The 57,671-nt window shown below is 45.0% G+C and carries 47 protein-coding genes and 12 pseudogenes (2 of these 59 running past the window's edge); 51 read left to right on the top strand and 8 right to left on the bottom strand.

Annotated features, from left to right (window positions below; translation table 11 throughout):
- Positions 1–467, bottom strand: the start of a protein-coding gene (locus tag NXX38_RS06525; protein ID WP_258978862.1) for a SusC/RagA family TonB-linked outer membrane protein. Its footprint begins 2,845 nt before the window's first position; 467 of the gene's 3,312 nt are visible here — the first part of the coding sequence; it begins with the start codon at positions 465–467; its stop codon lies beyond the left edge, outside the window.
- 638 nt (positions 468–1,105) lie between these two features.
- Here NXX38_RS06525 and mutS point away from each other — a divergent pair.
- Positions 1,106–3,693: pseudogene (mutS, locus tag NXX38_RS06520) on the top strand (DNA mismatch repair protein MutS).
- A gap of 69 nt (positions 3,694–3,762) precedes the next feature.
- On the opposite strand, the pseudogene NXX38_RS06515 reads toward mutS, so the two are convergent.
- From NXX38_RS06515 to ychF, 4 genes and pseudogenes are all read right to left on the bottom strand, one after another.
- A pseudogene (locus NXX38_RS06515) lies at positions 3,763–3,864 on the bottom strand (chloramphenicol acetyltransferase); the annotation flags it as partial.
- 57 nt (positions 3,865–3,921) lie between these two features.
- The gene (gene lgt / locus NXX38_RS06510) at positions 3,922–4,755 is read right to left on the bottom strand and encodes a prolipoprotein diacylglyceryl transferase (protein ID WP_258978861.1); all 834 of its coding nucleotides are present in this window, start codon (positions 4,753–4,755) and stop codon (positions 3,922–3,924) included.
- Between the two features lie 49 nt (positions 4,756–4,804).
- Positions 4,805–5,713, bottom strand: coding sequence for a ketopantoate reductase family protein (locus NXX38_RS06505; RefSeq protein WP_258978860.1), 909 nt, complete (start codon positions 5,711–5,713; stop codon positions 4,805–4,807).
- Between the two features lie 47 nt (positions 5,714–5,760).
- Positions 5,761–6,864, bottom strand: coding sequence for a redox-regulated ATPase YchF (gene ychF, locus NXX38_RS06500; RefSeq protein ID WP_195648712.1), 1,104 nt, complete (start codon positions 6,862–6,864; stop codon positions 5,761–5,763).
- A 239-nt stretch (positions 6,865–7,103) separates the two neighbouring features.
- Between ychF and NXX38_RS06490 the strand changes: the two are divergent.
- From NXX38_RS06490 to mobV, 5 genes and pseudogenes are all read left to right on the top strand, one after another.
- Positions 7,104–8,031: pseudogene (locus NXX38_RS06490) on the top strand (hypothetical protein).
- A 129-nt stretch (positions 8,032–8,160) separates the two neighbouring features.
- Positions 8,161–8,452, top strand: a pseudogene (locus NXX38_RS06485) (helix-turn-helix domain-containing protein).
- Between the two features lie 4 nt (positions 8,453–8,456).
- Positions 8,457–9,533, top strand: a complete 1,077-nt coding sequence (locus tag NXX38_RS06480; RefSeq protein WP_042987432.1) for an AAA family ATPase — start codon at positions 8,457–8,459, stop codon at positions 9,531–9,533.
- 153 nt (positions 9,534–9,686) lie between these two features.
- Positions 9,687–10,672, top strand: a pseudogene (locus tag NXX38_RS06475) (toprim domain-containing protein).
- A gap of 192 nt (positions 10,673–10,864) precedes the next feature.
- Positions 10,865–12,219: pseudogene (mobV, locus tag NXX38_RS06470) on the top strand (MobV family relaxase).
- A 397-nt stretch (positions 12,220–12,616) separates the two neighbouring features.
- Here mobV and NXX38_RS06465 read toward each other — a convergent pair.
- Positions 12,617–12,922 (bottom strand): helix-turn-helix domain-containing protein, encoded by a 306-nt coding sequence (locus NXX38_RS06465; RefSeq protein ID WP_004325853.1) that lies wholly within the window; start codon positions 12,920–12,922, stop codon positions 12,617–12,619.
- A gap of 112 nt (positions 12,923–13,034) precedes the next feature.
- Here NXX38_RS06465 and NXX38_RS06460 point away from each other — a divergent pair, with 112 nt between their 5' ends.
- The 45 genes and pseudogenes from NXX38_RS06460 to NXX38_RS06220 all read left to right on the top strand — a co-directional run bounded on the left by NXX38_RS06460 (position 13,035) and on the right by NXX38_RS06220 (position 56,083).
- Positions 13,035–13,268, top strand: coding sequence for a hypothetical protein (locus NXX38_RS06460; RefSeq protein ID WP_029425873.1), 234 nt, complete (start codon positions 13,035–13,037; stop codon positions 13,266–13,268).
- An 11-nt stretch (positions 13,269–13,279) separates the two neighbouring features.
- Positions 13,280–13,831: a hypothetical protein gene (locus tag NXX38_RS06455; RefSeq protein ID WP_258978857.1), complete on the top strand. Its 552-nt coding sequence runs from the start codon at positions 13,280–13,282 to the stop codon at positions 13,829–13,831.
- Between the two features lie 122 nt (positions 13,832–13,953).
- Complete coding sequence (locus tag NXX38_RS06450) at positions 13,954–14,232, top strand: hypothetical protein (protein ID WP_004303405.1); 279 nt, start codon at positions 13,954–13,956, stop codon at positions 14,230–14,232.
- An 18-nt stretch (positions 14,233–14,250) separates the two neighbouring features.
- On the top strand, positions 14,251–14,508 hold the full coding sequence (locus NXX38_RS06445; protein WP_004303404.1) for a hypothetical protein: 258 nt from the start codon (positions 14,251–14,253) through the stop codon (positions 14,506–14,508).
- A gap of 17 nt (positions 14,509–14,525) precedes the next feature.
- Positions 14,526–14,792 carry a hypothetical protein gene (locus NXX38_RS06440; RefSeq protein WP_004303403.1) on the top strand — a complete coding sequence of 89 codons (267 nt, stop codon included), beginning with the start codon at positions 14,526–14,528 and terminating at the stop codon, positions 14,790–14,792.
- A gap of 198 nt (positions 14,793–14,990) precedes the next feature.
- Positions 14,991–15,173, top strand: a complete 183-nt coding sequence (locus NXX38_RS06435; RefSeq protein WP_004303402.1) for a hypothetical protein — start codon at positions 14,991–14,993, stop codon at positions 15,171–15,173.
- 22 nt (positions 15,174–15,195) lie between these two features.
- Positions 15,196–18,100: pseudogene (locus tag NXX38_RS26715) on the top strand (hypothetical protein).
- Entirely contained in the window at positions 18,097–18,411 is a 315-nt protein-coding gene (locus NXX38_RS06420; RefSeq protein ID WP_004303400.1) for a hypothetical protein, read from the top strand. Before NXX38_RS26715 ends, NXX38_RS06420 begins: the two are co-directional and overlap by 4 nt.
- 595 nt (positions 18,412–19,006) lie before the next feature.
- Positions 19,007–19,495, top strand: a complete 489-nt coding sequence (locus NXX38_RS06415; RefSeq protein WP_004303399.1) for a hypothetical protein — start codon at positions 19,007–19,009, stop codon at positions 19,493–19,495.
- An 87-nt stretch (positions 19,496–19,582) separates the two neighbouring features.
- Positions 19,583–20,017: a hypothetical protein gene (locus NXX38_RS06410; protein ID WP_004303398.1), complete on the top strand. Its 435-nt coding sequence runs from the start codon at positions 19,583–19,585 to the stop codon at positions 20,015–20,017.
- 61 nt (positions 20,018–20,078) lie between these two features.
- A complete protein-coding gene (locus tag NXX38_RS06405) occupies positions 20,079–20,945 on the top strand; it encodes a S49 family peptidase (protein ID WP_113748488.1) in 867 nt (288 codons plus the stop codon).
- A 24-nt stretch (positions 20,946–20,969) separates the two neighbouring features.
- A complete protein-coding gene (locus NXX38_RS06400) occupies positions 20,970–23,171 on the top strand; it encodes a hypothetical protein (protein ID WP_258978854.1) in 2,202 nt (733 codons plus the stop codon).
- Positions 23,172–23,230: 59 nt separating this feature from the next.
- Complete coding sequence (locus NXX38_RS06395; RefSeq protein ID WP_113748486.1) at positions 23,231–24,037, top strand: hypothetical protein; 807 nt, start codon at positions 23,231–23,233, stop codon at positions 24,035–24,037.
- 114 nt (positions 24,038–24,151) lie between these two features.
- On the top strand, positions 24,152–25,099 hold the full coding sequence (locus tag NXX38_RS06390; protein ID WP_113748485.1) for a hypothetical protein: 948 nt from the start codon (positions 24,152–24,154) through the stop codon (positions 25,097–25,099).
- Between the two features lie 156 nt (positions 25,100–25,255).
- A complete protein-coding gene (locus NXX38_RS06385) occupies positions 25,256–25,930 on the top strand; it encodes a site-specific DNA-methyltransferase (protein WP_007478421.1) in 675 nt (224 codons plus the stop codon).
- Positions 25,905–26,250: pseudogene (locus tag NXX38_RS06380) on the top strand (helix-turn-helix domain containing protein). The gene NXX38_RS06385 and the pseudogene NXX38_RS06380 overlap by 26 nt, the downstream one beginning before the upstream one ends.
- A complete protein-coding gene (locus NXX38_RS06375; protein ID WP_007478419.1) occupies positions 26,231–26,911 on the top strand; it encodes a hypothetical protein in 681 nt (226 codons plus the stop codon). The pseudogene NXX38_RS06380 and the gene NXX38_RS06375 overlap by 20 nt, the downstream one beginning before the upstream one ends.
- Positions 26,871–28,593: pseudogene (locus NXX38_RS06370) on the top strand (hypothetical protein). The gene NXX38_RS06375 and the pseudogene NXX38_RS06370 overlap by 41 nt, the downstream one beginning before the upstream one ends.
- 455 nt (positions 28,594–29,048) lie before the next feature.
- Positions 29,049–29,435 (top strand): hypothetical protein, encoded by a 387-nt coding sequence (locus NXX38_RS06365; RefSeq protein ID WP_004303389.1) that lies wholly within the window; start codon positions 29,049–29,051, stop codon positions 29,433–29,435.
- Positions 29,436–29,811: 376 nt separating this feature from the next.
- A complete protein-coding gene (locus NXX38_RS06360; protein ID WP_004318183.1) occupies positions 29,812–30,063 on the top strand; it encodes a hypothetical protein in 252 nt (83 codons plus the stop codon).
- On the top strand, positions 30,060–30,410 hold the full coding sequence (locus tag NXX38_RS06355; protein ID WP_004318184.1) for a hypothetical protein: 351 nt from the start codon (positions 30,060–30,062) through the stop codon (positions 30,408–30,410). Before NXX38_RS06360 ends, NXX38_RS06355 begins: the two co-directional genes overlap by 4 nt.
- Positions 30,407–30,763, top strand: a complete 357-nt coding sequence (locus NXX38_RS06350; RefSeq protein WP_004318185.1) for a hypothetical protein — start codon at positions 30,407–30,409, stop codon at positions 30,761–30,763. The genes NXX38_RS06355 and NXX38_RS06350 overlap by 4 nt, the downstream gene beginning before the upstream one ends.
- A complete protein-coding gene (locus NXX38_RS06345; RefSeq protein WP_004325868.1) occupies positions 30,760–31,134 on the top strand; it encodes a hypothetical protein in 375 nt (124 codons plus the stop codon). The genes NXX38_RS06350 and NXX38_RS06345 overlap by 4 nt, the downstream gene beginning before the upstream one ends.
- A 404-nt stretch (positions 31,135–31,538) precedes the next feature.
- Positions 31,539–31,767: pseudogene (locus NXX38_RS26710) on the top strand (hypothetical protein).
- A gap of 19 nt (positions 31,768–31,786) precedes the next feature.
- Positions 31,787–32,131 carry a hypothetical protein gene (locus tag NXX38_RS06335; RefSeq protein ID WP_004318189.1) on the top strand — a complete coding sequence of 115 codons (345 nt, stop codon included), beginning with the start codon at positions 31,787–31,789 and terminating at the stop codon, positions 32,129–32,131.
- Between the two features lie 8 nt (positions 32,132–32,139).
- On the top strand, positions 32,140–32,661 hold the full coding sequence (locus tag NXX38_RS06330; protein ID WP_004318190.1) for a hypothetical protein: 522 nt from the start codon (positions 32,140–32,142) through the stop codon (positions 32,659–32,661).
- Positions 32,649–32,927, top strand: coding sequence for a hypothetical protein (locus tag NXX38_RS06325; protein ID WP_004318191.1), 279 nt, complete (start codon positions 32,649–32,651; stop codon positions 32,925–32,927). Before NXX38_RS06330 ends, NXX38_RS06325 begins: the two co-directional genes overlap by 13 nt.
- 4 nt (positions 32,928–32,931) lie before the next feature.
- Entirely contained in the window at positions 32,932–34,296 is a 1,365-nt protein-coding gene (locus NXX38_RS06320) for a hypothetical protein (RefSeq protein WP_004318192.1), read from the top strand.
- Positions 34,289–34,438: a hypothetical protein gene (locus tag NXX38_RS06315; protein ID WP_258978851.1), complete on the top strand. Its 150-nt coding sequence runs from the start codon at positions 34,289–34,291 to the stop codon at positions 34,436–34,438. Before NXX38_RS06320 ends, NXX38_RS06315 begins: the two co-directional genes overlap by 8 nt.
- 26 nt (positions 34,439–34,464) lie before the next feature.
- The gene (locus tag NXX38_RS06310) at positions 34,465–34,989 is read left to right on the top strand and encodes a hypothetical protein (RefSeq protein WP_258978850.1); all 525 of its coding nucleotides are present in this window, start codon (positions 34,465–34,467) and stop codon (positions 34,987–34,989) included.
- Positions 34,973–35,924: pseudogene (locus NXX38_RS26705) on the top strand (DUF6712 family protein). The gene NXX38_RS06310 and the pseudogene NXX38_RS26705 overlap by 17 nt, the downstream one beginning before the upstream one ends.
- Positions 35,925–35,933: 9 nt before the next feature.
- Entirely contained in the window at positions 35,934–36,746 is an 813-nt protein-coding gene (locus NXX38_RS06295; RefSeq protein WP_004325870.1) for a hypothetical protein, read from the top strand.
- Positions 36,743–37,177: a lysozyme gene (locus NXX38_RS06290; RefSeq protein WP_004325871.1), complete on the top strand. Its 435-nt coding sequence runs from the start codon at positions 36,743–36,745 to the stop codon at positions 37,175–37,177. Before NXX38_RS06295 ends, NXX38_RS06290 begins: the two co-directional genes overlap by 4 nt.
- The gene (locus NXX38_RS06285) at positions 37,174–37,620 is read left to right on the top strand and encodes a hypothetical protein (protein ID WP_004318197.1); all 447 of its coding nucleotides are present in this window, start codon (positions 37,174–37,176) and stop codon (positions 37,618–37,620) included. The genes NXX38_RS06290 and NXX38_RS06285 overlap by 4 nt, the downstream gene beginning before the upstream one ends.
- Before the next feature lie 4 nt (positions 37,621–37,624).
- Positions 37,625–38,035 carry a hypothetical protein gene (locus NXX38_RS06280; protein WP_004325872.1) on the top strand — a complete coding sequence of 137 codons (411 nt, stop codon included), beginning with the start codon at positions 37,625–37,627 and terminating at the stop codon, positions 38,033–38,035.
- A 33-nt stretch (positions 38,036–38,068) separates the two neighbouring features.
- A complete protein-coding gene (locus NXX38_RS06275; RefSeq protein WP_004303371.1) occupies positions 38,069–38,374 on the top strand; it encodes a DUF4160 domain-containing protein in 306 nt (101 codons plus the stop codon).
- Positions 38,375–38,380: 6 nt separating this feature from the next.
- A complete protein-coding gene (locus tag NXX38_RS06270; protein WP_004318202.1) occupies positions 38,381–38,620 on the top strand; it encodes a DUF2442 domain-containing protein in 240 nt (79 codons plus the stop codon).
- A 5-nt stretch (positions 38,621–38,625) separates the two neighbouring features.
- The gene (locus NXX38_RS06265) at positions 38,626–38,853 is read left to right on the top strand and encodes a helix-turn-helix transcriptional regulator (RefSeq protein ID WP_004303369.1); all 228 of its coding nucleotides are present in this window, start codon (positions 38,626–38,628) and stop codon (positions 38,851–38,853) included.
- A 343-nt stretch (positions 38,854–39,196) separates the two neighbouring features.
- Positions 39,197–43,500, top strand: a pseudogene (locus NXX38_RS26875) (phage tail tape measure protein).
- Positions 43,501–43,509: 9 nt separating this feature from the next.
- On the top strand, positions 43,510–45,645 hold the full coding sequence (locus NXX38_RS06245) for a hypothetical protein (protein WP_004318205.1): 2,136 nt from the start codon (positions 43,510–43,512) through the stop codon (positions 45,643–45,645).
- Between the two features lie 43 nt (positions 45,646–45,688).
- On the top strand, positions 45,689–45,898 hold the full coding sequence (locus tag NXX38_RS06240) for a hypothetical protein (protein ID WP_004318206.1): 210 nt from the start codon (positions 45,689–45,691) through the stop codon (positions 45,896–45,898).
- Positions 45,895–47,061: a hypothetical protein gene (locus NXX38_RS06235; RefSeq protein ID WP_004318207.1), complete on the top strand. Its 1,167-nt coding sequence runs from the start codon at positions 45,895–45,897 to the stop codon at positions 47,059–47,061. The genes NXX38_RS06240 and NXX38_RS06235 overlap by 4 nt, the downstream gene beginning before the upstream one ends.
- Positions 47,062–47,070: 9 nt before the next feature.
- Positions 47,071–53,859 carry a CotH kinase family protein gene (locus tag NXX38_RS06230; protein WP_258978840.1) on the top strand — a complete coding sequence of 2,263 codons (6,789 nt, stop codon included), beginning with the start codon at positions 47,071–47,073 and terminating at the stop codon, positions 53,857–53,859.
- Between the two features lie 432 nt (positions 53,860–54,291).
- Positions 54,292–55,587 (top strand): reverse transcriptase domain-containing protein, encoded by a 1,296-nt coding sequence (locus NXX38_RS06225; protein ID WP_004325875.1) that lies wholly within the window; start codon positions 54,292–54,294, stop codon positions 55,585–55,587.
- 1 nt (position 55,588) lies between these two features.
- Positions 55,589–56,083, top strand: a complete 495-nt coding sequence (locus tag NXX38_RS06220; RefSeq protein ID WP_004325876.1) for a hypothetical protein — start codon at positions 55,589–55,591, stop codon at positions 56,081–56,083.
- A gap of 49 nt (positions 56,084–56,132) precedes the next feature.
- Here NXX38_RS06220 and NXX38_RS06215 read toward each other — a convergent pair whose 3' ends face one another.
- Positions 56,133–57,278: a site-specific integrase gene (locus NXX38_RS06215; RefSeq protein ID WP_004303351.1), complete on the bottom strand. Its 1,146-nt coding sequence runs from the start codon at positions 57,276–57,278 to the stop codon at positions 56,133–56,135.
- A 133-nt stretch (positions 57,279–57,411) separates the two neighbouring features.
- Positions 57,412–57,671 carry the 3' end of a dual OB domain-containing protein gene (locus tag NXX38_RS06210; RefSeq protein WP_258978839.1) on the bottom strand. The gene runs 301 nt beyond the window's last position, so 260 of the gene's 561 nt are visible here — the last part of the coding sequence; its start codon lies off the right edge, out of view; the stop codon is at positions 57,412–57,414.

Genomic DNA, 57,671 nt, shown 5'->3' with positions numbered 1-57,671 from the left:
GCTGATACGGCTACACCCGCAATTTTACCTTGCATTAAGGCATCGACAGTAGGTTGAGCCTGATCTTTTAGCTGATCGGCAGTAATAATTCCTACTGAACCTGTCATCTTTTTAAATGTAGTTTGAGTATAACCAGTGATAACAACCTGATCGAGTTCACTTGTTTCTGCCTCCATTTGTATTTTGATGAAAGAGGTTGTCCCTTTTAGTAAACGCTCTGCATTTTTCATACCGATATAGGAAAAAACAAGCGTTTTCCCTTCTTTTACTTCCTTGATGGAAAACTTACCATCAATATCTGTGGTAACACCAACTTGGGGGACTTCCTTATAGCGGACGGAAACGCCAACTAATGGTACCCCACTTTCGTCAGTTACAATACCCTTTACTGTTACCTGTGCATTTGCAAATAATGGTAAAATTAAAGCAAAAAGTAGTGTCAATGAAGAAATGGGAATTTTATTCATAATTATATTAATTTGGTTTGTATAGATGCAAATGTATTATTCTTAGCCGATATAAACAAGAAAAATGCTAATATTTGTATGTAGAATATGAATTTCTGTCTGGACAAGTATTAATTGAAGTTTATTATTTTTTTATAAAAGTATAGAATTTTGGTTTGCGCTGTATTGTAGCTGGCTCTTTGCATTGCTCTAATGATTTATAATGTATGTGTAGGATTGGGTTGTGGAGAGGAAAGAAGTATTTTATCATTGGAAACAAGCGTTTTCTGCTTTTAATTTAAATAGGGAAGAAACGTACGGACATAAAAAAGGAGCAACGCCTTGCTCCAACCTTTGTTAACCTTAAATCTAATACTATGAAAAACACATTGCAAAGATACGGACTATTGGGAAATTAGCAAATTATCCAAGAAAAATAGTATGTTTTATAACACGTTTTAATATTTTTCTCCTACTTGTTAAGAAATAAACCCTCTTTTTTTGATGGTATGCAACACTAATTGTGAAAATTGAATTGGAGAATGCCATTGATTCTCTGCCGAAAAACCGTTATCTTTGCAAAGATATTGCAATTGTTTACCCTAAATAAAAAAGAAAAGGAGAGAACCGTGAACGAAGAAGAAATCGTCCTCACCCCGATGATGAAACAGTTTCTGGATTTGAAGGCAAAACATCCGGATGCAGTGATGCTGTTTCGTTGCGGTGACTTTTATGAAACATATTCTACGGATGCCATCGTTGCATCGGAAATATTAGGAATCACATTGACGAAACGTGCTAACGGAAAAGGAAAGACTGTTGAGATGGCGGGATTCCCACATCACGCTCTCGACACTTATCTTCCGAAATTGGTTCGCGCCGGAAAGCGTGTCGCTATCTGTGACCAGTTGGAAGATCCGAAAATGACGAAAAATTGGTGAAACGTGGCATTACCGAACTGGTGACTCCCGGTGTTTCTATCAATGATAATGTCTTGAATTATAAAGAAAATAACTTCCTGGCTGCCGTTCATTTCGGTAAAGCTTCCTGTGGGGTTGCCTTTCTTGATATTTCTACCGGTGAATTTCTAACTGCAGAAGGACCTTTTGATTATATTGATAAACTGTTGAACAACTTCGCCCCGAAGGAAATTCTTTTTGAACGTGGCAAACGTTTGATGTTTGAGGGGAATTTCGGCAGCAAGTTCTTTACCTTCGAGCTTGATGACTGGGTATTTACGGAGACTACTGCCCGTGAGAAGTTGCTGAAGCATTTTGAGACGAAGAACCTGAAAGGTTTCGGCGTGGAACACTTGAAGAATGGTATCATTGCTTCCGGCGCTATCCTGCAATACCTCACGATGACGCAGCATACACAGATTGGACATATCACTTCTTTGGCCCGTATTGAGGAAGACAAATACGTTCGTCTGGATAAGTTTACGGTGCGCAGCCTTGAGTTGATTGGCAATATGAATGATGGCGGAAGCAGTTTGCTGAATGTCATCGACCGGACAATCAGCCCGATGGGAGCACGTTTGCTGAAGCGCTGGATGGTCTTTCCTTTGAAGGATAAGAAGCCGATTGACGAACGGTTGAATGTGGTAGAGTATTTCTTCCGTCAACCGGACTTTAAGGAACTGATTGAAGAGCAGCTGCATCTGATAGGCGATTTGGAGCGTATCATTTCCAAAGTTGCTGTAGGGCGTGTATCACCTCGTGAGGTGGTTCAGTTGAAGGTGGCTTTGCAGGCTATCGAGCCGATAAAGTTGGCATGTATCCAGGCCGATAACGCAAGTCTGAACTGGATAGGGGAGCAGTTGAACCTTTGTGTCACTATTCGCGACCGGATTGCCAAAGAGATTAAGAATGACCCGCCGTTGGCTGTTAATAAGGGGGGAGTGATTCAAGACGGGGTGAATGCGGATTTGGACGAACTACGCCGGATTTCGTATTCGGGAAAGGATTATCTGCTTCAGATACAGCAGCGCGAAAGCGAACGGACGGGTATTCCGAGTTTGAAAGTGGCTTACAATAATGTGTTCGGTTATTATATTGAAGTCCGTAATGTACATAAGGATAAAGTTCCGCCCGAATGGATTCGTAAACAGACGTTGGTCAACGCAGAGCGTTATATCACGCAGGAATTGAAAGAATATGAAGAGAAGATTTTAGGGGCGGAAGATAAGATTCTGGTGCTGGAAACGCAGCTATATACGGATTTGGTACAGGCATTGACGGAGTTTATTCCCCAGATACAGATTAATGCGAATCAGATTGCCCGCCTGGATTGTCTGTTGTCATTCGCCAATGTGGCTCGTGAGAATCGTTATATCCGTCCGATTATTGAAGATAATGATGTATTGGATATCCGCCAGGGACGTCACCCGGTGATTGAGAAACAGCTTCCTATCGGTGAGAAGTATATTGCCAATGATGTGATGCTGGACAATACTACGCAGCAGATTATTATTATTACAGGTCCGAACATGGCTGGTAAGTCTGCGCTTTTACGTCAGACGGCATTAATTACGCTATTGGCTCAAATCGGTTCCTTTGTTCCTGCGGAGAGTGCGCACATCGGTTTGGTAGACAAGATATTCACTCGTGTAGGAGCGAGTGATAATATATCGGTCGGAGAATCAACATTCATGGTAGAGATGAATGAAGCGGCAGATATTCTAAACAATGTTTCTTCCCGAAGTCTGGTGTTGTTTGATGAGTTGGGTCGTGGTACGTCTACTTATGACGGTATTTCCATTGCTTGGGCAATCGTAGAGCATATCCATGAGCATCCGAAAGCTAAAGCACGTACCTTATTTGCTACGCATTATCATGAGTTGAATGAGATGGAGAAATCCTTCAAACGTATCAAGAATTATAATGTATCGGTGAAAGAAGTTGATAATAAGGTAATCTTCCTTCGTAAGCTGGAGCGGGGTGGTAGTGAGCACTCTTTCGGTATTCACGTGGCAAAGATGGCCGGTATGCCGAAAAGTATTGTGAAACGTGCCAATGAGATACTGAAGCAGCTCGAATCTGACAATCGCCAACAAGGAATTTCCGGTAAACCGTTGACGGAAGTGAGCGAGAACCGTGGAGGGATGCAGTTAAGTTTCTTCCAACTGGATGATCCGATTCTCTGCCAGATTCGTGATGAGATTCTGAATTTGGATGTGAATAATCTCACTCCGATTGAAGCATTGAATAAGCTGAATGATATCAAGAAGATAGTCAGGGGGAAATAATTATTTCCCCTTAATTTAAAATCTGTAATATGAAGCAATGGGGGGAGAATGCTAATCCTTGTTTGTGCTTTATTTTAGTAACTCTTCTACTTTCCTGTAAAACAATGAAAGATGGTGCCCGTCTATAAATCCATGATGAATGGTCATAGCGATAGGCATTACTAATTTGCCTTCTTTGGTGATTGCTTTTCCTGTCCGCTCCCCAAGTTTCTATATCTATGATATGTTTCATTTCTTTTCTACTTTCTTCCGATCATAGAAGAACATGAAATAAACGCCTATGATGATAAATGGAACGCTTAACCATTGGCCCATATTGAACATCATGTGGTCTTCAAATGCTTCTTGGTTCTCTTTCAGGAACTCGATGAAGAAGCGGAAGACAAAGATGTAAGTCAAACAAAGTCCGAAGAAGAAGCCGCGGTGCAGTTTCTTACTGTAATTCTTGTACAGATAAATCATGATGAAGAATAGGATAAGATAGGCGATAGCCTCGTAAAGTTGTCCCGGATGACGGGGCTGCATATCTACACGCTCGAATATAAACGCCCAGGGTACATCAGTCGGCTTGCCGATGATTTCGGAGTTCATCAGGTTGGCAAGGCGGATGAAACAGGCTGTGATTGGAGTGGCTACGGCAATCATATCCAATACATCCATATAATGGAGCTTTGTCTTGCGGCAATACAGCCAAAGTGCGACTATCAATCCTAGTGTGCCACCATGGCTGGCCAATCCCTCGTATCCGGTAAACTTCCAGTTTCCATCCGGCATAAACTTGATGGGAAGAATCATTTCCCAGAAATGTGACAGATAGTATCCCGGATCATAGAATAAACAGTGTCCCAGACGGGCGCCGATCAGAATACCAAAGAAACAGTAAAAGAAAAGCGGATCAAACTTCTTTTCTTCTATCTTTTTATCCCGGAACTGGTAGTGAACAACAACATAAGCAAAGAATATTCCTACTGCCCACAATAATCCGTAATAACGGATAGAAATACCGAACAGGTTGAATAGTTCGGGATTCGGGTTCCAGTTGATGTTGAGAAGTGAATACATAGGCTTGGTAGTATTATTTATTTAATAGGTTTCATTCTTTCTCTAGTGGCTATTCTTTGAATTTTTCTGCAACCATCCGGTAGGTCGGTATGTCAATCCCTTGTTCTTCGGCTGCTGCAATCATATCGAAAAGCAGTCCCTGTATCTCGGATTCGTGTCCGCGTGCCAGATCTTTCTGCATGGAAGCAGTGCTTTCGGGATCCAGTTTATCGATGACTTTCAGATTGTAAGTGACAGGGTCTTCCAGAAATTCCACACCTAGCTTCTTTCCTAAAGCAGCGCTCTCTGTAGTGAGTCCGATGAATGTATTCCGTATCTTTCCCGGTTTTTGAACTTCACCCATCGGAACATCGTAGTATGCCCCTGTTAAAGCCATTGCAGAAATAAACGACCATTTGATAAATGTATCCCGGTTGATATCCGGTGAAAGGTCTACTTTGATACCTGCTTCCTGCAAATCCTGTTGGATGGCTTCCAGTAATCCGGTTTTAACGATAGTGCCACGATGAGCGCCATACACTAACCGGAATATTTTCCCCATCTGGGTGATTTCTCCTGTGCCGGATACAAACCCCACAATATAGATGCAACCATCCAGAACGGTAACTCCCGGAACAAGTTTCTGTATCCGCGGTCCTGTTCCATACACATTCAGTATGGGGATGACAACCGTGTCTTTGTGAGCGGCTCTTTGAATGAGTTCTACAATAGAATCGACCGAGTAACCTTTTACGCATACAAATATCACATCCGCTTTTCCATTGAATTCTTCAGCGGTAGTTGCCGGAATCCGGAGCGTATGTTCGCCTTTTAAATCCGACTTCAGTTTTAAACCATCCGTTTGTATTGCTTGCAAATGAGCACCACGGGCAATACAGGTTACATCTTTGCCTGCCAGCGACAAAAATCCTGCGATACTGCCGCCTACACCTCCAGTTCCTGCGATGAGATACTTCATGTTATTAGCGAATTAATAATTAATGAGTCGTTGGTGATGACTGATAATCATACATTGAAACGGAAATGCATGATGTCTCCGTCCTGCACTATATATTCTTTTCCTTCCACACCCAGCTTTCCGGCTTCTTTCACAGCTGCTTCCGATCCGTATTGAATATAGTCCTCGTATTTGATAACTTCGGCACGGATAAAACCTTTTTCAAAGTCAGTATGGATAACACCAGCACATTGAGGAGCTTTCCATCCCTTTTCGTAAGTCCAGGCGCGTACTTCCTGCACGCCGGCTGTGAAATAGGTTTCAAGATTCAATAGTTTATAAGCTGATTTGATAAGGCGTGCTACACCTGATTCTTCCAAGCCTACTTCGGCAAGGAACATCTGGCGGTCTTCGTACGTTTCCAGTTCGGCAATGTCCGCTTCTGTCTTGGCTGCAACAATCAGGATTTGAGCATCCTCGTCTTTTACAGCTTCACGCACCATATCTACGTATTTGTTGCCACCCACTGCGCTTGCTTCATCAACGTTGCAAACGTACATCACCGGTTTGCTGGTCAATAAGAACAGTTCGTGAGCAATCTTTTGTTCGTCTTTCGTTTCGAAAGTCACTGTACGTGCAGATTTACCCTGTTCCAGAGCATTTTTGTATTGGACAAGTACATCATAAGCTAACTTTGCAGCTTTGTCTCCACCCGTCTGCGCCTGTTTCTGTACTTTCTGGATACGGCTTTCAATCGTTTCCAAGTCCTTCAATTGAAGTTCGTAGTCGATGATTTCTTTGTCACGGACGGGGTTTACGCTACCGTCTACATGTGTCACGTTGTCGTCATCGAAACAACGGAGCACGTGGATGATTGCATCTGTTTCACGGATATTGGCTAGGAACTTGTTTCCCAGTCCTTCACCTTTGCTTGCGCCTTTCACCAGTCCGGCGATATCTACGATTTCTACAGTTGTAGGAACAATTCGTTGGGGATGTACCAATTCAGCCAGTGCGTTCAGACGTTCGTCAGGAACGGTAATTACACCTACATTCGGTTCAATTGTACAGAAAGGGAAGTTTGCCGCTTGTGCCTTTGCGTTCGACAAACAGTTGAAAAGAGTCGACTTACCCACGTTCGGTAGTCCGACAATACCACATTGTAAAGCCATATTATTATAGTATTTTTCTTATTATCAATTAGTTATATATCTCTCTAAAATAGACGAGTAACAAAATGGTAACAATATAAAGTTAAAAAAGAATAATTGTCCCTTCTACCTCGTTTTGGTGTGCAAAGATAATCAATTTTAGGCTAATGCGGTTATCTTCTTATACTTTCTCTTTTGTCCATTATTAGTTTTTAAGTAGAATCGTTATCTTTGCTCATATTAATGAAACAGAGAACATTATGGAAAATACAGAGTTTAAAGCTAAATTTGACAATATACAAAGGTTATTTGACCGTTGCATTAACCATGCCTATGAAACCTTAGAAAGAAGTATTTATATGAAATCCCAATACCTGAATATGGAACAGGTGGAAGAATTGGAAGGACAAGAGTATATTCGTGCTGCTGATGAATTAGCGAGTTTGTATATGAGTTATTCTGTACTAAGTGAGATACAGCGTTGTTATTTCATACATGACTTCTTTTGGGAAAGCGGTTTTTATGGAAGCCTTGAAGCCCGATGAAAAAAGAAAGTACCTTTTATTCTCTCCTCTTTCATTTGATTATTCCCGATACGAACAGGACAATTCAGCCTATGATGAAGAACTGCCTTATTTTTCTGTAGTGGTTAAAACCGTTGTGTTGGAAAGATATTCAGCATACTTGCGAAAAAAGAAAGAAGATAGAGCGCAGGCAGAACTGGAGCCACAGCCGGAACAGGAAGTACAGAAGCCGACAACAAACACCGAGCTTCCGATAAAAGTCGTACCCCCTATTGCTGAAACGGAAAATCCGTTTGGTTCAATTCTTAATGACAAACAGATAGAATTGATTGCAGATTGCATCAACGAGGAAATGTTCAATGCCTCTGTAACTGTTGATGATTTGAAAGCGATACTCTCCTGTAAACCTAATGCAATATTAAGGTCAAATAATAATAGATATGTAGCTTTCCTTTTTTCGGAATTAAGTAATAGGTCTTTGATTACCGGTAATTGGCAATCGGTTATTGCCAATAATAAACTGTTTCTTTCCAAAGACAAAAGTAGGGATAAATACCTCAATCAAGGGGATTTAGCCACAGCAACCAATTATGTGAAAGGTATCTCCCATGAGAAAGGATTTGCAACCATATACAACTATATCAAACAACTGAAAAGACTTTAAGAATAGGTTAAGACCTTAAACATAGCTTAATCCACTATCAAGCTAATCCTCAATACATTTGCCCTCGTTAACGAAAAGAAAACGAGGGTGCGCACCTTCATATTGTTTCACTAAATCCAAAAAAGCAATATGGATAAGACATTAGAGATGCGAGTTGAGGAACTCGAACAGATGCTGTTTTTAACTAAGAATGTGCTTAGCTTTGATGGAAGCGAGCAAGTTTCTTAACCTTTCCAAAAGTTACCTATACAAACTGACTTCGGGTAACTTGATACCCCACTATAAACCGCAGGGCAAGATGCTGTTTTTTGAACGGGCAGATTTGGAGGCGTGGCTACGCCAAAATCCTATCAAGACACAGGCGCAAATAGAACAGGAAGCGCAGAAGTATATCCTTAGTAACCGTCCTTTAAAAAAGTAAAACTATGGAAGACAAAAAAGTGACGGAAAAGAAGAAAGAGGATGCAGCAATAACAAGAGAAGATTTTGCAGTCCTTTGGAAAACCATTCATTTGAAGATTACCGATACTTACGATGTGCCACCCGAAATCCTTTGGGTAAATGGTTCAACTATTGGAACACTGGGAAATTTCAGCGCATCCACAGGTAAAGCCAAAAGCAAAAAGACATTCAATATTTCTGCTATTGTGGCAGCGGCATTGAAGAATGATGAAGTTTTGCAATATTCAGCGTTCCTGCCCGAAAACAAGCGTAAAATTCTGTATGTGGACACAGAACAGAGCAAATACCACTGCCATAAGGTGATGGAACGCATCATGCGTTTGGCTGGTCTTCCTACTGATAAGGATAGAGAGGATTTTATCTTTGTCGTGTTGAGAGAATGTACACCCGACAAGCGAAAGCAGATAATAGACTACATGCTTGCTAATATGGAGGGTATAGGTCTTGTGATTATAGACGGTATCCGTGATTTGATGTACGACATCAACAGCCCCAGCGAATCATCCGACCTCATCAATTTGCTAATGCGTTGGTCAAGTGAGTATAATTTGCATATTCACACCGTATTACACTTGAATAAAGGGGATGATAATACACGTGGGCATATAGGAACGGAACTTAACAACAAGGCTGAAACCGTCCTACAGATAACCAAAAGTACGCAGGATGTGGATATTAGCGAAGTAAAGGCGATGCACATTCGAGACAAGGATTTTGAACCGTTTGCATTTCGCATCAATGAAACTGCATTGCCCGAAGTTGTGAAAGATTACGTTTTTGAACAACCTAAACAGAATCGCAACTTTCCACTTACAGAACTTACGGAGCAACAGCATCGTGAAGCGTTAGAAAACGGATTTGGAAAGGATGTAGTGCAAGGCTATCCCAATGTTATCGCAGCCTTGAAAAAAGGTTACGCAAGTATCGGTTTTGAACGTGGGCGCAATATTCTCGTGGACTTGAACAAATTCCTTGTAAACAAGCGCATGATAATAAAAGAGGGAAAAGGCTACAAGTACAATTCTGATTTCCACTACTAAAAGTAAGTTTGGTTTAGTCCGTGTGTATATATAAAAGGAATGGACTTCTTTTTAACGAACCACTATACAAGGTCAGTTTAATACACTCCGGGTGTATATATAGCGGACTAAACGGAACTGATTCAATTATTCATTTACCAATACATTCAGATTATGACAATCGAAGAATCCAAAAATATAAAGTTGGCAGACTATCTGCACAGTTTAGGCTATAACCCGATAAAGCAACAGGGTAACAGTCTTTGGTATAAATCACCGTTGAGAGAGGAACAAGAGCCTTCTTTCAAAGTGAACACAGACCGCAATTTATGGTACGACTTTGGAGCAGGAAAAGGCGGCAACATCATTGCATTGGCACAGGAACTTTACGCATCCGACAGTTTACCCTACCTTTTAGACCGTATAGCGGAGCAAAGCCCCTCTATCCGTCCCGTTTCTTTTTCCTTTCGCCAGCAGTCATCAACCCAACCGAGTTTCCAGCATTTGGAAACAGTGCCGCTTTCTTCTCCTGCTTTGTTTGCATACTTGCACGATAGAGGCATAAATACAGCACTTGCGAAAAAAAATGTATGGAAGTCCGTTTCTCGCTTAACGGTAAATGGAACTTTGCCATCGGCTTTCCTAACGCATCGGGAGGTTATGAGGTACGCAATAAATATTTTAAAGGCTGCATAGCTCCTAAAGACATCACCCATATACGGCAGACTGGAGAACCTAAAGAAATCTGCTATGTGTTTGAGGGGTTTATGGACTATCTTTCTTTTCTGACCTTGCGACAGAAAAATTGTCCTGATTATCCCGACTTTGACAAGCAGGACTATCTTATTCTGAACTCTGTTTCCAATCTTTCCAAAGCCTTGTACCCGTTGGGGAACTATGAGAGAATACATTGTTTTTTCGACAATGATACGGCAGGGATAAGAGCCGTACAGGAACTTTATAAAGAGTACAGTTTCCGTGTCCGTGATTCCTCGCGCATTTATAGTGGCTATAAAGATTTGAATGATTATTTGTGTGGAAAACGGTTGATACAGTCGGCAGACTTGACACAGCAGACCAAACAATCACAGACGGTCAAACAAGCCGACAGGCAAGAACAACAACCAGCCAAAAAGAGAAGCAGAGGGTTTAGAATGTAGTTGCCGCACGCTTCCCACAGGCTTTTGAGTAAGGAAAAGCCATAGCTCAATAGGGCGTTTTCTTCACGCAGTGCAAGCACCGCTAAAAACACCCTATCGAGCAAAGGGGCATCGCCCCTTTTGAAACCCCGTGAACCATGCGGCGAATGTGCGAGGCAAACGGAATTGTCTAACGAAAAAACAGTATTCAATATGGGATATTTTACTCTTGATTTCAAGAAAGCAAAGGGAGCATCCGACGCTCGTATGTCCGACCATATCGAGCGCAGGGTGATAGCTCCGAATGTGGATTCTACACGTACACATCTTAATCGTGAACTGGTGGAACTTCCCGAAGGTGTGACGGTACGTGATGAAGCGATAGCACATCGCATCAAGTCGGCAGGCATCAAACGGAAGATTACTCCCGACCAAGTAAGGGCTATCCGTGTCATGATGTCGGGAACACACGAGGATATGATGAAGATACAGCAAGACGGGCGTATGAATGAATGGTGCAACGACAGTATGGAATGGTTGCACAAGACTTTCGGACGGGAAAATACCGTTTCAGCAGTTCTGCACATGGATGAAACTACACCTCACATACACGCCACCATCGTACCGATAGTAACGGGAGAGCGCAGGAAAGCAAAACAGAAGCAAACGGAGGGTAAGCGTTCCTACCGAAAGAAAGCGGATGCAGCCCGGCTATGTGCTGATGATGTATTGAACCGTGACAAGTTGATAGGCTACCATGACGACTACGCCAAAATCATGGATAAATACGGTTTGCAGCGTGGCGTGCGTGGTTCGGAAGCAAGGCACGTCACCACAGCCCAGTATTACCGTGATTTGAAGCGGCAGACGGGCAAACTGGAAACGGGCGTGCAGCAACTCCAAGAGGAAAGGGAGGAAGCAGAGAAGCAGTTAAAACAGGTTAAGAAAAAATAGGAACGCAGAAACTTGAAGCGGTCAAGACCGAAGCAAAAGCCGCTCTTATTGCAAAGGTGGGTTCTCTTTTGGGCAGTGGGGAAATCAAGGAGCTTAAACAGGAGAATAGGCAACTGTATGAAGAAGTTACCACTCGTGACGAAAGTATAGAAAAACTGCAAACCATGGTGCAGGAGCAGCAGAAACAACATCGTAAGGAATTAACAGAAGTACAAGCGAAGCACATTGAAATACTGAATGAGAGGGATAAGGAAATTTCACGTCTTAACCGTATCATTGAGAAGGCGTGCAAATGGTTTCCATACTTCATGGAGTTACTCCGCATTGAAAAGCTATGCCGCCTTGTCGGTTTCAATCAGGAATTGACAGACAAACTTGTAAAAGGCGAACCGATTGTGTGCAGTGGAAATTTGTACTCGGAAAAATATAGACGGAAATTTACAACGGAAAAGGCAGGTTTTCAAGTAGTGAAAAATCCGACAGATAATACGAAGTTGGTTCTAAGTATTAACAGACAACCGATTTCCGAATGGTTCAAAGAGCAGTTTAACAAACTACATCAGAACATACAGTCAAAACAGGAACAGAAAAGGAGCAAAGGATTTAAATTGTAAATTCTTTATTTAGCTAAAATATACAAAAGGTCAAATCTAAAATAATTCACGATTTGATATTTTGTATATTTATAGAATAGATTTACTGATTAGGTTTAGTCTATTCCTTTATCTATATGTTCAAAACAAACTAAACTCATTTGTATGAACAGCAGCAAAATAGGGGCTGGCGAAAAGAGAAATGTTTTTCTGTTTTTCGCCAGTTTATGTTATTATTTGTACCAGCCCGATAATTGTAAATAACACCTGTTTTCAACTTCAACATCATTTGGTGACCACCATCGTGCAAGAGAAACACGTAATAATGTTCCAAGTAACGTTTATTAATCGCTTGATTATTAATTGCTTGTATAATTGTATAGCCTACAATATGCCTACATTTCTTATCTATTACAGGTTATTTCTTACTTAATAAGACTTGTATTAGACGTTCCTTCTCCTCAATTATCCTTTCTAAATCAGCTATTTTTGCATCCTTATCAAGTTCATTTGATTTTATTCCAGGTATGGGAATATTATCAAAGAATACACCTACAGGAACTTCCAGAACCTTTGCTATTGCCTCAATGGTTTTTGTATTCGTTGTTCCATTCCTGACAATAGCCTGTATGCTACTATCTTCTTTTCCTATACGTGATGCAAGTTCTCGTATAGTGATTTTCTTTAACTCACATAATTCTCTTATTAACAAGAAATTAGCCATATTATATCTTTGTTATAACTTTTATTAACGTAATTCTTATTCACTTGTGGTGAAAATAATTATACCTTTGCTATGTAAAGTTAATAATAATGAGTATATTTATCACAAAGGTATGACGAAAAAAAAATTAAAAAGGAATGATGACGGCGAGAAACTAAGAATGTACCTTTTGAATTTGCCGGTAAAAGAATCTTCTGAAATGTCCCTTAAATTGGCAGAAGCATGTAAAGTGCCATTACATACCTTTCGTAATTGGCGGGGTAGTCGTTGTCGTATTCCCGAACTTGCCAAGGATAAGATCGAGGAAGTCACAGGCGTAAAAATCTTCCATAGTGAAAACCAATAAATAAAAGAAAAATGAAATCAAAGAAATTAGAAATTGAAATTCCGGAAGGTAAAACAGCTGTCTGGAGAAATGGAATCTTAACTCTTATTGATGAACCAGAAAAAGACGTAAGAAAACGTATTAAGACGTTTGAGGACGCCTGCCGTGAAATTGGCATCGATGCAGAAGCATGGAACCGAGATAAAATATCCCTCGGTCTTGAACCTGACGTTCTGGCTTTCCTGAAACTCCGTATCATTGTCAAGGCTTTAAATGAAGGCTGGGAACCTCAATTTACAGAGGATGAATGCCGTTATTATCCTTGGTTTATTCTTTATACAAGGGAAGAATACAACAAGTTAGACGAGGAAGAAAAGTCTCGTGTGGTGTGTCGGTCGAGCCACAACGCGTACGCGTTGGGCGGTGTTTCGTATGCGTACGCGGATAGCGATTCATCGTACGCGAATGCGAGCATCGGCGTTCGGCTTGCCTTCAAAACGTCGGAACTGGCAGCGTATTGCGGTCGACAATTCCTTGATATTTGGGCGGACTTTGTTTTTCTTCCGGAAGAGAAAAGTGAATAAATAACCGGGGCGGTTTTTGCCGCTCCATATAATAACCGCCGGAGTGTGGAGATAACCCCGAAGGGCGAAAGCGGGCGTTATTGGTAGTTCGATGCTATCCTCCGGCACAGCTATAAACAACAATGAGCAAAATTTACATAGTAACTAAAAGGGAATCCGGAAAATACGAAGAAGACGGCGTTTGGTTTTCTATCCTTGCCGCATTTGATACGAGAAATAAAGCAGAAGAATATTTAAAGAAATATGAAAAAACAGCTCCTAAAGAAGCTTACTACACTTTCTATCGAATAGAATCTGTTCCGTTGTTTCTTTCTTCTCATAAAGTGAAAATAAACAGACCGAAACATACGACCTATCCTATTGGTGAATTGGTAAAATTAAAAATAAGTGGTGAAAAATAATTCAAATCAAGAACAGAAATGAGCAAAAAAATCTCCATAAAAGTAACTGAAGCACAACCGCTTCCTTGCCCTTATTGCAATGGTTTTTACGGTTATCAGTATAGTGATCTGTTTAGAATGAGTTACACGAGTGTGCATAATTCTGACGGTACATATTCCGGTGGGGAATATTCCGATGGAGTTTCCTTAAACAAGAGTAAAACAGCTTATTGTGTGAATTGTGGTACCAAACTACCTTTTACCCTAATACGTGAAGGTGAGGAACAAGTCGAATAATTAAAAATAAATAAGTAATGAAATCAACAATTACCACCCCCGATGAATTAACCACGCTACGAATAGAAGGCAGCAGTGGAACTTATAAAATATTCAGTAGTTTCCGCCCCATGGAATCCCCTGCGTTCGTGGATGCGGTAGACAGGAAGTATAATCTGGCGGAGATTAAGAATCTTTCCGGCGGAAAAGGTTATTTCCTGGTACATTTGAACAGGGAGCAGCAGGAAACCATACAGGAGGATTTAAACGCTATCCTTTGCGATAGTGTGCCGAGTCTTCTGTAAACTAAGACGATCTTAACGAAATGCCATGAAAGAAGACAGACGCCTAAGAAACCTACGTTATCAGATGCGGAAGAAAGGTTACCGGTTCGATACAAAGCACCTGGTGGCCATTATGCCTTCACATGACAAACGTTCCCTTCTCCAGGAAAGGAGATTAAGCAAATTCGGTTTTTCAATTCAGTATAACATGTTTGAACAATGAAAGATAAAAATTTAAAATACATCGCCCACGCTATTATCGTGGTTGCCTTTATGGGACTGATTGCCTTTGTCATTTATTATACGGGTAAAACCGCTTTTCTTTGGCTGTTATTATTCGTTTTCCTGTATCAACCTTGGACGGAGATGTGCCCGGGACGGAAAGAAGACAACGAAGAATAAGTAACCATGTAACTTTATAACGATGATAAAGGCAGAAGACATCTACAAAGTAACCAACAACGGGCTGGATATAATTCTACATTATTATCCGCAAGCCCGGGATTGTGTCGGAACCAACCGCCATTTCAAACGCCGGCCGTCAGAAGACGACGCGTCGGCCTGTATCAAGTTATTCGGAAAGGAAGGTTCCCAGCAGGTTTATAAGGTAACGGATTTCGGCGATACCGGAACGGCTCAAAGCCCCGTCGATATCTGCATGTATGAGGAAGGCCTCCGGTTTAACGAGGCTATCCTTAAACTTGCATCCATGTACAACGTAACCGATGAACTCAACCGTAACGTAAACAAGCCGGACATCCGTAAGGTTCCGGCCTCCCAGGATCAGAAAGACGGTACTAAACTTTTCGAGCTTGCCGATCATCTCACCCCGGATCAGTTACGCATACTCGGCCCCCGTGTCACCCAGGAGAACGCCGAGGCCCTGCACTGGTATTCGGCCAAATATATAGGGTATGTAAAAAATCGCGAGGTAACCTATAAATACGCGACTGCGACATACCCTATCTTTATGCGCGAATGTCTGGTAAAACCGGCCGAAGGCGACACGCCCGAAGTGAAGTTCTATAAAATATACGAGCCTTTGAATCCGGACAAGCAATGGCGTTTTTCCTACACTCCGGAAGGTGTCAAGCCGAAAGACTATATAAACGGCCTTTCCGAACTGAAAGCCTTATACCGGGAATTTAATTCCAGGGAGGAAGCCGCCTTTAAAAAGAATCCGGCCAATGCGGAAAAGCCCTATAAGGAGCAGAAGCTGCAGGAGGCGTTTATATGTTCCGGAGAGCGCGACGCCCTGTGCGTTAAATCGTTGGGCTTTTCCCCGATCTGGTTTAATTCGGAGACGTATAAACTTTCCGAACAGGATTACAAGGAGATCATGAAATACGTTGAAGTCCTGTATAACATACCCGATATCGACACGACGGGCAGGGTGAAGGGTACGGAACTTGCATTACGCTTTATTGATATCCACACGATCTGGCTACCGGCCTGGCTTACCACTTACCGGGACCAGCGGGGCAAACCGCGTAAGGACTTCCGGGACTTCATGGAATTAAGAAGCAAGAACGAAGATTTCCGTAACCTTATGACGCTTGCCATGCCCGCCAAATTCTGGTATTCCAAGTTTAACGAGAAATCCCGGCAATGGGATCACAATATAGACGCGGACTGCCTTCACTACTTTTTACGTCTTAACGGTTTCCTATTCGCTTCATGATGAAAATTCCAGTTCAACGAAATACATCCGTATTACCGGCAATATCGTAAAACTGATAAAGGCAAAGGATATCCGGAAGTTTATCCGTGAGTGGGCCCAAGAGAGCTTTTTATCCCGCGATATAAGGAATCTTATTCTGAACAGCCCCAAACTGTCAGATACGGCCCTGGACAACTTGCAGGAGATCGAACTGGATTTTACCAATTATACCCATAATACGCAGATGTTCTTCTTTCCCGGTTGCAGCATGGAGGTAAGCGGTACCGGTATAAAGGAACATCCGGCCAACGGCAGCACATTGTCCCACTACGTTTGGGAAGAAAACGTCCTGAAACACAAAGTCCGTCTTATGGAAGACATGTTTACTATTTCCCGTAAAAAAGACATAGAGGGGAACGATGTGTTTGATATCCGGATCAATGCCGTACCGTCTAACTTTTTTGGTTATGTAATCAATTCGAGCCGCGTTTACTGGCGTAAGGAACTGGAATATAATTTCGATGACAAGAGCGTGGGGGAAGCGGAATCCTACCGGGAAAAACATAAATTCGATATCGAGGGGGAAGGCCTCACGGCGGAAGAAGTGGCCGAACAGAAAAGGAACCTTATCAACAAGATCTTTACTATCGGTTATATGTTGCACCGTTATAAATCCCCTTCGCGTGCCTGGGCACCGCAGGCCATGGATAACAAGATCGGTGAAGACGGTGAATGTAACGGGCGTTCGGGCAAATCATTCATGTTCAAAGCCCTTTCCTACTTTATGAAGACCGTCAAGCTTTCCGGCCGTAATCCCAAGTTAATGGATAACCCGCATGTGTTCGACCAGGTAAACCAGCATACCGGCTTTATCCTGGTGGATGATTGCGACCGGTATTTTAATACGGGCCTGTTTTACGATATCATCACGTCAGATATGACCGTGAACCCGAAGAACAACCAGTCGTTTACTATACCTTTCGAGGAATCGGCCAAGCTGGGATTTACAACTAATTACGTTCCTATTGATTTTGATCCGTCTACGGAAGCCCGTTTGCTGTACCTGGTATTCTCCGACTACTACCACCAGCGTACGGAAGATAACGACTACCGGGAAACGCGTTCTATCCGGGACGATTTCGGTAAGGATTTGTTTTCCAAGACTTACAGCGAGAACGAGTGGAACGCCGATATAAATTTCTTCTTGCAGTGCTGCCGTTTTTACCTTTCCCTTTGCGAGGAATCTATAAAACTGCTTCCGCCCATGGAAAACATTATCAGGCGTAAATACAAGGCCGATATGGGCAATAACTTTGAGGATTGGGCGAACTCTTATTTCTCTCCGGACAGCGAACACCTGGACAGCTTTATCGTCCGTGAAAAGGCTTTTGCTGATTACAAAAGCTTTTCCGGTGTGAATAAAATCACGATGCAGCGTTTTACAAAGGCCCTCAAAGGCTTTGTGGCCCTTTGCCCTTACATTGACGAACTCAACCCGAAGGACCTTTGCAACTCCCAGGGGCGTATCGTACGCAAAGATAACGACGGCAAGGCCGCCGACATGATCTATCTGCGTTCATGCGGCACGGCGGAAACGGCTGCCGGTGGTGGAACGGAACCGGCCGATCCGACACTCATGTTTGTACCTGATGAACGACCGGATGAATGAATAACGCGCATTTGAAATTAAACAGCATGTCCGAGTTTACCGCGCTCTGGAACAGCGGCGAGAGGTTCCGAAAATTCGCCGAACAGGTCTACCGCTATCTGGAGCGTATGAAACCCGGTACCGTCCTGGCACTGGAACGCTATTCGGGCGAGCAGCTCGAATGGATCATCAAAACGGCCTGTGTTTTTATCCTGGAAGGCGACAACTACCTGGAGTATGAATTTAACGAAGACTATACGGCCGTCGTGCACCGCTATATACCCCCGGACGTAAAGAAATGGATTTTAAGCAGGTGCAAACATCGCGTATAAGACGGATCGGAGCCGGTATAAAATACGAAAAGAGGGACCAGATACGAATGTGTCGGTCCCTCTTTTCGTATGGAAACAGATGCGTCCCGCCCGGCTTCCCTCCCCATACCCCACCTCTATTTCATACAAAATTTTAGTAACCTTGTAACCTTTGTTTGCTTGAAAGAAAAAAGTCTGAAAATCAAATAAATAAATAGGAAATAAAGGTTACGAAGTTGCAGTTACAAAACGGTTACGAATTTTTCCGGTTTGTAACACCGGCCTTTTTTATCTTCTACCGGTAAGCCCGGTTACAAACTGTTTTCCTGCCATTTTTTTGTAACGGAAATTAGTAACGTTACTAAGTTGCTAAGATACAGGATTTTACCTTTGTCGGTTGCCCGGTTACGAAATTACAAAAATTTAGTACCGAATTATATCAGCACAGCCTGGCAGAGAAAATGTCGGGTGTGTGGTGGCTGGAAAAGGCATATTATAATTATTCTCCCGGAGTATATTTATCAAAATGACGGCTGAAAGCCTACATTTTCCCGTAAATGGCAGACCAACAGCCGATAAAGGAATATCTTTGCCTTTAAAAAGGAATGTTATTGCTATGATTACCACCCGAATACAGATCGAATCCTACCTGGCCGAGTATGTCCGGGGCAAATATTACGACGAAACGGTCGGTACCGTCCGTTTTCCTTCTTCGTCCGATATCTATGTGACCGTTTACGATCTCATGGAGAAACGGCCGGTAAATTGTCCGGCTGACCGCGGCAACCTGGAGTTTATGCTGCCTGACCGCCGGGAGGCCAATTTTGCCGGCGGCAAGTCTCCGGAACAGTTCAATTACATTTCCGTACGCGGTACCGCCATTCTTGAAAAGCGTCTGCGTGCCCTGATGTGGGCCGAGCTGCACGAACTCATGGACGAAAACAAGCACCTGCACGGAATCGAGTTTAAGGAAACCGTTTTTACCTTCCTGAAAAAGTATGATATCTCTTCCATTCAGGAAGACGGGCTGCTGAAAAACTACCAGCGGTGGCGGGATAGTTTCAGGCGCAAGAAGAAAAGGGCCTATAACCGAAAAAAAGTGTAAAAAAGCAAGTTATTTTTTACCTACCAACTGTATCTGTTTGTCCTTTTTTGTCCGGTTTTTGGCTGAAAAACGTCCGAAAAATGCTGAATGTTTGATTATCAATACTTTATATCTGTAATTATGTCAAGAAAGTTAATATCCGCCGCCCATAGCCTGCAACTGGTTCCCGTTTACAACATTATCCATTTTGGCGTCGTGCTCTCGAAAGTCGTTATCCGCTCTATCGGAAAACCTGATATTCTTATGATCGTACCGGGAACCTTAAAACCGGGTGACAGCAAAAATGAAGACGTCTATACTAAAAAACATACCTTCAAGCTTGCCGACGTGTCGCAAAATAAGACGCTTTACCTGGAAAATCTGAAAGCGACGCCTTTTGTCGCCCTCTATACTGACGAAACGGGTAACACCCGTGTTTCCGGTTCTCCCGATTACCCGCTTACCTTTTCTTTTGAGATCGGCGGGGGCCTGTATAACTGCACCCTGTCCGGTACGGGTCCGGGCGTTGATGCGTTCCTGTAGGTTCCTTTCAGTCCTTCTCTACCTATGATATAGGCGTTTTCTTTGTCGTAAAAAAGAGAACGTGGACAAAATACAGGAGATTTTTACAGCACCTTGGGCAATCGCTGATAATGATTATTACCGGTTGCTTTCCTTATTTGTGCCGTGTGTTGCAGCCGGCAACCTGGATGCGATCGAAAAACGGCTCGACAATAATAAAATAACCGCCTACGCTACTACGCCTTACCTTGCCAACCGGTGGGAACTGGACGATGAGACGCTACCCTCTGACAGTGTGGCCGTCATTATCCTGGAAGGCACCTTGTATTCCTGGGAGACTTACCGCCTGGAAAAGCAGCTCCGGGATGTTTTCGATAATCCTAAGATTTGCGGCGCGGTCCTGTGGATCAACGGTCCGGGTGGTATGGTCGCACATGTGGACCTGGCGGCTAAAATGATCGCCGAATCTTCCAAACCTATAGCCACCTACGTGGCCGGTACCATGGGTAGTGCCCATTTCTGGCTGGGAACCGCCGCCGGCAGAACCTTTATCGCTTCCCCTATGTGTGAAGTCGGTTCCGTCGGTATCATGCTTACTTACCAATCCTTTAAGGAATATTTCAAGAAACAGGGCATTGATTACCGGGAAATCTATCCGGATAGTGCCGACCTGAAAAACTATGAAACCCGCGCGATTGAAGATGATAACAACGAAGAGCCTATAAAGCAACGTCTGGCCGTCATGCACCGTATTTTCTGCGATGCGATCAGTCGGAATCTGGGTATTGCCTACGATCCGGAACTTCCCCTTTTCCGGGGACAGATATTCACCGGCGACGTAGCCGTGGCAAACGGCTATATCGATCAGTTCGGTACGCTGGAAGACGCGGTAAAGTGGGTGCTGGCACAGGCTACCGTCAGAAAAGTAAATGAGATGTATAACATATAGTATTAACTTCAAAATTTTGTATATATGAAATTTAAGAGCTTTTCCGCTCACATTCTGGCCTTGTTGGGCTTGTCGGAATGGAGCAAGGTAGAGGATAAAAACTCTATCACGGTCGAGGAAGTGGCAAAACTGAAAAATTACGGTTTTACTGAAAAATTCCTCACGGACTTTAAAGCGTCCCTCGAAAACGATTTCCAGGACGAAGCCGAAGACGGGAACCAGGGAGAGGAAACCGAGGAGCCTAAAACAACCGCTTTCCTTCGCGGTTTGTTGGGTGATACTGCGGCCCGTTTGACACAAGCGCAGGAACAGCTTGAAGCCTTGCAGACGCAACAGCGTGACGAAAACCGGAACAATACCGCGTTAATTGCCAAGAAGGATGCCGAAATAACGAAGCTTTCCGGCATTATCGCCCAACTTTCGGCCGCTGCGGAAGATGATCCGGGCAAAGGGAAGCAACACAACGCCCAGGCGGACGGTAAAGGGGCTTTCAATCTCCAGGATGAAAAGCAGCTGGGAGGCTTGCAGGGTGAAATGTTCTCACTGGACCGCCCGTATAACCTTCGCGCCAAAGCTGCGTTAATGGAGGCTGCCGGTTTTGAAATGATTGCTCTTCCGAAAGCAAGTTCCATTGACTACAGCCGTTTGAAGGAGGACCTCGGGGCCTTTTACCGTATTCCCTGGCAACAGCGTTTGCAGTCGTTTTTAATGGAACTTCCTTCCATTGAAAGTATTTTCCCGCTTGAATCCGGTTATCAGGATTTGGCTACGCTGGTAAACATTTGGCTGGGTGAGTTCTCACAGGCCGGTAATGAGGAATCCGACTTCGACAAGGTGACTAAAGGTTCCTACGAGTTCGACGATGAAACCCTGCGCATGTTCAACGTGATGTTTGCACACCGTTTCAAAAATTTAAAAGCCCTGGAGAAAACCTGGATCGGCACTTTGAACAAGGAAGGTTCAAACCCTATCAAGTGGTCTTTTATCGAGTACATCCTGGCCGAAACTGCCAAGAAGTTGCATAACGAGCGCGAACAACGCCGTATTAACGGAATCCGTAAGGACCCGAATCTGAACGAACCGGGCAAAGCACTTGCTGCAGCTGACGGTCTGTATGAGTTCCTGAACAAGAAAGTGAACGGACATACCGATATCAATAACGGAAAGTTCGTTTACCAGATCAAGCCGTTCGAGCTGGGAGAACTTACCGAAGCAAACATCGGTGAAAAGGTGTACAAGGGTACTTCCATGATCCCGGCGGTTCTTCGTGACAGCGGTAACCTGGCACTTTATATGCCTTCGCACTTTATTGTATTGTATCATAAATACAATGAACTGCATTACGGACAGAACCAGGATTACAAGGCTAATATCATGTATGTGAAGGAATATCCGGCGGTAAAGATTATCCCGGTTCCCAATGCTGACAACCACCACCGTATCTTCTGGACGTTTGAAGGCAACATTAAAACCTACGAGGACAAGCCGGGTGAAATGACGGCTTTCAACCTGGAGCAGGAAGACTGGAGCCTGAAAGTATGGAGTAACTGGCGTGAAAGTATCTGGGCTATTGCCGTGGGATTCAAGTACACCAAGAAAGAAGATATGGACTATAACCGTCAGATGATCTTCTGTAATGAGTATGACCGCCCGGCGTCTTACTTTGTGGACGCTGACAAGGACAAGAACCCGTCGGCTAAGCTTCATACCTCCATTGTTACCGTAGCCAATACAGCCGAATTTGCTATTACTGATATTGAAGATGCGCCGGTAGGTACGGTTATTTCCCTGAAATGCGGAAGCGTGGATAAAGGCGTTAAGATTGAGAAAAGCGGAAACTTTGAACTTATTTCCGACGCCTGGCAGCCCGGTAAAGGGGATGTTATTAAACTGATGAAACGTGCCGACGGTAAATTTATCGAGATCGGCCGCGAAAACGCTTCTTCCGATGCGTTGCAGTTTGCACCGGATGAAACGACACCTTCCTTGCTTGACGGTGAAGTATTCGTTACTGGTGAGAATACAAAGGCAACGGCAATCACTAACTTTACAGATGCGGAAGCCGGTGTCGTTTACACGATCTACGGAAGCGGTTCTGAATATGCTTCCACCATTACAGCCAGTGGAAACTTTGTTTTAACCGAAACTATGACACTTTCCGAAGGCAAGTTTATCAAGCTGGCAAAAGCCGCCGACGGTAAATTCTACGAAGTGGCAAGAGGCTAATTTTTAGCGGAAGGGGTACTTTATCCCTTCCATTTTATAACCTTATAAATCATTAAGTTATGACATACGTAAAAGCAAGCGTAAGAAGGCCGTCCGGCAATCCCGGTAACGGTATTCAGCCCAAGGATCAGCTCGTAATTTACGACGTTGACGATATTCTTTCCTTTCCGCAGAGAAACGATGCCGGCGTGGTTATCGAGGATGATATCGTAATGAAGGCGGGACGTTACGCGATCGGTATTTACCTGACACCCGGTACCGCTGAAATCAGTTCCAACAGTGACGGAGAAACGGACGCCGAAGGTTATACGCCTTCCGTTAAGTTCAATCATCCCGGTAATGAACAGGAAATCCGCGAGTTTAAGACAAACTGGCTTTCCAAAAAATGTATCGTTGTGCTCCGTTATTGTAGCGGAAAGCCTGCCGATCTGATCGGAACGCCCTGTAACCCGTGTAAGTTATCCGTTTCTTATACCGGTTCCAATGAATCGAATACGAACGAACTTACTTTCACCCAGATCAGCAAGGGGGATGATATCGCCATTTACCGGGGTACCGACACCCTGGAAGAACCGGTGGCCGTAGTGGAAGCCGGGGCTACAGATATAGATTACCAGACAGACGGGCAGTACCAGCTTTCTGCAGGTGCGGCCAAAATAGCCGGTGTTACCGGTGGAAGTCATGGATCGGTAATTACCCTTATGGGATGTTCGGGCGTTGCGCCAACAGTGGAAAAAGGCGGTAATTTCCTTCTGAAAGGTGGTAAGACGTTTACCGCTTCCGAAGGTTCCCAACTGACGTTGCGGGCATTTAACGACGGTTCGGAGGCTATGAAATGGATTGAACAAAGCCGTTATGAGGCGTAAGTAAACGGCTTTTATATCATTCAAAGGGTGACCGGCAGCACATGCCCGGCCACCCTTTGTCCTTTTTGGGGGTAATTACCTTTTTTTTCTTTGTATCATTAAATTTTATATAGTATGAAACAGGAAATTATTACCTATCTGGCCGGTCCGCGTAACTTTATTCAGGGCGTGGAACTATACGAGAAATACGGTATCAACCGTATGTTAAAGAAGTCATTCCGCCGGCAGGGAGAAACGGAAACGATGAAGGCCATTCTTTTAGAGGAACTACGGAAGCTGGCCGGGCTTTCCGAACGTGAATTTAAGACGATCCGGCGCAACTCCAAACAGCCGGCCGCGGTAAAAATGGAACCCGTCCGGGAGGAAGCAACCAAAACGCCGGTAAAATACAGCGATGATTTGCTGCTGGAACTTGCCGAATCTTTCGGCGTCAGCGTGGAAGAACTCGTTTCGTCCGATTTCCGGGATAAGGTTCTTTCCATGGATGAAAATGCTGACCGTGTGGAAGAGCTGGAAGAGGAACTGGAAGAGGCGGAGAAACGATACAAGGCGGCTCCGGAAACCGTAACCAAAATGATACGTTTCCGCGAGAAATTTACCTTCCTGAACTCTTCGGATTGCCCCGACATTCTGAAAATACTTGTTTCCGACATGTTCACCGCATACGGGAAGTATAAGGAAGCTTTCGCCCGCCTGGAAGCTACGCCGGATGATGTCAGTTCACTTTCTACAGCACAGGAAGCGCAGGCGGTTGTGGAAAACTTCATTGCTAACCGCGAAATGTGGGACGAGCTGGAATATTACCGGGAAAACGGAAAGATTCTGGGTAAATGTGAGAAGGTAAAAAGTTTGTCCGTCCGTAAGGGTGTCGAGAACCTTTCGGATATCGACATACAAAAGGCACTGAATAACGCCCGCGCCAACCTTTCAAAGAACAAGGCGAAACTGGAACAGGCCGGAGATGATGAGAAGAAGAAAGCGAGTGCCCTTGCATTGATCCAAAAGTGGGAGACTACACAAAAGGCCATAGAGGAAGAAATCGAGGCGCGAAAAAAAAAGTAGTTGAACTTATTGCCAGTCTGACAGGAAAACGGCAGCGGCTCATGAAGGACCGGGGCCGTTTTTCTCACCCTTGCGACCGCTCGGAGCTGGGGCACCAGCTCAAGACATTAACCCTCCGGATAGAAAAAGAAGAAAGCCGGCTTAAACAACTTTCCAATGATAACAAACCAAATTTATAACGAGGATTGCCTGGAGGCGTTGAAACGTGTTCCGGACAATTCTGTAGATTGTATAATAACCGATCCGCCTTATTTCCTGGGAATGACACACAACGGGCAGAAAGGCAGCTTTAAAGATTTGTCTATCTGTAAACCCTTTTACCGGGATTTGTTCCTGGAGTTTAACCGGGTGAAGAAACCCAGTGCTTGCGTGTATTTTTTTACGGACTGGCGCGGGTATGCTTTTTATTATCCGTTGTTTGACTTGTATTTAGGCGCGTCAAACATGATCGTTTGGAACAAACAGTCGGGGCCGGGTAATCATTACGCTTTTATACATGAGCTTATTTTGTTTCATTGTGGAAATGGTGTTTCTATCGGTGCCACAAACGTAATAGATAATATCCGATCTTTTTCGTCCGGTGCCAAAAAGATAGAAGGTGAAAAGGTTCATCCCACACAAAAACCGGTGGCGTTGATCCGTAAACTGATTGAAGACAGTACAAAGCCCGGCGATCTGATACTGGACACTTTCGGCGGTTCTGGTACTACAGCCGTGGCAGCCATTGAAAGCGGCCGGAACTTTGTATTAATGGAACAGGACGAAATTTATTATTTCACGGCACAGAAACGAATAAAAGATGCGTATGAACGATTTAACGGTGGTGGATAGTATTTACCTGGATGCGCAGCAAAAGGAGGATGTACGGCGTTTGTCTTCTTTAGGATATTCCCCGAAAGATATAGCTGTTTCCCTGGGGCTTTCTCTGGAGGATGCCGGGCTTTTTGTCCGGGATGCGGAAACGGTAGGAACTTCCGTTAACTTCCTGATCCGGGAAGGGATTCTGGTAGCACGTGCCGCCCCTGAAATAAAACTCCATGGAAGCGGCGGAAGGTGGAAACGTGGAAGCTATAAAACAGCTGGAGGCCGTACGGAAAAGACATACTTTCGAACGTTTAATCGAACAAATGGATGACGACGAATTTAATTAAGCCCTCACGAATAGACTTTGACAAGGTGGATATCAACCAGATTCAAAGGATTCTTTCTACCGGTACGCTGGAAGCCCTCGCGCCCGATGAAAGGGAATATTACAGCCTTATGGAAATGGTACGGGGACTTCGTGCCCGTATGCGTATAAATGGTAAGTTGGTGACAAAGGCCGGCATCATCCGCCTTTTGAAGTCGGAACCTTACGGGCTTTCGGACTGGATGGCCCGCCAGGTGTACGCTGACAGTCTCAATTTCTTTTATACGCAGGATAACGTACGCCCGCAGGCTTTCGCTAATCTGTATGCTGAAAAGGCCGAAAACTGGGCGAATACCGTCTTTCTTATGGGAAATGTGAAGGAGGCTAAGAACCTGCTGAAATTGGCGGCGGAACTTCGCGGATGTTACAAGGATCAACAGGCCGAAATACCGGAGGAACTGCTTGCACAGAAAAGTACGGTTATTTATACTACCAGCCGTAAGGATCTGGGTGTTCCTGAAATCGACCGTAAAGAACTGGAAGAGTTTATCGATGCGATACCGGAAATTCCTGTTATTGTGCGTGAGAATATAAAAGAGGATGCGCGTATTAAAGCTTTTGACCTGAAAAAACGTATGTTGTATGATATCAAAGAGTTCGGTGAAGACAACGAAGGTGAGTAACGCCGATGATGTAGAAATCAAATACGGCCATATAATCCAGGTTCTGACGGACTGGATCGATACTACTATTCTTGTATCTATTGACGGGCGCGGTACGGCCAAATCGACCGTTATACAAGCCAGACGTTCCGCCCGTTGTGTGGAAGAAATGCCCGGCGGTGCGTTCGCTTTTGTTGCCAATACCTACAGTAACCTGGAAGATAATATAATGCCGGCCGTTCAGAAGGGCTGGCAGCTTATGGGGCTTATCGAAGGGGTACACTATGTAAAAGATACCCGCCCGCCTGAATCCTGGCGGCGTAAATGTTCGGTTATCGTGGATGATTACAAGCATGTTTACAGCTTCTGGAACGGATGTGTTATTTTCATGGGATCACTGGATAACCCTTCGCTGCTTGCCGGAAAGTCTGTAATACACCTGTTTTATGATGGAAGCGAAGTACGACAAGGAAATGAAAGTAAACCGCGCTATGCCTATTCTTCGCGGTGATGCGATCACTTACGGACATTCCCATTTGTTCCTGGGGATAACCATTACTACCGATATGCCGGATATCGACGAAAACGAGTACGACTGGTTTTTCCGGTATGTCAAGCAAATGGACCCGGAACGGATCATTAAAATAGTACAGGCGGCAAGTATGCGTAATGACCTGGTAATTTCTCTATTAAAAGAAGAAAGAAAAAATAAGCCTTCCCCCTTGAAGCTGAAACGTTTGAAACGGGATATTGAATATTACGACCGGGCTTTGTTGAAGTTGAGAAAAGGACAAACGTTCTTTCTTAACGCTTCTTCATTCGCTAATGTTGAGATACTTACGATTGATTATTTAAAGCGGTTGTATAATGGTACGCTGGAGCTTCACGAATTTAAGAAGTCGGTGGTGGGTATGCGTCCCGGTCTTCGCAGGGATTTACGTTTCTATGTGTTGTTTGGTGAAGGACATAAGTATTATAACGGTACCATGTCCGGAGAAGCCGCTTACAGCTCGCGGGAACTCCGGTACCTGCACCATGATAAAACGATTGAAGGCGGTATGGACTTCGGTAATATGCTTTCTTTGGTGATCGGTCAGCCGGACGGTGCTTATTACCGGGTACATAAGAACTTTTTTGAGATACCGCCGGGCTGGTTCCGGGAGATCGCCGACCAGTTCCTCACTTTCTTCCAGAACCACGAATATAAAGAACTGGATTTGTACTATGACCGTGCAGGTAATAACTTTGAGAAACAGAAGGAGGATTACGCGGGTAAGATCAAAGACGCCATAGAAAAAGACGGCAGCGGAAACCGTACCGGCTGGATCGTAAACCTAAAGAGCCGTAAACAGGCAGTTATCCGGCAGGATGCGGAATACGACTTTATGCAGGAGATTATGGGCGGTACCAACAAGAACCTGCCTATCCTGTTGGTTGATGCGGTGAACTGTAAAGAAATGGTTAGTTCCGTAGAAAAGGCAAAGGCTGAAATCAAATACCGGGGTAATTCTAAGGTAGTGTTCAAAGTGAAGAAGTCCGAAAAGCTGGCACCGAAAAAACTACCGATGTTATCCACCAATTTCTCCGACGCTTTCAAATACTTACTGATGCGCCCCGGCTGGATAGCTTTGGTACGAGGCAAGCGGACACTGCAGGCCGACTCGTTTGTGGATCAATGGATAGAGAACAGGCATAAAAGGTAATTGCCTTGTAACGCTGGAAAATCGGTTTTCCGGCGTTTTTTGTGTTACCAGGTTACGGGTACCCCTCCCCAGAGGTCATATTTCACCTTTTAGGGGAGGGTAACTGCTTTCCGACTTCTGAGCGGCTCGGTCTTCGGAAGGTGTCATTTTTTTAGTTTTTGAATTTTTTTTCGGCTTTTGACTGTTTTTCAGTCGTTTATCTGCATTTAGACCAAAATTTTACGCGAAAAAGTGCGTTTTTTATGTGTTTTTGTTTCATTTTTTGCCCATTTTTGGGTGAATTACCGTGTATTTTGGGGCGGTTGCCTTTCATTTTTGATTGATTTTGGGGTAATATTTTTTATAAATGTATATATTTAAGTACTTTTGCAATCGTCAAAATTACACTGCATATATACCGTCAGGACTTACGGGGTGGTACAAACTAAAGTACACACTAATTTTAAGTTACTGATATGAAAAGATTTTTTTTAGTTATTGTATTGGCCATACTAACAATGGCAGCCATTGCACAAGAACCGTATAAGGCTTATTGTGAAATCGTGGGTACTGGAAATATAACCGGTACAAAAGTAAAAATAGAAGTAGATTTCGGCCAGAAGGCAAAATGGGCAACACCAAATGCTCGTTTTTTAGTAGATGAAAACGGTGAAAAGATGAATTTTAATTCAATGATAGACGCCGTTAACTATTTGGCTAAATTGGGTTGGGAACTAATACTGGCTTATCCGGTTACACCTACACAAGGAATGAGCAAAGACCCTGTTTATCACTATATTCTTTGTAAAAAGGTAACTTCTGATGAACAGATAAAAGAGGGAATTAATTTAAAAGACAAATAGAATATTAATTATAGTGTGTAACGCTCACCCTTAATCAGGTGGGCGTTTTTTGTTACGAAGTAACGAATCGTAGAGTCGAGAAACTTTCTTTCCTAATAAACTTTTATTAACGTTTTTTTTTTTTTGTTCAGAATTTAATGCCGACATTTGCCCCTGTCAAAGTTAACACCGCTGGTGCGGTCCGGTGAGTCTCGGTTATTGGCTCGAATAAATAACGGGCTTTTTTTATGCCCGATAAGTGCTTGTTTAATACAAGGCGGTTGCCTTTCCCTAAACTTATAACCCGATCTTCGGACGGTTTGCGGTGTTAATTTTGACGAATTAGGGGAAATGGTAACCGCCTTTCCCATGTAAAATAGTCAAAATTAACACCGTTATGAAAAATGAATTTCAATCCGGTACAAGCTATGTACCTTCGTTCCGTACTGGTAGCACGGACGTAAACACAATCCAACATCGTTATTTTCAGGAACCGAAACATGAATGTACTGTTTGTTCAACTTCTGGGGCTTATTACTTATCTGCTATCGCTTGTTTCTGTCTTACTTTTATCTATCCACCGGCTGTCATTGGTGCAGTTATATGTGTGTGTCGTGCCAAGAAAGCGAGGAAAGGAGGCCGAAAATGATATCTTATTTTATAGAGCTTAACGAATATAAGCCACAGAACCGAAAATGTGCTGAAATGGCAGAGTTTGCAAACCAGTTTGGTAATACGCTTTGCCCTGATAAAATTTCCTTTGATGCTTTTAAAACTGAACTGGAAGCAAAGGTAAAGGAGCTGAACGAGAAATACCCTAAAACAATGCCGCTGAAAATATCTTCCGGTAGCGGGTTTATTCATATAGATCAGGACACTAAAACACATAATAACGGCTGTGACAAGCCTGTAGCCTATTTTTTCATTTACCGGGTTAAAAGAATATATAGGTTTTCAGAGCGTCCCCAGATAGAAAAGAAAGGAGGTGCCGAATGATATATACTGAATATCAGCAAGTGTTACTTACTCAATTACAAAACAATGATAAAAGGATTGAGGAAATAAAGAAGGAAAAGGAAGAAATACAGGAAATGTTTCTACAAGAAAGTAAATTTAAACCGGGTGATCTGATACAGATTGATTATAAAATAAGCAATGCTACTTTTAAAGTTCGTGGCTGGATTTTCCGGATTACATTCTGGAGGAATCGCCCGTATTATCACCTGAATTTACCCAAGAAAGACGGTTCCCGCGGATTAAGGGTTAAAAGTGTATGCGACGGGGTACTGGAAAGTATAACAAGTATTTCACATATTAAATTAGAAGACTTAAAAGGAGGTGCCAAATGAATACAAATAATCCTGATATCCTATTTTTCGTTAGACGTGAATACGGCACGCCTTCCATTGAATTAAGAGCCTATAAGGTGGAGAAGGTTAACAATGAGTTTGCTTTCCTTGAACTTGAACGTTTGCGGTTGGTTGTTTTCTCCGGTGATTTTCAGTCTGTATCACTTCATCACGAGTACGGTAAAAACAACTGTCTGTATAATAGTGCCAATAATATACCGGATTTGATGAAAGACATGAAGAGGTGGCAGTTATCGCCCATTGACAGACGTAATTACGAACGGTTTAGGAAAGTCGCCCTCGGGATATACCGGCAGGCCGGAATAATTGATTTCACTACCTTAGAGACTACACCGATTAAAAACGTTTAATGAAAGATTTGTTATGAAAGATATAGGAAGTAAACGGCGCACATATAACAGATGAAAGTGCCGAGATTTTGACACAGTGGCAAACTAAGACGGAACCGGTTTCCGCTTGTTACATCGAAGTTATTGAGGACCTAATCGATTTCCTAATAGAGAAAGGAGATGAAAGTACACCAACAAATGAGGTGTTAAGAAGGATTCAATTATTACGTATGATGAAAAAAGACATCGAAAAGTTGTCTAATCCTTAATATTAACAATTTAGCATACCGGCTGAAAAGGCAGCCGTTGGGTTTAAGTCCCAGGTTAGGGTTTGTTTGTGCCGGGGTGGTTCCCGGCACTCTTTTTTATGTCCTTTTCGTCCGTTTCCGTTCTTCCCACCTTTGCAGTAACCAATGATTCAAATTATGAAAATAGGAACGGACAAATGGAAGCATTTCGGAATTAATTACGCTATATGTGCCCTGTTGGGTGATTATGGTGTTCCCTTTGCCCTGGGTGCTTCACTGGGTAAGGAATACGGGGATGAAATGTCCCCCCTGTAATAAATGGGACTGGAAGGATATTCTGGCAGACCTGGCCGGGATCGTGGCGGGTTATTTGACGCATGTATGTATCGTCCGGACTATAATGTAACATTTTCAACTCTACTAATATGACGGAAACGATAATTACAGCGATTATTACAGCTCTTTGCACGGGTGGCCTGACTTGGTTATTCACTCTCCGGTATACCCGTAAACAGGCGGAAGCTGACGCCATGAAGTCAGTACAGGAGGTTTACCAGGAACTGATTGAGGATATGAAGAATGACCGTAAGGAATTGAAACAGCGGATCGACGATGTAGAGAGCCAGTACCGGGAACTCCAGCAGAAATGTAACGAAATGGAAAAGGATATCAGGCAGAACGCCCGCGTAATGGATATCATGAAACCGTTTCTTTGCGGGGTGAAAAATTGCCTGAACCGTAAATCTATCACTTTCGACACTAATAACTAAAATCAATTATGAGACATGGAATCGTACACCTACTTATTCTTATTTGTTTTGCAGCTTGTTTTTACGGTTGTCGTTCTCCTCGCTCTGTTACACGAAAAACGGTTACAGAAGCAACTGGAGAAGAAAAACAAACAACTACTGACGGAGTTATTGAACTTGCGCGGAGAGATTCGAGCCATGAGGAGCACGTACTTGACGTTTACCGGGAAGATAGTACGCATATCCGTATCGACTACGACAGCCTCGGAAGAATTAAAGAAATTGATTTCAGTAACCGAAAAACTGAAAAAAGAACTGGAAAGAATCAAAGCAGTTCCCTCCGGGATCATAAGGAAACTACCAGTCAAACGGAAACAGCCGTTACCCGTAAATCCGACGTTAAGCAACAAAGCCAGGAAAAAGAAAAGACTACAAACGGGTGTAGCCTATGGACGTTCCTAAAATTCATGTTTTTCTTTCTATCCTTCTGCTTGGTACATGATAACTGGGCCAGTATTAAAAACTTTATCCGCCGGCTATGGAAAAAATAAACCTTTATGTAGCGGTAGAACAGATGAAGCGGATTACCATTTCCGGGGGTACCTTTTCTATCAAGTTCCGGAAATGGAACCGTCAGACGCGGGACGGCGGCGACATGGTGATACTTACTGCCGCCCGTTTGAGGAAAAAGGCGACGGATGAAAGCATCGAAAATTCAAGCTATAAACTATTCCTGACGGACACCACAACGGGCCGGCCGCTGAATTGCTGGGAATGTCTGGTAATGGAGTTCAACGGGAAAAGAATAACGATTTAAGATTATGGAAATAAGACGAAGTGGCAACTTTGGAATTATAGATACCGGCACCGACAAGGGTTTGATCTCCTTTTCTATCGGTGGCCGCGGTAAAGGTTGGGAACCTTCCAGCATCCAGTTAAACCGGCGGGGGGCTTTCTTTTCGCGAAAGATCAGCGTAAACGGTACCTTTATCGTTCCCATGGGTGACAATAACGACATGCCGGGCGAGGTCATGCGTTTACTGGATAAATTCTACGCCGGTGAAGGTATTATGGGTAAAATAGCCGGTTTACAGTGGGGAGAAGGCCCGCGGCTGTATGAGGATGCGATCGACGAAGAGAATAACCGTTTTTACCGGCGTTGGAAACTCGATCCGGAAATAACCGCCGACCTGGAGTCGTGGGATTACACGACGGTTCTTCACCGCTCACTCGTAGACTTAACACACATGCAGGGCTTTTTTATAAAGTTTGTCCGGAACCGTGCGCCGCGTGTAGGCAATCCCGGGCGTTTGGTACGGCTGGAACATATTCCCTACCAGAAGGCCCGCCTGGTATATCCTCCCGACGGCGAGGATGAACCGCAGGAAGTACTTGTGGGCGACTTTCCTTATCCTGATCCGGCCTATACTTACCGTTACCCGGTCTTTGATCCGGCCCACCCGTTCAAATATCCGGTTTCTGTGAAATATTATAATATCTATTCCTTTTGCAAGGATTTTATGAGTACACCGCGTTTTTTGGGTGCGCTTGACTGGCTGGAGCTTGCCGGCGGTCTGGCCGCTATCCTGATCGCCTATAACGAAAACGCTTCGGCCATTTCCCTGCATATCGAATCGCCGCAGTCTTACTGGGACCGCGCGGAAGCACGTATAAAACAGGTTTGCGAGCGTACGGGCGAGAAATACACGGCCCAGATGCTGGAAGATTTCAAGGACGAAGCTATGGAGAAATTCGCCTCCAACATTACCGGAAGGCAGAACGCCGGAAAATACATGCACACGACCAAATTCTGGAATCCGGAAGCGAATAACTTTGAGGGCTGGACGGTGGAACCACTGGATAAGAAGATAAAGGATTATGTGGACGCCCAGATTAAGATATCCAATAAGGCGGACGCTGCCGCCACTTCCGGCTTCGGTCTTGATCCGGTACTTTCAAATCTGATTATAGAAAACAAACTTTCTTCCGGATCGGAGAAATTATACAGCCTGAAAGTGTATAACGCTTCTGAAACGGCTATTCCGGACATGATCCTTTGTAAGCCGTTACAGCAGTATATTAATGCCAACTTTCCGGGTACCGCAACGAAAGTAGGGCTTTATCGTACCATAGTGGAAGCGGAACAGAACGTTTCACCCTCTAACCGTATGAAAGAAAATGCGTAGTCTGTTTTTTACACCGAAACCGGAAGATGTGCCGGAAGAACCGGTAAGCGACCGGCAACCGGAAGAGAACCGGGCCGATAACACCCCGGATAAGCATATAAAGGCCCGCCGGACGAAAACGTTCATTTTGACCGGCGGATAAAATCGGAGCTGCACCTGGAAGAGTGTTTGCCCTGGCATTTTGAGAAAGGGGCGTCTTATCACTGTATCAGTCATGGGGACGTTGACAGCCTTACTTATCTTCGTGTGATCGTGAAGCAACAACCGGTGGAATATGTTCTGATTTCTACCTGGTGTATGGCAATTACCGATGTTAAGGAGGTGGAGAAATGGCTGGAGAGAAAAGACATAGGGCACGCGGATTTTTATGTAGGTGAAATCTTTCAAGGTTCCTACGCGGATGTTTATTTATACCTAAAGAAGGTGGCGGAACGTTTCGGATCACGTGTCTGCATCTTCCGTAATCATGCTAAAGTAATGGCCGGTTTTGGTAACGCTTTTGATTTTGTAATAGAAAGCTCGGCCAATGTGAACACCAATCCGCGCACGGAGCAGACCTGTATAACGATAGATACCGGGCTGGCCCGCTTTTATAAGGAGTTCTACGATGAAATAAACAATTTCACAAAGGATTTTGATAATTGGAAACCATATACATTAAAAAGAGACCGAGCAAATGACGAAGTTATTTAATAAAGGCGGTGACGGTGCCGGTGAAATAGTCCGTGTTCTGGGATTGATCGATAATGATCTTGATTTTACCAAGTGGGAACCTATCTTACCGCTGGGTATTCGGGATTTACAGGCTATCATCGGAACGGAACCCATAGACGCGGTAGATAAGTATTACCGTGAAGATCATGCGGACGGTACGGAACCGGACGGCATGGCGGAAACTTTGCGGCTGATGCAGCAGGCGGTGGCAATGTTTACCTGGTTAAAGGTCATTCCCACTTTAGACGCACAACACGGAACGGCCGGACGTGGCAAACACCTTGGAGAGAATGAAACGGGTATGACCGCCTTACAGGAGTTCAAGGATGAAGAGAATATCCGGAACCTGGCTTATGGAAGCCGTAGACGCGTTGGTGGAGTTAATGGACCGCGAAAAGTTTGATTTCTGGATGAACGGCATTAAGAAAAAGGCTATAAACCGGCTTCTAATCCAGAATAAGGAAACGTTCGATGAATATTACAATATCGGCAGTCACCGGCTTTTTCTGGTGCTTATTCCTATGATCCGGGAAGTCCAGGACGGGCAGATAATACCTGTTATCACCCGGAACCGTTATAATAAACTGATTGAAGGCGATACCGTTTTAACGGAGAAATTGCTGGAGTATGTACGCCGCCCGCTTGCACTTCTCACCATAAAAAAGGCCGTTGAACGTTTACCGGTGGAAGTTCTACCCAATGGAATCGTACAGGTACAGCAGAGCACAACCGTACGGGATAAATTGCGGGCGGAAAAAGAGGCCCGGCAATCGGTTGCTAACAGTCTGGAGCAGGACGCGGCGGCTTACCTGGATGTATTGCAGGATATCATCAGGGAACTGGATGCGCAGTCGGAAACGGTGGATTACTATATACCGGGTGTTACCGTACAATCCAAAGGAATAACCTTTTAATGTCCGGACATGGAGAAGTTTACATATAATAGTAAGACGGCGGAGGTTCCTTCATGCCTGGATGAAGTCAGCAGTGAGCAGTACCGGCAGTTTCTTATATTGTCGGTACTGATGAACCGCGGTACGATCAGCCCCGGACAGTTCCGCGTAAAATGGCTTTCTTTCCTTCTGGGCATGAAAGCGGATTACACCATGTACCGGCGTGAGATCATCCGGGAGCTGGACGGCCAACTGGAAAAGCTGGACGGCTTTTTCTCTTATACGACCGGTAAGGAGGGCGAGCGGATCGTTACGCCCATTCTGAAAACCGGGCGTAACCTGATGCAGGATTTTGGGAGCTGGCATGGTGTCGGTGACATGCTGAACGGTCTTACTTTCGGTAACTTTTGTGATTGCCTGGATTTGTTGCAGCAAAGCAAGCAGGCGGCGACAGAAAAAGACGAACCGGCTATAAATGAAATCTTCCAGGATATCACATTAAAGCTTTACCGGTACAAGGACCCGGAGAAGATGCCGGCCGTTCCTTCCTTGCTTGCCATTCATGCGGTAAACTTCTTTTCCGCTGTTTGGGAAATGGTTCTTTCCGGACCGGTTTATATTGGTGGTGAAGATATTGACTTTCGGATATTATTTCAGAAGTTGGCATCCGAGGACCGGAAGGCGGACGATAAAACCGGCTGGACCGGAATAGTCTTTGAAGTGGCGGCTTCCGGCGTGTTCGGTAATAAGAAGGAGGTGGACGATACACCCTTTTGGGATGTATTACTTTATCTGTATAAATGTAAGTTTGAGTATTTACACCAAAAACGTAACAAGAAATGAGAACAACAACAGGAACAAAAAACAAGATTAAGCAATTTGAGGGGCTACGCCTGAAAGCGTATGTATGTGCCGCGGGAGTATGTACGATCGGTTACGGTCACACAACCGGCGTAAAACCGGGAGATGTTATCACCGAGGCCCGGGCCGACGCTTTCTTTGAATCGGATATCAGGGCGGTAGAAAACCAGGTAAACGCGCTTCCCCTTCATTTGGGACAGTACCAGTTTGACGCGGTAGTAAGCTTTTGCTTTAATGTAGGTATCGGAAAATTCAAGAAATCAACGCTTTATAAGAAGATCAGAGCGGATGCGTATGAGCCATCCATACCGGCAGAGTTTAAAAAGTGGATATACGGGGGCGGTAAGATTCTTCCGGGGCTTGTTACCCGCCGTGAATGGGAGGCGAAACGTTATCAGGGATTGACGATATGATAGATATAAAGGTTTACCGTGAATACTGGGAAGGCGTACAAAAACGTATTCCTGAAATAAAGAAGGTGCTACCCGTTACCATTGACGAGGAAATGAGTAAGACGATACAGGGGCTATCAAAAGAAGAATGTCCGGTGCTCTTTATTCTGATTCCGTCGGGAACGGGTGCCAGCCTTTCGGCTGACAATGTGAGGGAAAATAATTTATGCGTTATTTTCCTTATGAGCAAGTACGATCCCCAACGTAAAGGGGCTTATGAGACTATCGAAGAGGTGCAGCCGGTTATGGAGCGTATCAAACAAATGCTGATAGAAGATTCTGCCACCGGTTGCCCTGTCACTAAGGAACTGGATTTAACCAGCCTTTCCACTCTTCCGGAATCCGGCTTTTACCGGACGTTTGCAGGGTGGAGCCTGGCTTTCTCATTTAAAACAAGATTCTAACTGAATGGCCGAGAATTTTAAAACGGATTTTTTTACCGACCGGATCGGGCGTGGAATACAGGACATATTTCAAGCCCAACTGGATATCGCTACCAAACGGATTTACCAGAAAGGCCGTGAGCGTAGGAAAGTACAGGGAACCGGGGAGATCATACAAGGGCGATCCGGTGCATTAATGGCCGCACTACAGAACCCGAATTATTCGGTCATTCCGGACGGCGAAGGAGTAATCGCACATTCTAACCTTCCATTATATACCCGCTTCCTGGATATGAAGAAACACGGTAATTACCAGATTTATAACCGGCAGATATACGGGATTCTATATCATGACACACTCGGGAAGATTAAATATGAATATCAGGATTATGTAAGGGAAAGGATAAAAGAAATGTTTGCCAGTTCGCTAAAATAGGTAATAAAATTAATACCTAAATATTTGTAGGTAATGATTTTATTACCTATCTTTGTTTCAGTAACCAATAAAACAAAGTTTATGCCTGAAATTTGTAGATTCTTCGGTATTATTATATTCCTCTATTGGAAAGATCATAATCCGCCACATATTCATTTTACTTATGGTGATTATGAATGTTCTATTAGCGTATTGGATCGGATTGTAGACGGTCAGGCTCCAGCTAAAGTTATTGCAAAAGTAAATGAGTGGATTAACTTGCACGAGGCAGAAATACTTTCTCTTTGGGAAAAGGCCCAAAAAGGGGAAAAAATAGATAAAATTGAACCATTAAAATAAACGCTTATGTTACGGGTTATAGATGTGGATTATATTAGGAATTACGAGCTTCTTGTTACTTTCAGCGACGGGAGTAAAAAGATCGTAAATTTGGAACCTTATCTTACAGGTGAGGTTTTCGGGGAGTTATTGGATAAGGAAAAATTTGTTCAATATGGTTTAACCCGTGCTACTATTGAATGGGCCAATGGTGCCGACCTTGCACCGGAGTTTTTATATGAAATTGGTATAGCTGCATATTTTTAGACCCTATGAATGATTGTTTAGCTATTCAAGATAAGAAGGAAGAAACTTTCTTATATCGGATTTTTATTTCTCACCCGGAACTAAATGCTTCTGCGGTGGCTCGACGTATGGGAATAAGTCAAAGCCTTATGTCTCAATATATAAGTGGAATAAAAAAGCCCTCACAAGAACGGGAGGCCCTAATAGTAAATACTATTAAAGATATCGGTAAAGAACTAACGATGATTGTATGACATACGAAGATATTTTATTTTTGATCGGCTTTTTCCTGGTAATATTTTTTTTCGTAGGATGTAAGCATAAACCGGCTACTTTATCCGGGTGGCTTGCTTTTGCCTTTCTTTCCTTTATCGTGACGCCTCTTATATCGGTTCCTCTAACCTGGTACATTTGCTGGATGATAGATCGGGCAACAATTAAGGATAAAGAATGTTTTGATCCTTCGGATTTTACCTTTAAGAGATAAAATACTTTCTTCTTAGTATAATAAGCCTGTAGAATGGTTCTACGGGCTTTTTTTGTGTCCTTTTCCGCCACTTTACACCAGGATAATTTTGCCTTATAAAATTTACTCTTATGGCAAAATTAAAACCTGACTATATCGAATGGGTGTTAACCCTGAACGCCTCCGATGCGCAGAAGGAAATACATAATCTTTCAGAAAAGAACAAGGAGCTCCGGGATAGCAATAAGGAGATAAAAAAGGCTATGACCGATTTAATCGCCACCGGGAAAGCTGGCGGTAAACAATGGAAAAGGCTTGATGAGCAACTGAAAGAAAATAATAAGACGATCGGCGAGAATAACAAGAAGATTGCCGAATGTGAGAAACGGCTGGATAAAACCACCATGAGTGCCAACCAGCTGGCAAGGAAGGCAAACGCCTTGCGGAAAGAGCTTCGCGATACGGTGAAATCCTTGCAGCCGGAAAAATATGCCGCCCTGGAGAAGGAACTGAAAGAAGTTGAGAAAGCATACGGGCAGGCCACGAAAAAGGCGGAAGGTTTCGGCGGTTCCCTTCTTTCCCTGAATAAGATAAAAACGGTTCTGGCCGGTGTGTTTGTCACTATCGGCGCAATGATAACCGGACAGATTGTCGGCGGGCTAAGGGATGCGATCAGTACTATTATAGAGTTCGAGAAGAAAAACAGTACTTTGGCCGCTATTCTGGGAACCACGAAAAAGAGTATCAAGGATTTAACAGATGAAGCGCGCCGGCTGGGTGCTACTACTTCTTATACGGCCGCACAGGTAACGGAACTTCAGATAGAGCTTGCCAAGCTGGGATTTTTTAAAGAGGATATTAAAGCGATGACGCCTTCCGTGCTGAAATTCGCTAAGGCTGTGGACACTGATCTTGCCTCGGCTGCTACGCTTGCCGGTGCAACATTGCGTATTTTCAACCTTGATGCGGAAGATACGGAACGGGCTGTTTCTACTATGACTATGGGATGTAACGCATCCGCTTTAAGCTTCGAGTACTTAAATACGGCAATGTCTATTGTTGGGCCGGTTGCTAATTCTTTCGGATTCACGATCGAGGAAACGACCGCCCTTTTGGGGGCTTTGGCAAACAGCGGTTTCGACGCTTCATCGGCAGCGACGGCAACACGTAATATTTTTGCTTAACTTGGCTGACGGTAGCGGTAAACTTGCACTTGCCCTTGGTGGTCCTGTAGATAACTTAGAAGACCTTGTAAAGGGGCTGAAAAAGCTGAACAGTGAAGGAATAGACCTTAATAAGGCACTGGATTTAACGGATAAACGTTCGGTTGCCGCATTTAATACCTTTTTAAATGGTACTGATACCGTTTTAAATCTCCGTGATGCAGTAACAGGAGCCGAAGAGGGATTTAATGCCATGGCGGAAGAAATGGGTGATAATGTACAAGGTTCCCTCAATACATTAAGTTCAACTATCGAAGGGGTAGTTTTACGTTTCTATGAATCAAAGGGTATTCTTCGGGATTTAATAGACCTTGTTACGCTTATGGTGGAAGGTGTGGGCGGTATGATCGACATGTTTAATAAATGGGGTGTTGTCACTTATACCGTTACCGCTTATTTGGTTTCTTACTATGGAGGACTGAAAATCGCTACCATGTGGCACGCCCGTTTTAAAACGGCGACCCTTGCTTCGGTCGTTGCAGAGAAAGCGCACGCCGTACAGCTTTATATCAGCCGGGCGGCTACTCTGGCTTATGCGGCGGCCCAGGCATTGCTGCACCTGAATATTAAAAGATGTACCGCCGCCCTTCGGTTAATGAGGATCGAACTTTTGAAGAATCCATATACGGCCCTGCTCGCGTTACTCGTGGCAGCCGGTGTTGCTATCTACCAGCTTGCAAAGAAGACGGAACAGGCTTCGGCGGCGATGAAGGCCCACCAGGAAGTCGTAAAGAAAGTGAATGAAGAATATGCCAGCCAGGAAGCAAAAATAAAAACTCTTGTAGCTGCTATTAATGACGAGAACCTTTCCAACTACACCCGTAAACAAAGGCTCGCTGAATTAAAAGAACTGATACCGGATTATAATGCGGAATTGAATGAAGAAGGCAGGCTCATAAACAACAACAAGGAGGCTATAGATCAATATTTAGTTTCCTTGGAAAAACAAATCAAGTTGAAAGCTTACCAGGAGGAACTGGAAGAATTGTACAAGAAAAAAAGGAATCTTGAAAGCCAGGAATCAGAGCAAAGCGACGCTTACTGGGACACCCGCCAGCAAAATACATTGTCAGGATATAACCGGAACAGTCTTACCGCTAAAATAAGCCGTTTATTTGGTACGGAAAAAGAGGCTAACCAGTTGAAAGCCCTACAGACAACACAGAAGGATTTGGCCGGTATAGAATCAGCAATCGCCCAGATCAATAATGATATCTTAAAAACAGAGGCGACGGCCACTTCATTAACCGGAACCAATAAAGAAAATATAAATACTGAAACATCCCTCATAAAGAAACTGGAGGCCGAAAAGAAAAAGGTTCAGGAACAGTGGGCGGAAGACAGCGAAGCGAATATCGCCAAGAAAAACAAGGAAATAGAACGTATCGACACCGAAATAAAACGTTTAAACGAACTGGGGAAGGTCAAAAAGAAGGCGGAAGCCGGGGAGTATAAAAATACGGAAACGGACGCCACGTTAAAACCTCTGGAGATCGAGCACGAAAAACGTATGCTTCTAATCAAACAGAACCGGGAGAAGGAAAATAAGACGGAAGCCCAGTATATTCTCGAAGGGACGGCGGAAAACCTTCGCTATTACCGGGAACGTATCGACGCACTCCAGAAGCTGGAAGCAAAAACGCCGGCTAATAAAAAGAAATTACTCGATGAAATCCACAAGCTCGAAACAGAAGCACAGACGGCCATTTTTACGGAAACCGGCAAGCAGGAGGACGCCCGTATAAAACTGGTACAGGAGAAACGGGACGAACGGTTAAAGATTGAAACCGCCTATTACAATGTCCAGAAGGACACCATGGAAAAAGCGGTATTAAACCAAAGTATCACGCAGGAAGCCGCCGACGCCTATATGCTGGAAGTTGAAGCGGAGCACGCCGCAGAACTTCTGGAGATAAACCGTACTTACCAGAATGATATTGCCGCTTTGGAAATTACCGGTAAACAGAAACGTATAGGAAACAGCGACGGAAGCGGCCGACGCCGTGCGTGAGTCTGAAATGAAGTTATTGCGTGATCGGGCGGCCATTGCTCAAAAAGTACGTGAAATAACTTCCGTTCCGGTAGGAATAACCGGTATGCAGGAAGCACACCGGAAACAGGTTCAGGATGTAGAAACGACTTATAATGCCATAATTGAGATAGCGAGGCAGGCGGGAATTTCTACCGTTGGTTTGGAGAAACAGAAACAGCAGGAAATTAGCCAGCTTGAATTTGAGTACCAGAATAGTTTATACCAGATTCAATCCCAGATCGGCGTATCATGGGCACAGGAATACCAGAATGAACTGGCCCTGTTAAAGAATCTGCACGATCAGGAATTAATAGATGAAAAGACATACCAGCGTAAAAAGCTGCAAATGCAGATGAATAACGCTAAAAAATACTTTGACTACTATTCCGGTCTTTCCTCTTCCATGGTGGAAGCCATTCAACAAGCCGAAATCGACCAGGTGGAAGCAAAATACGATGTTCTCATACAGGAAGCCGAGAACAACGGTGAAGATACTGCCGCCCTGGAAGAAGAGAAGGAAAATAAGAAACTGGAGATTCAAAAGAAGTACGCGGATGTAAACTTTGCTATCAAGTGTTCCCAGATCATAGCAGATACGGCCGTTTCGATTATGAAGGCGTACGCGGACCTCGGGCCGATTGCCGGAACCGTTGCTGCAGTAATGCTTGCGGCTACCGGTGTGGCCCAGCTTGCATCGGCCAAGGCAGAACGGGACAGGATTAAAAACATGTCCTTGAAAAACACCACCGGCAGCAAGACCGCCACGGCTGAACGTGTTGTTTCCGGTTCTTCCGGTGGTGGGTATTATGAAGGTGGTTACACCGGTCCCGGCGGACGTTATGAAGTGGCCGGCGTGGTTCATAAGGGGGAATATGTGGTACCACAGCCGGAAATGAATAATCCTAAAGTGATCGACGCCGTTAGCACTATCGAAGCGATCAGGCGGCAGCGTACCAGTGCCAACCCGTTACCACAGAATCCGGGTGAATATTATGAAGGCGGTTACGTGACTTCCCCTGCAGGTGATTCTTCCTACCGGGAGTTCCTGGAAGCGGCAAAGGAGCTTCGCGCCTCCTGTGAGGCTATCAAATTGATAAAGGCCTATATCGTTTACCAGGATTTGGAGAAGGCCAAAGAAACTATAGATAACGCCCGCGACACCTTTACACGCGGAAAATAAGTAATCATTATGCTAAAGATTAAGACGAACAAAGGTTATCTGGACTTAGGGGGTGACTTTACCGTACAGATCGACGAGAAATCCCCCGTCATGAACGACCGGGGATCACAAACCGTACCGGTCACGGTTCCCGTCACTGCCAACAATGCAGGGATAACCGGTTTTGCCCACCGGCTCGACATGGGTGTAAAACCGATGAATGAAGATCAGACATGTACGGTATTGGACGGGGTGTATAAACGTACCGGAAAGATAAATATCGTTTCCGCCGGCAGGACGGAAGGAATTACTTTAAATATCGGTTTTGACAATTCGGAAGCCTACAGCGCCTGGAAAGCAAAGAAACTGAACTCGATCACATTACCCAGCATAAGCGGCGGTACCGTTAGCGGTCTTATGTCCTCTATAAACTGGTTCTTCACGGATTCCCATGAAGATTTTGCCATATTTCAAATAGTAGTCAAAAATGATTCCAAGGACGGCACGTATTACCCGCAATACATAAACCGTATCACTTTGGATTCAAACGGTGAATATGCCTTATGCTATCAGGCAAGGACGGAAACACTACTGATAAATGATACCCCGACCGAAACGAGTTTACCGGAAGGGTACGGCGTGGCCCCCTTCTTATACGTGCACCGTGTCCTGGACTTTATATTTTCAGAATTTGGTTATACTATAACCGAAAATCCTTTTAAGACGGACAAGGAACTTTCCAGCCTGGTAATCCTGAACAATGCCGCCGACTGTTGCGTGACGGGTATCCTCAATTATGCCGATTTAATGCCGGATTGTACGATTGAGGACTTTTTAAACGCGCTGTATGTACGTTTCGGACTGGTTTATAATGTCTCTTCCGATACGAAAACGGCCACTTTAAGACTGATCCGGGATATAATGGAAGATGAACCTGCCGTTGATCTGTCCCGGAATCTGACGGCGGAACCCCTTATCAATTATGAAACGGCCCGTCAGATAAAGTTATCGGCCAAAACGTCTTTTACCGGTGCCGCGCCTTCGGTGGAACGGTACGAGGACTATATCAAGGGGAACGAAAAAATGGTTATCCGTGTAAGCCGTTTCGATCCTTCCCAGGCCTCCGTGTGGCTGAACTACGAGAAGACCACCGGCAACTGGTACAAATGGGATTCGGGCAACAAGAAGCATACGTTATCATCATCCAGTTTCTTTAACTGGGACCGGAAGACGGAAAACGTAGAGGACGAGGAGCTGGCGAGCGATGATGAATGCGTGTTTATGGATTTTGCCCCGAACGGCCTTCTTTCCCCGTATTACCTGGCCGGGTATGTGCACCGTTATACCTACCTGAAAACCTCTTCCGATGATGAAGAGGATTCGGAAAAGGAGGAGACGCCGCTTTCCTTCGCTTTCGCTTTTACAAAGGCCGTTACGGAAAGTACGGATTATTCCTTCGGTTCTATTTTACCATACGCTCCGGACGGCGGAGAAATTACGTTAAAAGACGGCAGCAAACATACGATATCGCTTTTATTCCAGTTTGAAGACGGTCTGTTTGCCAAGTTCTGGCAGAAGTATGACGCCGTATTAAGGCACTCTTTTAACCAGGTGGACACAAACACCCTTTTACCGGTTCACCAGCTTATGAAAATGGATGTCTTGACCCCGGTAGCCCTGCGGGGGCAGTACATGCTTCTGGACGGCCTTTCCTATTCGCTTCCTGCGGGTAAACTGGTACCGGTAAACATTACGTTGCGTTCCCTGCGTCTGATCGGTCCCTATAATCTGGATAATGAACAGGGCATTCCCGTGTGGGGCGGTGCTTCCTACGTGTGGGTCGTATATTCTTCCAATTTGCAGAGTGTACAGGCCGGAAGGGTGGAATATTGGGAAGATTATTACCGTTATCACTGGATGTATGCTGTGTACGGTTGCCGTGTATCGAATACGATATATGACGGGTATGTTACGCCGTCAACGGATGAGGATATATTAAAAAATCCGCCCACCGCACAGGATAACATCATAGAAAAAACTTACAAATGTAAGATAGAGGTTGAAATCGAGGTAAACGAGCGTTCCGGCGCGGCCAACTATTTTTGTTACGAAACGGAAGAAGTCGAATACCAGGTAAGGTTTGTCGCATCGAGGGTGCTTAGCTGATCCCGTCCTTTATTCTTCCTTTGATAAACCCAACTTTTGCAGCATGGAAAAGCAGAATAATATCATCCTTGCCCCGTCATCTTCACAGGTGACGGAGCTTTATAAGCTTTGGAGGGAAAACCATGCGGGGCGGCTCTCGGACTTTTACAAGTTCCTGACGTCTCCCACGGATCAGCGTGATCGTTTCCTTTCCGGACTTGAAAATAAGAGTGAGTTTAACGGAATATTCATCGTTAACACCTTTGAATTATGAGTTTGACAGCAAACATTGATCCGACGGAAAACGCCTTTACCGGAAACCCTGTTTATCTTTCGGTAGAAACTACTTCTATGGCGACTTACAATATAATGTATTTCGTGAACTTTGAATTTATGCGTTCCATATTTACCGGTAACGGTAATGGAAGTTTCAAGGTGAATATCGCGGAGGTCCTGGAAACGCTTTTTGTTGATATTCCCCCGTTAACGGACAGTTCCGAGATGTTGATAAGCCTTTCCGATAAACGGTATAACAAGGCGGTCGTCACGATCACCCTTCAAAATGAGGAGGAAGAAACGGCCACTTTGGTTGTTACTGCCTGGCGTGGCGGTATATCCAAACGGGCTTTTAAGAAATTGCATGAAGAAGGTAATAACATCTTTTCTTTGAAGTTCTTGAATGAATCCTGCAATTTCTTCTTTACCACCCGGAGCAATGACTGGCGTATAACGATGCGCGAGACGGAACTTTACCCGCTCTGTTTCATCTATCCGGAGCACGAGCTGAAAATAACGGAACTTCTTACCGGACAAAGCCTTGCAGTACCAGGCACGGCAGGGAATTTCTACGCCTTGAACCTGGAGGCCGTAAGACTTAAATTCTTTACCGATTACGGGGTACTGGCCAACCTTTTTGACGTGTATAGCGGTGAAACGTTCGCTCTCCGGATCGGGATCGAGCAAAGCCCGACGGTCCGCGAGCGTTACCGGCTCCGGTTCCTGAACAGTTACGGGGTTTACGAGGTGTTTTCCCTGGAAGGCGAGGCGAGCGTAACTCCCGGCATGGATGAAGACGAAGACGCTGTTTTCCGGCGTTACGATGAAATTACCGATGATTATTATTCGGATCGCATACGTACGGAGATACAGGAAGCCGTAACGGTTAAGACGGGATTCAAACGCCCGCAGGAAATACGCTTTCTTCTTGACCTGCTTTCCTCCGATGATGTCTACCTGGCAGGTTACGGCCGGGAAGAGATCAAGGTAATTCCTTCGGCGGAAGAGTTTTCTTACCGTGTCCGTCCGGACGCGCCGCAGAACGTGACGTTAAAGCTCACGTTTGCCGAGAAGGAGTCCAACTGGACGGGAGAAATCACGGAAAGCGGCTACCGGAAACCGCGGGTTCATTCCAAAGAGTTCAGTAAACAATTTAATTAATGTATCTATATGGCAACACAGGAGTATATCGATGATCTTATTATAGTCATTGAAACCGCGGAGGACGCGGAAAGCGTTACCAACCAAATGGTGGCGGCGGTTCTTGGCTTCTTGAACGAACACCTGAAACTGGTTTCCCAGGGTAAGGAAATCGAGGCGGAGGAAGCCGCCCGCATTGCCGCCGATGCAGCCTTGCAGAAGGCTATCGACGCCGTTTCTCTACGTATCGACCGGCTTGTCGGCAACAACGCTTCGCAGGCAATCGACAACTTTAACGAAATTCTTGCTTTTCTGGACGGGCTTAAAGACAGTGATTCGCTGGCCGCATTGCTGGCCGATATCAACGCCCGTATCGGCAGCGAAGACGGTTCACAGAGTGAAGACGGTTCCCTTTGGGGAAAGCTGAAAAGTCTGTCCCAGGATATTAGCAGTTGTTCCGAGGACATAAGCACGTTGCAGGCAGACCGTGACGAAATGAAACAGGAGTTGCAGGAAACTGCCGGGCGTCTGTCTTCCACCTTTACCAATGTAAACAACCTCTTGAACGCCGGCAGCGTTTATAGTGATCTGTCGGGGGTGTTTGCAGCATTGAAAACGGCGGGGAAGATTGACGATGTCCGGAAAAACGGCGTGATCCTTTCTTTCCTCACTGCCGACGGCTGGGTGACGAAACAATTTAAAGGCAATCCGGACACGGATTTTGAGAATGTCGAAAAGTGGGAGGATTTCGGCAGCGGCGGTTCAGGCGGCGGGAATACCTATAATGTAACCGGCAGTGTGCCGCTTACGGAAGGTTTCTATACCCTGGCTTCCGCCATTGCCGCGGTACCGGAGAAGTGGCGCGGCCGGGGGCGTGTCATCACCTTTGAAACATCGCTCGGCAAATGGGAGACGTACCAGTTTACCGGAACCGCCCTGGATGCCTGGGACCAGGAGGCGAGCTGGGAAGAGTTCGGCGGCAAAGGAACGGTAAAGAGCGTAACGGTAAACGGCGAGAAGCAGACGCCGGACGCGGCCGGTAATGTGAATGTAAACGTGGATATCCTGGAAGTGGACGAGACTTTGTCCGCCGATTCCACCAATCCGGTAGAAAACAAGGTAGTAACCGCCCGTTTTAACGAGGTGGACGCTTCCACGCTGTTTAACGTAAATGCGGAGGTAAGCGAGGATGAAACATCCGTCCGTCTGTCTTTCCAGAACAAAAGCGGCGCGGAAATTACCGCCGTGGATATCCCGGCCGGTTCCGGTGGAGGTTCCGGCGAAACGGTGGCTACTAAAATTGTCTTGAATGCGGCTGTAGATAACGCCATAATCAAGGAAGGCGGAAACGCCCGTCTTACTTATACATACGATCACCAATACACCACGGGGGATGAAAAGGGGGAATCTACCGGGCAAAAGGCGGATATCACCGTTACGATCAGGCGTGGAACAACTACCATGTATTCCCAGACGGTCAGCGATGTTTCCAAAGGCAGTTACGAACTGGACCTTTCAAGTTACTTGCTTGTTGGGAATACCGATATTTACGTAGTGGCAACCACAACCGATCCGACTACCGGCAAGAAACAGACCCGACAGGCGTTTACATCCGTGAAGGTTGTCAGCCTTTCCCTTACCAGCTCTTACAATCTGGCCGGGGCCATAGCCGCAGGCGGTTATACCCTGGCCGACACGATTAATATCCCTTATGCCGTGAGCGGTTCCGGAACAAAGGTCGTCACGCTTTATCTGAACGGCCGGCAACAGAACGCGCACACCATTACAAGATCGGGAACGACAAACGGCAGTTTCAGTTTGTCCCCCTCTTCGCTTGTGACCGGCCGGAATACCGTTCAAATGGTTGCCGAAATGGAGGCTTCCGCCGATCTCGTGTTAAAGTCTGAAAGTATCTATATTGATATTCTGAAATCCGGAGGATCGGCACCGTTCATCGGCACGATGATGAGTTTTCCGGACGGCCGTATTTTTACGGAGGACCATCTTGTTCCGCGCTTGGAAGCGGGGCAGTACGAACAGGTAAAATTTGACTTTGTGGCTTATGATCCTGACGCAACGCCGGCTCAAATGGACGTTTACCGGGACGGGGTGAAAACGCAGTCTGTCAGTGTGGCCCGTACTACGCAGACATATACCAACCGTTTTACGGAGCAGGGCGAGATCACTATGAAATTTAAGACGGGGGCCACGGAATACCCGTTTTATATCGACGTAACGGAAAGCGGGATCGACTTGCAGGAAACTACCGCCGGGCTTGTACTGAAACTTTCGGCAGCCGGGCGGAGCAACAGCGAATCCGATCCGGGAGCCTGGGATTATGGCGACATACATACGACATTTTCTGGTTTCGACTGGAGCAGCAACGGCTGGACGGGTGACGCCCTGAAACTTACGGGAGGCGCGAAGATTGAAATCGGGTACCGGCCGTTCTCCACGGATGCAACCACTACCGGGGCTACCTATGAAATGGAAATTCTTTGTTCGTCGGTAACGGACCGGCAGGGGGTGATACTGGACTGTATGGCCGGCGATATCGGTTTCCAGATGACAACGGAGCAGGCCCTTATGCGTGTTTCCGGCGGTACGGAAGTAAGTACGAAGTTTGCAAGTGATATGAACCTGAAAATGGCCTTTATTGTCGGGGCCAAGGCCGGTAAGCGGTTGCTGGAACTTTATGTAAACGGAATCCGTTGCGGAGCGGTGCAGTATGGGGCTACCGAAGGATTACTGCAGGCGGAACCGGTGAACATCCGTTTGTTCAGTGATACGGCGGATGTGGAGATCAGGAATTTCCGTATTTATAACCGTGCGCTTACGGATGATGAAGAATTGAACAATTACATGGTAGACCGGACTACGTCGGACGAAATGGTCCTGTTATTTGAAAAGAATGATGTTACGGGGGACAACGGTACGGATATCGACATAGACAAGTTACGCGCCCAGGGAAAGGCGGTTATGCGAATTGTCGGCGATGTGAACCTTGTCAACGCCACCAATAACAAGAAATTCGAGGTACCGGTCGATATCTATTTTTATAGCCCGCAGGGTAAGGAGTACGATTTTGTAGCAAGGAATGTCGGTCTAAGAATACAGGGTACATCATCCACCACTTATCCGCGTAAGAATTACCGTCTTTATTTCTTGCGCCTGGAAAAATACGGTACCACGCTGGAAGTTAACGGCGTGGATGTGCCGTCCCTTGAATACAGTTTCAAACCGGGAGCACGGCCGATCAGTATATTCTGTTTGAAAGCGGACTTTTCCGATTCTTCCGGTACACATAATACCGGTGCGGTGCGTATTGTGAACGACGTTTGGAAGAGGTGCGGGTGGCTGACACCGCCGCAGGCTGCATATAAGGGGGAATATGACGTACGTATAGGCGTGGACGGTTTCCCTATGGACCTGTTTTATGACAACGACGGCACCGGTGCGAATACTTATCTGGGAAAATACAATTTCAATAATGAGAAGTCGGAAAGTGCGATCATTTACGGTTTTGAAGGAATTGAAGGATTCAACGACGAAGCGGCCCTGAACGGGCAGCGTAACAAATGTATCTGTCTGGAGTTCCTGAACAACTCCGAGGCCCTTTGTCTGTTCGGGACTACCGACATGTCTTCTTTTGATGATGCGCTGGAATTTCGTTTCAAGGCGGACACTACCTGGGCGGATGCACACGAGGACGACAAGGCGGCAGTTACAAGGCTTTGGAACTGGATCGATTCATGTAAGGATGATCCCGCCAAGTTCCTGGCGGAATATAACCAGTATTTCGGTAATGACAGCCCGTTTGCATGGTATCTGATTACCGATTACTTTATGGCTGTGGATAACCGGGCAAAAAACATGATGCTGGCGACTTGGGACTCTCTGATCTGGTATTTCCTTCCTTACGATATGGACACGCTGTTCGGTGTGCGTAATGATTCGGTACTGAAATACGAATATACCATTACCCACGAAAGTTTTGACGATAGTATCGGTAGTTATGCTTTTGCCGGCCATGATTCCGTTTTATGGGAACTGGTACGGTCTTGTCCGGACAAATTGCGTGAAGTGGCGGAAACCTTGCGTAGCAATATGAGCCTTGAATATGTCCTGCAAGTATTTAACGAGGAACAAATGGGCAACTGGTGCGAGCGGATTTATAACAAGGATTCGGAATATAAATATATCCTTCCGCTTACCGAAGGGGTGACAACCGGCAGCGGAACCAGTTATTATAATTATCTGTATGCCTTGCAGGGAAGCCGTTATGCGCACCGTACTTATACCATTCAGAACCGTTTCGCCCTTTTGGATAGTCAGTATGTGGCCGGTACTTACCGTCGTGACAGCTTCGCGGCTTATTTCGGATACAAGTTCGGCAGCGATAACCGGAAAATTCGGATTACGGCCTCCGAACGGTATTATTACGGGTACGGGTACACGTCCGGAACACCGCACCAAAGCGCGGTACTTGCAGAAACGGCCGGGGCTGTGGTGGAACTGACAATGGACACGGATTTAATTGTAAACGATCCGCAATATTTCTACGGTGCAAGCCGTATTCGCGGGCTTGATCTGACGGATGTAGCCCACGCCATTGTCGGCACGTTGAACCTGAACAACTGCACGGCCTTGCGTGAACTGAATGTTAGTTGTGAGGCCGGACAGACGACATTTAACGCCCTTCTGGTGGGTAATTGCCGTAATCTTCGAAAACTCGACATATCCGGACTTAAATCTTCTTCCTTTACCGGTATGGACCTTTCAAGTAATACCAAACTTGAAACCTTCCTGGCCGGTGATACATCCCTTACCGGTGTGACATTTGCCGGCGGTGCGCCTCTGGCCGTTTGCGTCCTTCCCGGAACTTTGCAGACGCTCGAACTCCGGTACCTGAACAAACTAACCAATGCAGGGCTGCAGCTGGAAGGTACGGCAAATATCACGCGCCTTGTGATTGATAACTGTAGCCTGATCGACTGGAACACGTTATTACAGCAATGCAGTGCGACCAGCTATCTACGAATTACCGGTATAGATATGGACGGGAACGGTAATTTGCTTCGCAGGCTTATGACAATGGGCGGCGTTGATGAAGACGGGGGAAACGTGCAGACGTGCCGCCTGGTAGGTACGTACCGGCTCACCCAGTCCATGTCGGATGAAGAGTACGCCGCCACCTGTGCACATTTCCCGGAACTGAATATCATTCAGCCGCAGTTTGTCGGTATAAAAATAGATCAGACGGTAGGAGACGGGGAAAAGATTACGAATCTGGATAACTCTACCGGATATGACTATAATACTGAATTTACCCCGTCTTCCCATATATTGGAAGTGTTGTCGAAAAGACGTTGTATTCTGGCTAAAAAGACGGCGGAGGGTGAAATGACCTGTTACCCGCTTCATGATGAGAACCGAAATAAATACGCGGATAGTGACAGCGTGGAGAACGCCACGGATGCAGTATTAACCGGATCGGAAGGTGAAGTTTACATATATGAGCCTCATTACTGGTACAAGGGAGTAACGGACGTGCTGAATCAGTGCCTTTACGGTTTTATTTCAAGTAATGAGGATGCGCCGGCAGCAGCAGGGTACACCAGTATAAGATTTACCCGCGAGGAACTGGATGTGACGGAAGGGATCGGGATTCGTAAGAATACGGATTACACAACCATTGAAGAGGCGAAGAATGAATACGAATCCGGATCGTTCGCCCTGGTGGACGTCCGGGATTACAAGCAGGTTCGTTTTCCCGGTTTTGCTTCTACTCTTTACGGTGCTGTATTTATAGATGATGCCGGGAAAATAGTAAGTCGGATCAGCGTTTCAAATGCGAACGGTTTTATCAATGGTATGTATCTGTTTTGTGCCGTTCCTGTAGGGGCTACGAAACTGGCCTTTACTTTCCTTAATTCGGCGGCCTTCGATTTCGTTTTACTCACAACATCGGAAAGTGTGGAAGCGATCGAGCCGGACTGGGTAGAGCATACGGAATGCCTGGGCGGTGTTTATGAAGCCTATCTGATTGATGATGTGCTGCGTTCTGTCAGTGGTGTTTCAAGTGTAGGAACTATTTCACAGAGCCAGGCAGTCAAATACGCCCAGAACAGGGGCAAAGGTTTCCAGCTGTTCGACTGGGAGATGCACAAGGATGTGGGTAATCTGCATTTCTTTAAATACGGTAATACCGATTCGCAGGGAGTTTGCGGATATGGAACAAACAATTACCAGAAAGTGACAGGCCTTACAAATGCGCTGGGGATGCGTGATACGGTTTCTTATTATAAGGAAAAGGGCGGTTCCAATCCACAGGCGGAAGGTGCTTACCGGGACGGTGTAAATTATCAGTCCGTCAATGTGCTGGGATATGAGAATTTCCAGGGAAACAAGGCGGAATGGTTGCAGTATGTCACAGTAAACAAGACGGCGGCGGACGGAAGGTGGTTTATTACCATGCCGGACGGAACGGAACGCGTTGTACAGGGAATTACTGTTTATAATGCGGATATTTATCCTACCCACATGGTTTGGGGCCGGTATATGGATTTGATTGCGGCCAAGGAAGGCGGTTCCACTTCCTCTCATTGGTTCGACAGGTTCTATGTGGGTACCGGGCTTTCTCGTGTGGTGTATCGGTCGAGCCACCACGCGTACGCGTTTGGCGGTGTTTCGTATGCGGACGCGAATTACGATTCATCGAGCACGAATGCGAACATCGGCGTTCGGCTTGCCTTCAGGGGCATCATACGCTGGGCGGGTAGCGTCGCGGCCTTTAAAGCCATAAATCAGGCAGATTAAGATAAAAAATAGCAACGTAAAACGTTGTGCGGGTAGCGCAGGCGTCCGGAAGTAAGACGGGTGCCGGTGCTTCCTGAAAGTACAAAGGCGGATTTCCTCATATACACTCGTGTGGTGTATCGGTCGAACAACAACGCGAACGCGTTAGGCGGTGTTTCGTATGCGAACGCGAATAACGATTCATCGAACACGAATGCGAACATCGGCGTTCGGCTTGCAAACAATTAGGATAAAGAAAAAGCGCATAAGCCTTAAAGATTGGCGTACAACAGTGGGGACGTGTCCCCGGCGTGGAGCCAAGAGGAATGAGCCTCGCCAACAGCAGCCGTTTACGGCTGGAAAGGGGAAAAATAAAGCGCAGGGCAATGGGGTTTGGTAGGAATTTTTTTCGAAGAAGCCCGGCCCGGGGAATTGAAGGCTAATTTAATTATCATGTGGAGAGAAGATAATATTATAGAAGAGATTGTCGAGGACTCCAATATAGAGGACGCCATAAAAACGGTATTGCGCAAAAGAAGACGAAAGCGCAGCTTTGCCGGGCGTAGAATACTGGCGGATGTCCCGAAGGCAGTAGAGAGGATCAGGCAGCGGATCAGGAGTGGGCGGTTCAAGCTCGGAGGATATCGGGAAATGACCGTAGACGACGGGCCGAAGGTAAGGACCGTACAATCGGTTTCCCTGGAGGACAGGATCGTTCTTAACGCTGTTATGAATGTGGTGGACCGGCATTTGAAAGTACGTTTTATCCGGACTACTTCCGCATCCATTAAAAACAGGGGAACGCATGACCTTTTACAGTATATCGTTAAAGATATAAAGGATGATCCCGAAGGAACCCTGTTCGGGTACCAGTTCGATATAACGAAATTCTATGAAAGCGTAGACCAGGACATTTTGCTGGATGCAGTGAAAAAGATGTTCAAGGATAAAATATTAATCGGAATCCTGGAAGAGTGCATCCGCATGATGCCTAAAGGCGTAAGTATCGGGCTAAGATCATCACAGGGGCTTTGTAATTTGCTTCTATCCATTTACCTGGATCACCGGTTAAAGGATCAGGAGGCAGTAGCACACTATTACCGGTATTGTGACGACGGTCTGGTGCTTTCCGGTAGTAAGAAATACCTTTGGAAGGTTAGGGATATCATTCATGAACAGGCCCGTAAAGCCCGCCTGGAGATTAAAAGCAATGATACCGTTTTCCCGATCACCGAAGGTATCGACTTCCTGGGATATGTAACCCGCCCGGATCATGTACGGTTAAGGAAGCGTAACAAACAAAAGTTCGCCCGCAAGATGCACAAGGTTAAAAGCAAGAAACGCAGGCAGGAGCTGACCGCCTCATTTTACGGGCTTACAAAACATGCCGATTGCAAGAACTTATTTTATAAACTAACAGGAAAGAAAATGAAAAAATTAAAAGATCTGGGCTACAAGTACAAGCCTAAAGACGGACGGAAACGATTTACCGGGGCAAGGATCAAGTCGCCCGAACTGATGAACAAGGATGTGATCGTACTTGATTATGAAAAGGATGTTCCGACGAAAAACGGAAACCGGACTGTTATAAAGCTGGAACTCGACGGCAAGGAGAGAAAGTATTTTACCAGCCTGGAGGAAACACTTTTCATTTGTGAATCAGCGGCAAGAGACGGAGAACTGCCTTTTGAAGCACATTGCGAAGGTGAAGTAAGTGAAAAAGGATTGATAATTATACATTTTACTTGAAATGATACGAATTTATGCAGACAGCAAGGCGGAACCGGTAAGATGTACCAACCGCCGCCGGGGAATCTGGCGTATTACGTGGGATTACCAGGAAACAGAGACAGCAGAAGGAGTGCAGCGTAGTTACATGGAAGAGACGTTCGATCATCTACCCGCACTGGCAGAAATCAAGGCGGTTATTAATGAATGGTATAACCGGAAGATAACCGACACGATCGAAAGCGGGTACGTATGGAACGGCCTGAAAGTCTGGCTTTCCATGGAGAACCAGATGAATTATAAGACGGCGTACGATCTTGCCTTGCAGACAGGCGGGGAAAACCTTCCTGTTACTTTCAAGCTCGGGGAAGAAGACAACCCGACGTTTTACGAGTTTGCAAGTATGCAGCAACTACAAGAGTTTTACACCGGTGCCGTGAAACATATACAGGAGACACAAAAGGAAGGCTGGGAACTTAAAAAGGCGATAGACTGGAGCGTTTATACGTTGGAGTAGAAAAAGTGAAGGGGGAAGCGGGAAACACGTTTCCCCTTCACTCTTTTAGTTATAACATATCATCAAAGGCGTGTATTCCCGCTTCGCGTTCATCTTCCAGAGCATGTGCGTAAACCATTGTCATAGTTATAGAACTATGTCCCAAAAGGTGGGATAGCGTTACGATATCATGTGTTTTCTTATAATACAAGGTAGCGAATGTATGCCGCCCGGTCTTTGAACTGATATCCTTTGTTATTCCTACTTTACCGGCTATTGTTTTCAATACCCGGTTTATATCCTGATCCGTGGGAAGGTTCATAAACAAGTTACCTTTTGTACGTCCGGCCCGGTAATATTCATAGATATAACGTGCCGGGTCCGATAAGGGTACAGTTACCGGTATTTTTGTCTTACCTCGTGTGTAGTGTAGTTCATTCCCTATGAACTGGTTTATCTGCAATGCTTTTGCATCGCCTATATGCAAAGAAGTAAAACAAAGAAACAGAAAAAAACGGAGTACGTTCTGGGTACATTCTTCCAGGCGGCCGGACCGGTACAAGGCGGTCAGACGGAGGAGTTCTTCTTCCGTCAGGTATATAACTTCACTTTTGGGGCGACGTATCTTTATGGCCGCGAACGGGTCCTGGTCCATATAACCGCCGCGTATGGCGGCACCTACATATATTTTGATAGTAGCCATGTTACGCCATGCCGTAGAATCCATGTTACCTATTTTGCGAAGATATGCAAAGAAAGACAGGAGAAATTCGTGGGTAATCTCTGAAAATACAAGGCCGGGTGCGAATGTTTCCAGTTTCTTGATGATAGAAACGTGATGTTTCCAGGTACCGAAAGAAATAGTTTTGCTAATTTGTTTGAGGTAAACCCGTGCAAAATCAAAGAAGGTACCAAAATCGGAGGGATTGTTATACTGGCGGAAGAAACTTTCTTTTGTCAGCGTCTCATTTTTAAGACGGGCACGGACAAATATATCGCTTACTCGTGAACGGATATTGGAGATGATTAAATTTTTATCCTTACTTTCTTTGTCCCGGCCTTTTATCACTTCGTTTTGCTCATCCCATTCTTTAGAGGTGACACTTAACCTTACCGCGATCCTTATTTTCTCGCGGTTGATATAAAATTCCACATACAGGGGGAGCCGGTCGGTTTTGCCTTTTTTGCCTTGTCTTACAACTCTTATTGCCGTCATTTTTATATGCCTATTTTATGCCTGTAGAGGGGATATGCCTACAAATATGCCTACACAGGCAGGTTATTAAAAGTTAAACGGGGCGAAAGTAAAACGTTTAATATCAGCTATTTAAAGAAAAATCCGATAACATTTAACTGTTACCGGATGTTAATAGTGATTCTTTGGGAATTATGTCTTCTGTAGGTTGTAGCCCTACATATTTAATTTGTATCTCAGAACTCCAAGGATCATCGGTTTGGTATTTATACCGAACTTTTCCTTTAGAATCTATACTTTTTATTAGGTCTTTATCGGCAATCCAAAAAGAAACACTGTTTTGTGGAATTTTTGAAGAATTTATGTATCCACTTCCATTAGTTGTAAATTTTAGAGCCTTATCAAATAAATTAT

It is taken from the genome of Bacteroides sp. BFG-637, assembly GCF_024793605.1.
Taxonomy (GTDB): Bacteria; Bacteroidota; Bacteroidia; order Bacteroidales; family Bacteroidaceae; genus Bacteroides; species Bacteroides vicugnae.
Note: the sequence above shows the minus strand (reverse complement) of the source record. Positions and strands in the feature narration are given on the sequence as shown.

Excerpts from the sequence above, each read along its gene's own strand:
- lgt (WP_258978861.1), bottom strand. The coding sequence starts at position 4,755 with ATGTATTCACTTCTCAACATCAACTGGAACCCGAATCCCGAACTATTC.
- NXX38_RS06505 (WP_258978860.1), bottom strand. The coding sequence starts at position 5,713 with ATGAAGTATCTCATCGCAGGAACTGGAGGTGTAGGCGGCAGTATCGCA.
- ychF (WP_195648712.1), bottom strand. The coding sequence starts at position 6,864 with ATGGCTTTACAATGTGGTATTGTCGGACTACCGAACGTGGGTAAGTCG.
- NXX38_RS06480 (WP_042987432.1), top strand. The coding sequence starts at position 8,457 with ATGGAAGACAAAAAAGTGACGGAAAAGAAGAAAGAGGATGCAGCAATA.
- NXX38_RS06465 (WP_004325853.1), bottom strand. The coding sequence starts at position 12,922 with ATGGCTAATTTCTTGTTAATAAGAGAATTATGTGAGTTAAAGAAAATC.
- NXX38_RS06460 (WP_029425873.1), top strand. The coding sequence starts at position 13,035 with ATGACGAAAAAAAAATTAAAAAGGAATGATGACGGCGAGAAACTAAGA.
- NXX38_RS06455 (WP_258978857.1), top strand. The coding sequence starts at position 13,280 with ATGAAATCAAAGAAATTAGAAATTGAAATTCCGGAAGGTAAAACAGCT.
- NXX38_RS06450 (WP_004303405.1), top strand. The coding sequence starts at position 13,954 with ATGAGCAAAATTTACATAGTAACTAAAAGGGAATCCGGAAAATACGAA.
- NXX38_RS06445 (WP_004303404.1), top strand. The coding sequence starts at position 14,251 with ATGAGCAAAAAAATCTCCATAAAAGTAACTGAAGCACAACCGCTTCCT.
- NXX38_RS06440 (WP_004303403.1), top strand. The coding sequence starts at position 14,526 with ATGAAATCAACAATTACCACCCCCGATGAATTAACCACGCTACGAATA.
- NXX38_RS06435 (WP_004303402.1), top strand. The coding sequence starts at position 14,991 with ATGAAAGATAAAAATTTAAAATACATCGCCCACGCTATTATCGTGGTT.
- NXX38_RS06420 (WP_004303400.1), top strand. The coding sequence starts at position 18,097 with ATGAATAACGCGCATTTGAAATTAAACAGCATGTCCGAGTTTACCGCG.
- NXX38_RS06415 (WP_004303399.1), top strand. The coding sequence starts at position 19,007 with ATGATTACCACCCGAATACAGATCGAATCCTACCTGGCCGAGTATGTC.
- NXX38_RS06410 (WP_004303398.1), top strand. The coding sequence starts at position 19,583 with ATGTTTGATTATCAATACTTTATATCTGTAATTATGTCAAGAAAGTTA.
- NXX38_RS06400 (WP_258978854.1), top strand. The coding sequence starts at position 20,970 with ATGAAATTTAAGAGCTTTTCCGCTCACATTCTGGCCTTGTTGGGCTTG.
- NXX38_RS06395 (WP_113748486.1), top strand. The coding sequence starts at position 23,231 with ATGACATACGTAAAAGCAAGCGTAAGAAGGCCGTCCGGCAATCCCGGT.
- NXX38_RS06390 (WP_113748485.1), top strand. The coding sequence starts at position 24,152 with ATGAAACAGGAAATTATTACCTATCTGGCCGGTCCGCGTAACTTTATT.
- NXX38_RS06385 (WP_007478421.1), top strand. The coding sequence starts at position 25,256 with ATGATAACAAACCAAATTTATAACGAGGATTGCCTGGAGGCGTTGAAA.
- NXX38_RS06375 (WP_007478419.1), top strand. The coding sequence starts at position 26,231 with ATGACGACGAATTTAATTAAGCCCTCACGAATAGACTTTGACAAGGTG.
- NXX38_RS06365 (WP_004303389.1), top strand. The coding sequence starts at position 29,049 with ATGAAAAGATTTTTTTTAGTTATTGTATTGGCCATACTAACAATGGCA.
- NXX38_RS06360 (WP_004318183.1), top strand. The coding sequence starts at position 29,812 with ATGAAAAATGAATTTCAATCCGGTACAAGCTATGTACCTTCGTTCCGT.
- NXX38_RS06355 (WP_004318184.1), top strand. The coding sequence starts at position 30,060 with ATGATATCTTATTTTATAGAGCTTAACGAATATAAGCCACAGAACCGA.
- NXX38_RS06350 (WP_004318185.1), top strand. The coding sequence starts at position 30,407 with ATGATATATACTGAATATCAGCAAGTGTTACTTACTCAATTACAAAAC.
- NXX38_RS06345 (WP_004325868.1), top strand. The coding sequence starts at position 30,760 with ATGAATACAAATAATCCTGATATCCTATTTTTCGTTAGACGTGAATAC.
- NXX38_RS06335 (WP_004318189.1), top strand. The coding sequence starts at position 31,787 with ATGACGGAAACGATAATTACAGCGATTATTACAGCTCTTTGCACGGGT.
- NXX38_RS06330 (WP_004318190.1), top strand. The coding sequence starts at position 32,140 with ATGAGACATGGAATCGTACACCTACTTATTCTTATTTGTTTTGCAGCT.
- NXX38_RS06325 (WP_004318191.1), top strand. The coding sequence starts at position 32,649 with ATGGAAAAAATAAACCTTTATGTAGCGGTAGAACAGATGAAGCGGATT.
- NXX38_RS06320 (WP_004318192.1), top strand. The coding sequence starts at position 32,932 with ATGGAAATAAGACGAAGTGGCAACTTTGGAATTATAGATACCGGCACC.
- NXX38_RS06315 (WP_258978851.1), top strand. The coding sequence starts at position 34,289 with ATGCGTAGTCTGTTTTTTACACCGAAACCGGAAGATGTGCCGGAAGAA.
- NXX38_RS06295 (WP_004325870.1), top strand. The coding sequence starts at position 35,934 with ATGGAGAAGTTTACATATAATAGTAAGACGGCGGAGGTTCCTTCATGC.
- NXX38_RS06290 (WP_004325871.1), top strand. The coding sequence starts at position 36,743 with ATGAGAACAACAACAGGAACAAAAAACAAGATTAAGCAATTTGAGGGG.
- NXX38_RS06285 (WP_004318197.1), top strand. The coding sequence starts at position 37,174 with ATGATAGATATAAAGGTTTACCGTGAATACTGGGAAGGCGTACAAAAA.
- NXX38_RS06280 (WP_004325872.1), top strand. The coding sequence starts at position 37,625 with ATGGCCGAGAATTTTAAAACGGATTTTTTTACCGACCGGATCGGGCGT.
- NXX38_RS06275 (WP_004303371.1), top strand. The coding sequence starts at position 38,069 with ATGATTTTATTACCTATCTTTGTTTCAGTAACCAATAAAACAAAGTTT.
- NXX38_RS06270 (WP_004318202.1), top strand. The coding sequence starts at position 38,381 with ATGTTACGGGTTATAGATGTGGATTATATTAGGAATTACGAGCTTCTT.
- NXX38_RS06265 (WP_004303369.1), top strand. The coding sequence starts at position 38,626 with ATGAATGATTGTTTAGCTATTCAAGATAAGAAGGAAGAAACTTTCTTA.
- NXX38_RS06245 (WP_004318205.1), top strand. The coding sequence starts at position 43,510 with ATGCTAAAGATTAAGACGAACAAAGGTTATCTGGACTTAGGGGGTGAC.
- NXX38_RS06240 (WP_004318206.1), top strand. The coding sequence starts at position 45,689 with ATGGAAAAGCAGAATAATATCATCCTTGCCCCGTCATCTTCACAGGTG.
- NXX38_RS06235 (WP_004318207.1), top strand. The coding sequence starts at position 45,895 with ATGAGTTTGACAGCAAACATTGATCCGACGGAAAACGCCTTTACCGGA.
- NXX38_RS06230 (WP_258978840.1), top strand. The coding sequence starts at position 47,071 with ATGGCAACACAGGAGTATATCGATGATCTTATTATAGTCATTGAAACC.
- NXX38_RS06225 (WP_004325875.1), top strand. The coding sequence starts at position 54,292 with ATGTGGAGAGAAGATAATATTATAGAAGAGATTGTCGAGGACTCCAAT.
- NXX38_RS06220 (WP_004325876.1), top strand. The coding sequence starts at position 55,589 with ATGATACGAATTTATGCAGACAGCAAGGCGGAACCGGTAAGATGTACC.
- NXX38_RS06215 (WP_004303351.1), bottom strand. The coding sequence starts at position 57,278 with ATGACGGCAATAAGAGTTGTAAGACAAGGCAAAAAAGGCAAAACCGAC.